Here is a 57,671-nt window from a genome sequence, read left to right as displayed (position 1 = left end):
GTGCTGTGGATACCCCATTTCTGGTGCGGGGTGATCCAGTTCAGGACGATCTCGATCTCGCCATTGCTGCGCTTGCCCTTCACCCCTTCGATGGTGCGGGTATTGACCGGTGGGCGATAACTCATCAGCTGTTCGCCGAACGCCTGCATCCACGGGTGATCCTGGTAGAACTGCTGGCGGCCGGTGATGGTGCGCCATGGGATCGCCTCGTGCACGTTGGTGTAGCCGGCGTTGTAGCTGACGTGATCGTCTTCAAGACCCGACCAGGTCGGGCTGGAAATGATCTTGCGCGGCTGGGCCTGGATGTCGCGGAAACGAATCGCCTCGTGGGCCTTGGACAGCGCCAGGTGGCTGTGGTCGATGCCGGTGAATTCCGACAGCGCGGCCCAGGCTTTCACGGCAACCTGGCCGTTGGTTTCCGGCGCCAGGGACAGGATCACCTCAGCGGCGTCGATAGCCGTGTCGATTTTCGGCCGACCGTGGCTGATGCCGGCATCGCCTTCGTGGTGGTTCAGCTCACCGAGGAATTTCACTTCGTCTTCGGTGTTCCAGTTGATGCCCTTGCCGCCGTTGCCGTGTTTTTCCAGCAATGGCCCCAGGGACGAGAACTGCTTGTAGATGTTCGGATAATCACGCTCGACCACATGCAGGTTCGGTGCGTTTTTCCCCGGCACTGGCGCCACTCCTTCGCTTTTCCAGTCGGTGCCGCCAAACGGCTGAGCCAGTTCGCCAACGCTGTCGTGCATCAGTGGAAGGGTCACCAGGTCCTGTTCGACGCCCAGGTGCCCTTCGGACATGCTGGAAAACGCCTTGGCAATGCCCTTGTAGATCTCCCAGTCGGAACGCGACTCCCACGCGGGGTCGATGGCGGCCGACAAGGGGTGAATGAACGGGTGCATGTCCGAGGTGTTCATGTCGTCTTTTTCGTACCAGGTCGCGGTCGGCAAGACGATGTCGGAATACACGCAGGTCGAGGACATGCGAAAGTCCAGCGTGGTCACCAGGTCGAGCTTGCCGATGGCGCCCTCGTCAACCCATTCGGCTTCTTCGGGTTTGCAGTCGCCGACCTGGCCGATGTCTTCGTTCATCACGCCGTTCTTGGTGCCGAGCAGGTACTTGAGCATGTACTCGTGGCCCTTGCCCGACGAGCCCAGCAGGTTGGAACGCCAGATGAACATGTTGCGCGGGAAGTTCACCGGGCTGTCCGGCTGCTCGCAGGAGAAGCGCAACGAACCGTCCTGCAACGACTTGACCACATAGTCTTTCGGGTCCATGCCGGCGGCGGCCGCATCGCGGCAGATGTGCAGCGGGTTGGTATTGAGTTGCGGTGCGCTGGGCAGCCAGCCGGCCCGTTCGGCGCGGATGTTGTAGTCCAGGGCGTGTTCGGGAAATTGGGATTTATCGGCCAACGGCGAGAGCACGTCGTGCATGCTCATTTTCTCGTGGCGCCATTGCGAGCTGTGGGCGTAGAAAAAGCTGGTGCCGTTCATCTGGCGCGGTGGACGGTTCCAGTCCAGGCCGAACGCCAGGGGCAGCCAGCCGCATTGTGGGCGCAGTTTTTCCTGGCCGACGTAGTGCGCCCAACCACCACCGGTCTGGCCGACACACCCGCAGAGCATGAGCATGTTGATCAGCCCGCGGTAGTTCATGTCCATGTGGTACCAGTGATTCATCGCCGCGCCGACGATGATCATCGAGCGGCCCTTGGTCTTGTCGGCGTTATCGGCAAACTCACGGGCGATCTGGATGGCTTTTTCGCGGCTCACGCCAGTGATTTTCTCCTGCCAGGCCGGGGTGCCGGGCACCGAGGCGTCGTCATAATCCTTGGCGACGTTTTCACCGCCCAGGCCACGATCGATCGCCAGGTTGGCCGCCGACAGGTCGAACACGGTGGCCACTTTAGCGACGCTACCATCGGCCAGCACCACGTTATGCACCGGCACCCGGCGGTATTGCACGGCATCGCCGGCGACGTGCTGGAAGTGTTCGTGGGACTCACCGGCAAAATACGGGAACGCCACTTCGGCGACGTCATCACCCATCAGGCTCAGTTTCAGATCGATCTCGCGACCTTCGCCACCTTCACGGGCAAGAATGTTCCACTTGCCCTTCTCTCCCCAGCGATAACCGATGGACCCCTGAGGGGACACCAGTTCGCCGTTGACGTCGAGGGCGATGGTTTTCCATTCCGGGTTGTTGTCCTGGCCGAGGTTGTCGGTCAGGTCACTGGCGCGCAGGAAACGGTCCGGCTGATAGCCGGCCCCCGGGGCCTTGTCGACCATTTGCTTGAGCAGCACCAGCACCGGCAAATCGGTGAAGCGTTTGGCGTATTCGGTGAAATAGGCGCTCGGTTTGTCCAGGTGGAATTCTTTGAAGATGACATGGTTGAACGCCTGCGCCAGTGCGGCATCGGTACCTTGCTTGGGGTTCAGCCACAGGTCGGTGAGTTTGGCGACTTCCGAATAGTCGGGGGTAATGGCGACCGTCTTGGTGCCCTTGTAACGCACTTCAGTGAAGAAGTGCGCGTCCGGGGTCCGGGTCTGAGGGACGTTGGAGCCCCAGGCGATGATGTAGTTGGAGTTGTACCAGTCGGCCGACTCCGGCACGTCGGTCTGCTCGCCCCAAACCATCGGCGAGGCCGGTGGCAAGTCGCAGTACCAGTCATAGAAACTCAGGCATGCGCCGCCGATCAGCGACAGGTAACGCGAGCCGGCGGCGTAGCTGACCATCGACATGGCCGGGATCGGCGAGAAGCCGACAATGCGATCGGGTCCATATTGCTTGATGGTGTAGACGTTGGCCGCCGCGATGATCTCGTTGACTTCTTCCCAGTTGGAACGAATGAAGCCACCCATGCCGCGCTTGCTTTTATAGGACTCGGCCTTGGCCTTGTCCTCGACGATGCTCGCCCAGGCTTCGACCGGCGCCAGGGTCTGGCGCGCATCGCGCCACAGCTTCAGCAACGGCTTGCGGATTTTCGGGTACTTGAGCCGGTTCGCGCTGTAGATATACCAGCTGTAACTGGCACCACGCGGGCAACCGCGGGGTTCATGGTTAGGCAGATCATTGCGGGTGCGCGGGTAGTCGGTCTGCTGGGTTTCCCAGGTGATCAAGCCGTTCTTGACGTAGATTTTCCACGAGCAGGACCCGGTGCAGTTCACCCCGTGGGTGGAGCGCACGATCTTGTCGTACTGCCAGCGGGAACGGTAGACGTTTTCCCAGTCGCGAGACTCTTTGCGGGTCTCTCCATGACCGTCGGAAAACTCGTTTTGCTTGCGATTGAAAAACCGCAATTGGTCCAGTAAATGACTCACGGTGTACACCTCTCAGGCTTGCTGCGGGGTTCTGTGCCCCGCCCACGCAATGGTTGGATTCGGGCTCGACTCAGCAGGGTGTCGCGGCGCCTTTGCGCGCGTACCACCACCAGGTCACCAGGATGCAGCTCAGGTAAAAGCCGACGAACATGTAGAAGGCCATCTCCGGGCCGCCGGTCTGGGCCATCGAAGTGCCGAAGGATTTGGGAATGAAGAACGCACCGAAGGCGCCCATGGCCGAACTGAAACCCAGGACGGCGGCCGATTCCTTGCCGGCATCCTTGAGCGCTTGTTCGCGCACGGCGGCGGGTTTTCCAGCAGCGGATTTTTCATGCAGGGTCCGGAAGATCACCGGGATCATCCGGAAGGTGGAGCCGTTGCCCACGCCGGTGGTGATGAACAGCAGCATGAACATGCCGAGAAAACCGTAGAAGTTGCCGCCCGATCCGTCCTGGGGCAGAAAGTGCAGCACACCGAAGACCATCACGATCATTAGCACGAAGTTCCACAGGGTCACTTTCGCGCCGCCGAGCTTGTCCGCCAGCCAGCCGCCCAGGGGACGAACCAATGCGCCGACCAGCGGGCCGAGGAACGCGAATTTCAAGGCAATGACGTCCGGAAAGGAGGTCTTGATCAGCAGCGGAAACGCCGCGGAGAAGCCGATGAACGAACCGAAGGTCGCCAGGTACAACCAGCACATCAACCAGTTGTGCTTGCGCTTGAAGATCACCGCCTGCTCGCTGAACGAGGCGCGGGCACTGGACAGGTCATTCATGCCAAACCAGGCCAACACCGTCACCAACACAATGAATGGCACCCAAATGAACCCGGCGTTCTGCAACCACAACTGAGCGCCGTCCTGCAGCACTTGCGGCTGGCCGCCCAGGAAACCGAACACGCCAAAAGTAATCACCAGCGGCACGCAGAACTGCATCACCGAAACGCCCAGGTTGCCGAGCCCGGCGTTGAGACCAAGGGCTGTGCCCTGCTGAGACTTGGGATAGAAGAAGCTGATGTTGGACATGCTCGATGCAAAGTTGCCGCCACCAAAACCGCAGAGCAAGGCGATCAACACGAACACGCTGTACGAGGTGCTCGGGTCTTGCACCGCCAAGCCCATCCAGATCGACGGCAACAGCAGTGACGCGGTGCTCACGGCGGTCCAGCGCCGGCCTCCGAAGATCGGCACCATGAACGAATAGAAGACGCGCAGGGTCGCCCCGGACAACCCAGGCAATGCCGCCAGCCAGAACAACTGGTCGGTGGTGAAGCTGAAGCCGATGGCGTTCAACCGTACGATCACCGTGCTCCAGACCATCCACACCGCAAAGGCCAACAGCAGTGCAGGAATGGAGATCCACAGGTTGCGGGTGGCGGTCTGTTTGCCGCTGCTTCCCCAGAACGCAGGGTCTTCGGGACGCCAGTCATGGATGACCGGGCCTTTGTCAGGCTTTTGCAGAACGGACATGTTCTTCTCCTTGGGCAATGCTGGAAAACGGGGACGACGTCGCTGGCGGCTGTTTGCCCAGCAGCGGGCGCTTGCGTATTTCGCTGAAGTACATCCAGGTGAGGGAGACCCAGACCACGCCGTACATCAACATGAAGCAGGAAGAGCGCACTCCGGTGAGGTCCACCAGGGCGCCGAACAGGATCGGCAACACAAAGCCGCCCAGGCCGCCCGCGAGGCCGACAATGCCCGACACCGCGCCCATGTTTTGCGGGTAGTCATTGGCGATGTATTTGAAGACCGAGGCCTTGCCGAATGCGAAGGCGATGCCCATGACAAACAGCAGCACGGTGAACAGCGTGGGAGTGAGGCCGATGTGGAAACTGACCGGGCCGTTGATCGACTGCACTTGCAACTGGGTCTGTGGGTACGAAAGCAGGAACAGGCAGATCCAGCTGACCCACAACACCCACCAGGTCACGCTTTGCGCGCCCCAGCGATCCGACATCCAGCCGCCGACGGCACGCAATACACCGCCGGGCAGGGAGAAACACGCGGCCAGCAACGCGGCGCTTTGCAGGCTGAAACCGTATTCGCGCACGTAGTATTGGGTCATCCATAATGCGAGGGCCACATAGCCGCCGAAGACGATCGAGTAGTACTGGCAGTAGCGCCACACCGCAGGGTCTTTCAGGGCGCTCAATTGCTCACGCAAACTGGCGCCGGTCGCACTGCGATGGTCTTTGTTTTCTGCACTGAGAAACCAGAACAGCAACGCCGTGACAAAGAGGATGGCGCTAAAGACTTTCGGTACCAGTTGCCAGCTACCCGCGGCGATCAGGGCCGGCGCGAGGAACTTGGTCACCGCAGCCCCCGCGTTGCCGGCGCCGAAGATGCCCATCGCAAAGCCCTGGTTCTCTTTGTCGAACCATTTGGCGACGTAGGCGATCCCCACCGAAAACGAGCCGCCGGCCAGGCCGACGAACAGGCCCAGCACCAGGAACTGCCAGTAAGCAGTGGCGTGGCTGATCAGGTACAAAGGTGCCACGCAGGTCAGCATCAGCACCAGGAACACGCTGCGCCCACCAAAGCGGTCGGTCAGCAGGCCCAGGGGCAGACGCGCCAGCGAGCCGGTCAGCACCGGGGTGGCGGCCAGCAGGCCAAATTGCGTTTCGTTGAGCTGGAGCAGTTCCTTGATCGGCACGCCGAGCACGGCGAACATCATCCAGACCATAAAACACACGGTGAAGGCCAGTGTGCTCATGCCAAGCACCAAGCCTTGTCGTACACGGGGTTGGGTCACAATGTTCTCCAGTCAGCTAGCCATGCCGGCAGACTAGAGACGCCAACCCTGCAAAAACTTGACCCATGTCAACGAAGCCCAAGGGGGCATAGGCCTATGCTTAGCCTGTCTACCTCTAAGGAGGTAGAGCATGGACACCTGGAAAGCCTTTATTTATCAGCTTCTTAAGGCTTTCCAGTCCCACCTTTACTGACAGGGAGCGGTCGGCAACTCTTTAGAGGTAGCGCACCCGGGACGGGATGCAAAACCGTGTTCCGGGACGCCGTATGCTCAGTTTTCGTGGCTTTGCCCAGGATCAGCGCTGATGATGCGCTGGTTGCGCAGCTCCCTGCCCGCTCGCGCCGGGCTGGCGGTGATCCTCATCGCCATCCTCGCCCTGGCCAGCTCGTTGAGCGCCGGGTTGATCGCCTGGTTCAGCCAAGGCGATGCCGCCGCCATCAATACCGCTGGCTCGGTGCGCATGGAGACTTACCACCTGAGCTGGAAACTGGCCGCTGACGCTCCCCGCGAAGAAATCGCTGCCATCACCGACAGCCTGCAAACCCGCCTCAATAGCCATTCCCTCAAAGCGGTCCTGGAAGATGGCCCGACCACCGATTTGCAAATCAGCTATGGGCAGATCCAGCAACGCTGGAAGGATGATTTGCACCCGGCACTTCAACGTGGCGATGCAAGCGCTTTTCAGCCCATGGCCCTGCCCTTCGTTGAACAACTGAACCAGTTCGTCAACCTGCTGCAGCGCCAGAGCGAGCAAAAGCAAGGCTGGCAACAGGTCATTCAAGGCCTGGCCTTGTTCACTACGCTGATCGTCTTGCTGCTGGGGCTCTACGAACTGCAGTATGGCGTCGTCTCGCCGCTGCAAGAGTTGGTGGCCGCCACCCAGCGCTTTCGTCGCGGCGAGTTCCAGGTGCGGGTCAACCATCAGTCCCATGACGAACTAGGCCAGTTGGCCACCAGTTTCAACGCCATGGCCGAGACGATCGAGGAGTCGCATCGCACGCTCGAAAGCCAGGTCCAGCAAAAAACCTTGAACCTGCAGCAAGCCAACGCGGCGCTGGAACTGCTCTATCAAAGCAGCCGAAGCCTGGCCACGCGCCTGGCCAATGCCGAGGGGCTGGACGAGTTGATCCGGCGCTTCCAGCAACGCCTGCCCGGCTTGCGCCTGTCGTTGTGCCTGCAAGGGCACTTGCAGGCACCGGCCCAGCAATTGCTCGCCCTGCACGGCGCCAACAGTCGGGATGTCTGCGCCAGCAGCGATTGCGCCACGTGCCAGAAACACCACAAAACCAGCCCGCAAACCTTCAGCATCAGCAACCAGGGCAGCGAACTGGGTGAGCTCAAGGCCCACTTTGTCGACGGCCACCCCGCGCAAGCCTGGGAAACCCAACTGATCCAGGCCCTCGCCAACCTGATTGGCACCTCGCTTTCGCTCAAACGCCAACGGGAACAGGACCATCGCCTGCTGCTACTTGAAGAGCGCACGATCATCGCCCGCGAATTGCACGATTCACTGGCGCAGGCCCTGTCCTACATGAAGCTGCAAGTCAGCCGCATGCAGACCCTGATGCGCCGCGGCGAACCGGTCGAAACCCTGGAAACCGTCACCGCTGAGTTACGCGAGGGCCTGAACAATGCCTACCGCCAGCTACGCGAACTGCTGACCACTTTTCGCCTGCAGATCAATGATGCAGGCCTGGTGCAGGAGCTCAAGGACACCGCCGAGGAGTTCTCCCGTCGAGGCGAGTTCAAGGTCCACCTGCACGTCGATGCGCTGGCCTTCCAGCTCTGCGCCAGCGAGCAAATCCACATCCTGCAGATCACCCGCGAGGCGCTGTCCAACTGTCTGCGCCATGCCCATGCGCAAAACGTCTGGCTGCAACTGCGCCAGGACGGCGAAACCGTCAGGCTCTCGGTCGAAGATGACGGGCGCGGCTTCAGCGGCACTGTCGACCAACGCGAACACCACGGCCTGAACATCATGGATGAACGTGCGCGCAGCCTGCGCGGCCAGTTGCAGATATTTTCCAGGACGCCGCAAGGGACCCGCGTCCAACTGGAGTTTCATCCCGAGTTTCTCGAACGGCAAACAGAAGGTAGCGTCGCATGACCCCGTCCCCCCACCATAGAATCCTGTTGGTAGACGATCATCCAATGATGCGTCGCGGCATTCGCCAGATGCTCGAACTCGAAGATGACTTCCTGATCGTCGGCGAGGCCAACCATGGCGAAGAAGCACTCACCCTGATCGAGCCACTGCAACCGGACCTGGTATTACTCGACAACAACATGCCGCAGATGAATGGCATTGAAACCCTGCGCCGATTACGGGCCATGCATTACACCGGCAAGGTACTGCTGTTTACCGTGTCGGATGCCGAAGACGACATTCGCGATGCGCTGCGCCTGGATGCCGACGGTTATCTGCTCAAGGACATGGAGCCCGAGCTGCTGATCCAGTACATCCGCGATGCCCTCGACGGCGCATTGGTCATCAGCCCTGGCCTGACGCAGGTCATGGCCCAGGCGTTGCGCTCACCGCCGCGTCAAGCGGTGGTAGAACTGACCGAGCGTGAACGCCAGGTGTTGAAAACCATCGCCAGCGGCTACAGCAACAAGGTTATCGGACACAAGCTGGGCATCACCGAAGGAACGGTCAAGGTCCACGTCAAGAACCTGCTGCACAAACTCGGCTTGCGTTCACGGGTCGAAGCGGCGGTGTGGGCGATGGAGCATCTGCGTATTGCGGGCTGAGGCATGCCTCCTTGGAGGTAGGCCGGCAGAGGCATAGGTCAACCCCCCTGCGCGCTCTACAATGAGCGTCAGCGGAGGTACGCCATGCTGACCCACCCTTCCATCGTCTTGACGCTGCGTCGTCATCATCTGTTCAGCCAATTGCCGGAGAACGTTTTCGAGCAAGTCTGCGGCCTGGCCATGCTCAAGCGCCTGCCGTGCAACGCCACGCTGATGCACCAGGGCGATCCGGCCAAGCGCTTTTTCCTGCTGGTCAGCGGCCAGATCAAACTCTACCGCCTCAACGGCGAAGGCCAGGAAAACCTGGTGGAAATCATTCAGCCCGGCCAGACCTTCGCCGAAGCCCTGCTCTTCAGCCAGGCCCGGCTTTACCCGGTCAGCGGCACCGCCCTCAAGGACAGCGTGTTGGTCAGTATCGAGGGCCATCATTACCGCAAGGCGCTGGAAGACCAGCCGAAAGTCTGCCTGGCTATCCTGGCGAGCATGAGCGTCCATCTGCACCTGCGCCTGCGGGACATCGACACCTTGACCATGGCGAGCGCGAGCCGTCGGGTGATCAGTTTTCTGCTCCAGGAACGCCACCCGGTTACCGGACAGATTGTCTTGCAGGTATCCAAACGCCTGGTGGCGTCGAAGCTGGGGATTCAACCGGAAACCTTTTCGCGGATTTTGCATCGCCTGGTCGAGTGCGGACTGATCCAGATGCAACGACGCAACATCAGCATCCTCGCCGAAAAGGAACTGGCTGCGTTCCAATAGGCACGATTGGCGACGATCAATGCGCAATACCCGCACACTGTGTGGCAGCAACGGTAACCACGATGCGCAGCGAGCCGCTCTTGATCTTGATCTTGATCTGCTTTTGATCTTAGGCGCCCCGTTAAACCACGCTGGCCGGAATTCGACAGGGATTTGGGGGGTAAACCGGCAGGGATGCCGGTTTAGCCGCCCCGCGCCATGGATGGCGCGTGGCGGCGGCCCCCCAAATCCCTGGCGGATTACGGGCACACCGAGCCTGGGCGAGGTGCCGAGTGGTGGGGCAAGAGCGTTTGGTTACTTTGCGCTTTTCAAAGTGACCCGCTGTAAAAGCGGAACCCTAAGTGGCCGTTACCGCAGCAATAGATATGTACTCGCTCTGATCCGACATGCTGGTCGGTTGTCAGGCCGCCATCGGGAGCAAGCCCCCTCCCACATTTGGACCGAGGCCGTCAGTCAGGTACTGGTCGGCTGTCAGGCCGCCATCGGGAGCAAGCCCCCTCCCACATTTGGACCGAGACCGTCAGTCAGGTACTGGTCGGCTGTGAGGCCGCCATCGGGGGCAAGCCCCCTCCCACATTTGGACCGAGACCGTCAGTCAGGTACTGGTCGGCTGTGAGGCCGCCATCGGGGGCAAGTCGAATCGTCGCACCGCCCCTCCCACATTTGGATCGCGGTGCATCAGTTAGATCGCTATAAGCTGCCAGGGAGCAGCGGCGTATACCTATGCTTCTAGTGCACCGCCAGGCCCTTGCCCGCCCGCTCAAGATTGCGCCACAACCAGATCGGCAAGACGTCGGGGTCCAGGCTGTCGATCAGGTTCTTCAGCGCCAACCCCAACTCGGTATCGCCCTGAATCACCAGACGCCGACGAAAAAACAGCGTGTCCGGATCCTCCTGGCGACTGGCCAGGAGCAGGAACTCTCGCCAATTGCCGCTGATGGTCACGTGAGCCTGGGCCTGACGGCCAATTTGCAAGCCCTCGCGGCCCAGGGTCAGGTACCAGGACAACCCCAGATCGGCAATTTGCAGGCACAGCCAACGCCCGCGCAGCACTTCGAATTCACCGTCGCGCAATGGCTCGGCGAGGCAGCGATTCAGCGCCTGCTGCAGCGCCAGGCGCTGCACCGCAAAGGGCACTCGGCGTACCAGCGGCAGTAAGCGATCAGCGCCTTTCAATAGCCACGCTTTGCGGTTCAACACAGGCCGACCTCCTCAACGCGCAGCATGCCGGCCTGGCCATGCCAGTAGCCATTGCAACCGTCGACGAACAGCGGCGGTGTCTGGCCCAGGCGCACACGTTGATACGCTTCGATCACCTCGTTCATGCCCTGGGCTCGTGGACTCAGGCGCAGCAGGTCGGCCCCGCAGGCCACCAACCCGGAATAATCGGCCAGCAGATTGGTCACCTGCGCCGACATCGTTTGAATGCCGTTAAGGGTGAACAACGGCTGGCCTTCCTGGCTGGCCAGCGCCAGGCCATCGGGGTAGTTGATGCAACAGAACTGGCAGTCGTCCTTCGGCCGGTTCTCCGCACGGGCGGTAAAGCAGCGGGCGGAATAGGCCAAGGGCAAATGCCCATAGGCGAAGATTTCCACTTCCGGCACGTCACGGCCGAGCTCGCGGACCTGCGCGATCACATCGCCGATCAACGCTGCCGAACATTCCACCGGCGGTACCCAACGGGTCATGCCGCAGTCGAGCAATTGCGCCAGCGCATGCCCGTTGTACAGGTTGAGCGCCGGGCCGCCCACGAACGGCAACTTGCGTTCAGCCAGAAACTGCACCGCGCCCATATCATTGGCTTCCACCAGCAGCTGACCGTTGTCGCAGAGCCGCCGCAGGCTGGAAAGTTCGGACGCGGCTTCGATCAGTGTCAGGCTGGAGATCACCAATTGCGCCTGGCTGCAGGCCTGCAATTCGCGCCCCAGCCCCAGCCATTGATCCAGTGAAAAAGCCCGACGTTTCGAACACACGGTTTCCCCCAGATAAATCACGTCCAGGGGCAAGGCCGACATCTCGGCGTAAAAGTTGCTGAGTTGCGCTTTGTCCCAATAAAACAGGACCGGTCCAAGGCTGAGCTTCATGTTCTGTCCCTCATTGCCACGATCGATGATAAGCACCCAGGGTGGTCTGGCTGCCTTCGGACAAACCAGCCAGCACCTGGCGCCATTGCGCCTTGACCTGGAAACTGCCCGGCGAGCCGCGATGGGCATCGAGTGCGGCCCGCCAGACGCGGGTGACTTGCTCGACATAGGCCGGGCTGCGTTGGCGACCTTCGATTTTTACCGCCTCGACGCCGATGACGCTCAGCTCAGGGAGCAAGTCGAGGGTGTCCAGGCTGGTGGGTTCTTCCAGCGCATGAAAGCGTTTGCCGTCGACCAGGAAGCGGCCCTTGCACAACGTTGGGTAACCCGCCGGTTCGTCAGGGGTATAACGATCAATCAGTACTTCGCTGAGCCGCGCACTCAAGCCTTGTGCGTCTTCGCTCCAGCGCACAGCCTTGGCCGGCGAACAGACACCGCACAGGTTCGGCGACTCGCCGGTGATGTACGAAGACAGGTGGCAACGCCCTTCGGCCATGATGCACAAGCTGCCAAAGCCAAACACTTCGAGCGGCACCGGGCTGGAGGCGGCGACCTGACGCACCTGCGCCAACGACAGCACCCGTGGCAGCACCGCACGCCGTATGCCGTAGCGCTGGGCGTAAAACTGCAGCGCCGCAGCGTGGGTGGCCGAGCCCTGGACCGACAGGTGCAACGCCAGTTGCGGGTGCCGCTGGCTGGCATAGTTGAGCACCCCGGGATCGGCGGCGATCAGCGCGTCCACGCCGAAATCGGCAGCCCGGTCGACTGCCCGCTGCCAGCGTTCCCAGCCCTTGGGTTGCGGGTAGGTATTGACCGCGACGTAGAGTTTGCGTTGATGCTGGCGGATGTGGGCGACCGCAGCGTCGAACTGCTTGTCATCCATATTCAGGCCGGCAAAATGCCGGGCGTTGGTGTCATCGCGAAAACCGACATAGACGGCATCCGCGCCTTCGCGCACCGCCGCTTTAAGCGCAGGCAGATTCCCTGCCGGACAAACCAGTTGCATGGGTAATCCTCATGAAAAACGCGTCTTGCCCCTCGCCCGGGATCGGTAGTGCAGCGATCAGAAAGGCGCTGCCAGTCTAGCCAGACCAGCCGCCATGGCCTTGACGACAATCAATTGCGATCAATGCATCAGGTCGGCGAAGGACAGGAACATCACGGTGTCGTGCTTGAGCACTTGCTGCTCGCACTCGATCACAGCCAACCCGTCGGCCCAGCACGCAGCCGTCAACATCGCCGAGCTTTGCTGAGGGTGCAGCACCACGCTCAATTGGCCGTCGGCACCAGGCGCCAGCCTGGCCCGCAGGTACTGACGGCGTTTGTTGCGTTGCAACCAGTCGAACCCGGCCGGCACGGCCAATGGCACAGGCGTCACGTCCGTAACGCCCTGCGCCCGGAGCAGGAACGGCCGCACGACCACCAACGCGGTAATCAGTGCCGCCGAGGGATTGCCCGGCATGCCGATCCAGGGTTTGCCGGCGACCTCACCAAAGGCCAGGGGTTTACCCGGCTGAATGGCCAGCCGCCAGAAATCCAGGCTACCCATCTCCTCGATCGCCTGTTTGAGATGGTCTTCCTCGCCGACCGAGACACCACCGGAACTGAGCAGCAAATCACACTCCGACGACGCCAGGCTCAAGGCATCGCGGCTGGCCGCCAATTCATCCGCCATGACGCCATAGTCGTGCACCTCGACGCCCCAGCCGCGCAGCAACGCAGACAGGCAATAGCGGTTGCTGTTGTAAATCTGCCCCCGCGCCAAGGCATCGCCCGGTTCGCGCAGCTCATTGCCGCTGCTGAGCAGACACACTTGCAACGGTCGATGAACCGCGACCCGCGCCACGCCTGCGCCAGCCAGCAAGCCCAATTCTTGTGCACGCAGGCGCTTGCCGGCCTTGAGCAACAGGTCGCCACGGCGAACCTCTTCACCCTCCTTGCGCACGTGATCGCCCGCACTGACGGATGGGAACCAGACGCGCTCGTCGTCGATCCGGCAGCGCTCTTGCGGCACCACTGTATCGGCGCCCGCAGGCAATGGCGCGCCGGTGAAAATCTGCACCGCCTGCTGCGCAAGCAACGGCGAGCCGGCTTGATCCCCGGCAGCAATTCGCCCACCAATGGGCAAGTAACCGCCCTGGGATGGCAGGTCGGCTGCCCGCAGCGCATAGCCGTCCATGGCGCTGTTGTCCCAGGCCGGCAGGTTCACCAGGGAATGAATGTCGGTTGCCAGCACTCGTCCCAAGGCTTGATCCAGGCCGATCATTTGCGCCAACGGAGGTGTCGGGGCCTGATCCAGCAAACGCTGGATGGCCTCGTCCACCGGCATCAGCTGGCCGAGGTCGCACACTCGACCGGTCATGTGCGCGTCTCGCAGGCTTCATTGCCTTGTTGCGGCTGCGGTTTCAAATGCGGGGCGAAATTGCAGGGGCCGGTGCGGCTGTCCAGCTGTCCCAGCAGGATCATGTTCCAGGCTGTGCGGCATGCACCTGGCGAACCCGGGACGCAACACACCAACACCCCATTGCTCATTCCAGCCAAGGCCCGCGACTGCAAGCTGGACATGCCGATTTCCGCCAGGGAGACCTGGCGGAACAGTTCGCCAAAGCCTTCGACCTGTTTGTCGAGCAATGGCAGCACCGCTTGCGGCGTGTTGTCGCGCACGGTGAAACCGGTGCCGCCGGTCATCAATACGACTTGCACCTGGGGGTCGGCGATCCACCGGGAAACAATGGCGCGAATCTGATAAATGTCGTCCTTGACCAGCGCCCGGTCGATCAGCACATGGCCGGCGGTCTGCAGCAAGCCAGCCAGGGTCTGCCCCGAAGTATCGGTGTCAAAGGTGCGTGTATCGCTGATGGTCAGCACGGCGATGTTCAGGGGAACAAAGGTGCGTTGCGCCAAATGGGCCATATAAAAGCCTTCCCGTAGATGAGGGTTTGGCCAAGCCTGAACCGGAATCGCCGCCCGGCCTATTCCTCCAACGAGGTACCTCCACAGGGCGAATACAGACTCAAGGCGCCAGGCGGCGGCGACACCATTCGCCGTTCTGCAAGCGGTAGTCGAGTCGGTCATGCAGGCGATCGGCACGCCCCTGCCAAAACTCCAGGCGTGCCGGGCGCAGGCAGTAACCACCCCAGTGCTGCGGACGCGGCACGGTGTGGCCAACGAAACGCTTGATGGTTTCGGCCAAACGCAAGTCCAGCGCTGCCCGGCTGGCCAGCGGCTGGCTTTGCGGTGAAGCCCAGGCGCCCAGGCGGCTGGCTACCGAGCGGGAGTCGAAGTAGGCATCCGAGAGTTGCGGATCGAGCCTGGATACCTGGCCTTCAATGCGCACCTGACGCTCCAGGCCCGGCCAGAAAAACGTCATGGCGGCATTCGGATTAGCGGCCAGTTGCAGGCCTTTGTCGCTTTGGTAATGGCCGAAAAACGTAAAGCCCTCGTCGCTCAAGCCCTTGAGCAGCAGGACCCGGCAGTGCGGTTGCCCGTCACCGTCGACCGTCGCCAACATCATGCTGTTGGCCTCGACCGGCGCGCACTCGGTGTCACGCGCTTGCTGCAGCCACTGGCGGAACATGGCCAGTGGATCGTCCGGCGCAGCCTCATCCAGCAGACCGTTGAGGATGTAGTTGCGGCGCATCTGGGCCAGGGAAAGTGGCATAACGGTGATCTCTGTGGGGTTTGGCCCAGTGTGCAAGCCACTGGCTGACCTCACCTTGATCGCCATCAACAGGCGGCGCCGCCACGCCTTACTTCAAGCCCAGACGCCGGGCCAGTTTGTGCAGGTTGCTGGGGTCGACGTCCAGCAGCCGTGCGGCGCCGGCCCAGTTCTGGGCAGAAAGACTCAGGGCGTGAAGAATTTTTTCGCGCTGGCAGTCATCCACCGCAGCGCCCAAGGCCTGGAACGGCGCATCAGGCATCAGCTCCTGCGAGCGCTCGACGAGCATTCCCGACGCCCCCATCGCACTGTCAAGATCGAGGATTTGCGCCTCCAGCGTCATGATCAGCGCGCGACTGGTACCGCGGCTGAGTTGCTTCAACGCAGCGCGACTGATCACATGTTCCAGTTCGCGCACATTGCCCGGCCAGGTATAGGCCAGCAAGGCCCGCTCGGCCGCGGGCGACAAGCGCAAACCGCGCAAGCCGAGCCGTGCCCGATTGAGTTCGAGGAAATGCCCGGCGAGCATCAGCACATCGTTACCGCGCTCGCGCAGAGGCGGAATCGGCACCGGGTACACCGAGAGCCGGTGATACAGGTCAGCCCTGAACAGGCCATCGCGGATGCTGTCGGGCAGGTGCCGGTTGGTCGCGGCGATGATCCGTACATCCACGTGCAACGGTTTATCCGCCCCCAGCCGCTGGATCTCGCCGTTCTGCAATGTGCGCAACAGCTTGGCCTGCACGCTGGGCGGCAACTCACCGACTTCATCAAGAAACAGTGTGCCGCCATTGGCCGCATCGAAACGTCCGGCGCGGTCACTGGTGGCGCCGGAAAAGGCGCCCTTGACGTGCCCGAACAACTCGCTTTCTGCCAAGGATTCCGGCAAGGCGGCGCAGTTGACCTGTATCAACGGCTTGTGGCTGCGCTGCGACAAACGGTGCAGACGCCGGGCGAACAACTCTTTGCCGACACCGGTCTCGCCCAACAGCAACACCGGCAGGTCGGAATCGGCCAGTACATCCAGCTCATTGAGCAACTGGTGCAACGCCTCGCTCTGGCCGAGGATTTCGCCTTCATCGGCGGGCAAGCGCACGTCTTGAAGGCCGCTGCGGGACAAGCGCAAGCTGCGGTTTTCCTGTTCAAGACGGGTGACGCGCACGGCGGCTTCGATCTGCAAGGTGCAACGCTTGAGCTCCTCCCGCGCCTGGCTGTCGAAGGTGCCGGCATGCAACGCATCGAGGGTAATGGCGCCCCAGATGCGTCCCTCCACGTAAAGGCTCACACCCATGCAGTCATGCACCGGCAACGGTTCTCCCACATGATTGTCGAGCAAGCCGTCGTAGGGGTCCGGCAGGCGGCTGTCAGGCTCGAACCACGTCGGCTCGCGCGACGCCATGATCGCAGCCAATCGAGGATGCTGAGCGATGACAAATCGGCGCCCCAACGCTTCGTGCACCAACCCCACTGTCGCGACAGGCCTGAGGCTGTCTTCATCCAGGCGCAGCAAGCCCACAGCACCGCTGTTGAAATATTCGCGCAGGGTCTGGACCAGGCGCTGGAACCGTACGGCATTGGGCAACTCGACGATCAAGTCGGCGGCCAGGCTTTCTCGCAGCATGGTAGTCATCACCCTCTATGGTGGCATTCACCCTAGAGCGTCAGGGTAACTATCACCACACCTAATAATTAATCGTTATTTATCAATGCATTAAACATGGCATGCCGGATGCAACAAGGCTGGGGAACCGTTGAAATCCAATCAAGGAACCCTGATGAGCCAGACCCTGCTGGAACAAAGCCTCGGCCAACTGGCCTGCGACATTCCCGGTGCCACCCGGATCTTTCACACCTTCAAGCTGGACTTCTGTTGTGGTGGGCATAAAAGCCTGCGTGAAGCGGCACTGGGCAAGGACCTCGACCCGACACTGATTGCGCAGGCCCTGCACAGTCTGCAAGACACCGGCGAAACCCAACTTGACTGGCGCAACCAGCCGTCGCCTGTGTTGATCACTCACCTCCTCACGCGTTACCACGCTCGCCACCGCGAGCAACTGCCTGAACTGATCCGCCTGGCCCGTCGGGTCGAGCAGGTTCACGGGGCGCGCAGCAGTTGTCCCAACGGCTTGGCCGACCTGCTGACCGACATTCAACAAGAACTCGAAGGCCACATGCTCAAGGAAGAACAAGTGCTCTTCCCGATGCTGCAACAGGGCATCGGCCTCCAAGCCGCCCCGCCGATCCAGGTGCTGCGTTTCGAACATGACCAGCATGGCCAGGCACTGGAGGAACTGCTGGCCCTGACCAACAACATCACCCCGCCAGCGGATGCCTGTAACACCTGGCGTGCCTTGTATCGCGGGCTGCTGGAGTTTCGCGACGACCTGATGCAACACATCCACCTGGAAAACAATGTGCTGTTCGTAAACGCCCTGAACCCCAGGCACTGATCAATTGCCGCTTGCAACCCACCCGCGCCAGCCCACCGGTTGCCGCGGGTTTTGTCTGCCAGGCACTTTTATCGATCAGCCATGCCAATAAAACATCGCCTTGGCGAGGATCACGATCAACACCATGTGCCCGAGGATGCTGCGGCGAATCCAGCCGGCGCGCTGAGCGCTCAGCCGAGCGTTTTTCAGCCAATAGGCCAACAGCAAATAATGCCCGATGATGCTCAGGGCCAACAGGATCTTCAGGCTCAGCAACACACCAAGACTGCTGGCCGGCGGCTGGCTCAAGGCGCCCCGGTACTGCCACGCAAGGCTGATGCCGGCGCCATACAACAGCACCACCACGCCATGCAGGACCTTGCGCGAGCGCAGGGCAATGGCCTGATCGGCCGTCGACCGTGGCGCATCCGGCAACTGCTGGCGGGCGTGATGCCAGATCACCACTTCGAAAAACAACGTACCAATGAAGGCGATTGCCGCGAGCAAGTGGATCACCAGCAAAAAGGGATATATCACTGTCCACCTCCATTCAGTCGCCGGCTCAACCCGGATGACCGTCAACTCGAGTGCGCAGCAGCATCGGCCCGTAACGCCAGGCGTACAACGCAAACGCCAGCGCCCAGCACAGGCCGGCCAGCCACAGCGCCGGCAAGGGCAGGAACACAATCAACACAACCCGGCTGAGACACGCCAGATTGAGCAAGATGAACGCCAGGGTCATGCCCGAGGGCGGCTCAAGGGGCCGACCGGTATGCCCCAGGCTGACCCGCGCAATCATCGCCAGCACCAACCCCCCCATGGCACCGATCGTCAGGCAATGCACCGCCAGGCTCGGGTTGACCGGCACGCCGAAATGCCACAGCGCCATGCCCAGGCACGCCACTGCCAACCAGCCATAGGCCAGGTGCAGCGACCACAACAACGGCACGCTCCAGAGTGCCCGATCGTGCCAGCGAACCAGGCGCACCAGATGCCCCGCCGCCAACACCGCGAACAGCAGGCCCACCCAGACATTGGGGGTGAGGGCCGGCCCCGCTGCATACAGCAACGCAACCAGCGGCGCACCGATCAACAACACCCCGTCCAGCCACGGCCATGGAGCAACTCCCTCGACCCGACCAAGACCACGCTGGGTGAAAAACGGAATGACCCGCCCGCCGACCAACCCCATCATCGCTGCCACCAGCCAGATGCCGGCCAGTACGCCTTGGCGCTGCCAGCCTTCATGGCATTCGCGTACGCCATAAAGCGACAACCCATCGGCCACGGCTAACAACAGCAACACCATCACAATCGGATAGTTACGTTTCTGTCGCACCTTCCACAGGCTCAACCCCATGAGCAACGCCACCGCCAGCGGGAATGCCAATTCCAGCACCATGAGCAGCGACCATGGCGCATTGAGCAACCACGCCGCCCGTGCGCACAGCCACAACAGCGCCAGGGCAGCCAGCGGTTTGCCGCTGAGCCCGGGGCGACTGGTCCAGGTCTGCACCGCCGTCAGCAAAAAACCTGCAATGATCGCCAGCCCGAAGCCGAACAGCAGTTCATGCCGATGCCAGCCCAGCCAACCGCCTGCGGGAGTCCAGTGGGAAATCGAACCGCCGAAGGCTGCCAGCCACAGCGCAATGGCCAACACCGCAAACAGGCAGCCGGCAAGGAAAAAAGGCCGGAAGGCCAGCCGTAACAGCGGCGGGATCGCCATCGCTTTACGCCGCTCAAGCACTTGCATAACGCCACTCCTCTAACCTGTTGCCGACCTGACACTTAATCGCGAGTGCCGAGGTACATCCGGATACATCATCGGGTATAGGCGATCAGTTGCCGTTGTCGCAGATCAAGAGTGCAAGGGCCGTGCCCTCAGGCGGCTTATTGCCGGTGCGGGCCTGCGCGGCTGCGACGGCGAACGGACCAGGGTGAAAATAACCCTGACACGGTCATTCAGACCCTATCGGCCAGGGTCATTTTTACCCCCGAGCGCTCGCATCCCCATGAATAAAGGCCTCCAGGCATGGCCCGCGTCTTGCTCAAGCATCGGGTACTCAATGAAAGCCTCTATCTACCGGAGTCGTCATGAAAAAAGTCATCCAACCCCTGAGTTGGTTTGTGCTGTTGGCCTCGTTCCTGGCCCTGGCCAGTGGCCTTTCCCTGGGCCTCGTCTGACTCGTTGGCCGCCCTCACTTTACCTTCAGGACGAATGCCCATGGTGCTTCATCGCGTTCACCACCAGATTTTGCGCAGTCATCATTTGTTCGAGCCGTTGAACGAAGATCAGCTGGATGAATTGATGACTACCAGCCACTTGCTGAGCATCGACAAAGGCGACCCCTTGTTCCGGCAAGACGAGCCCGCCGACTCGTTCTATTTCGTGATTGCCGGGGCAGTGAAAATCTACCGGCTGACGCCCGATGGGCAGGAAAAAGTCTTTGAAGTCATCGGCGATCGACAAACCTGCGCCGAGGCGATGATGTTGATGGATACCCCCAATTACGTGGCCTCGGCCGAGGCGGTCTGCCCCACTCAACTCTATCGGTTGTCCAACGCCACCTACATGCGCCTGCTTCAGAGCAACAGCCGGCTGACCTTTGCGTTACTCGGCAAGCTCTGCGTTCGCTTGCACCAGCGGGTCAATGAAATCGAAACCCTGTCGCTGAAAAACGCCACCCACCGGGTCGTGCGTTATTTGCTGACGCAACTGGTGCGCCTGCAGCCGGTCAACAGCCAATTCGAGCTGCCGATGGCCAAGCAATTGATCGCCGGGCATCTGTCGATCCAACCGGAAACCTTTTCACGGATCATTCGCCGCCTGATCGATGAAAAAATCATCACCCAGGACGGCCGCCAGATCGCCATTCTTGATCGTCCGCGCCTGGAACAGTTCGAGTGAGCACCCTGCCCGTCTGCCTGTATTGCCAAACTATCAACCCGTCCAGGCAATCCGATTGCCTGCAATGCGGCATGCCCTTGCCGGTGATGGCCGAACGCGCCCAGGCACGTCGTTTGCGCCGGTTTAAGTGGTTCTGCGTTGGCCTGACGATCTTTTGCATTGCGATGTTTTTCGTGTTGCCGCGCAGCATCAATTGAGGCCGCAGGATTCAGACCTGGACTCAAGGCTGGGTCAGTTGGCGATACAGTTGCGGCAAGCGCAGGGGTAATTGCTCAGGTTGACGGATCAAGGTGTAGCCATTGGCTCCGAACATGTAGGGCAGATACTCCCCGGCCTCGCGATCGATGGTGATACAGAACGGCGTCATCCCCTGACGGCGAGCCTGGAGCACTGCCTCGCGGGTGTCTTCGACACCGTAGCGTCCCTCATACACATCCAGGTCATTGGGTTTGCCATCGGTCAGCAGCAGCAAGAGCTTGCTGCGCCGCTTGCTGCTGCCCAACAGGCACGTGGCCTGGCGAATAGCCGCGCCCATGCGCGTGTAATACCCAGGCTTGAGCCCTTGAATACGGCCCCGGGTGTGGTCGTCATAACGCTGGGCGAAGGTCTTGAGTGCCTGCATACGCACGTGCTGGCGGCGCAGCGAGGAAAACCCGTACAAGGCGAAATCATCCCCCAGCCCCGCCAGGGTTTCGCCAAACAGCAACAGCGTGTCACGGATGACATCGATGACCCGATACTCATTGTTCAGGTGCGCGTCGGTGGACATCGAGACATCGGCCAGCAACAGGCACGCCAGGTCACGGCGCGTCTGGCGTTGCTCCATGAACAGACCGCGCTCGGCGCACTGGCCATGCTCGCGCTCAACGTGAAAATCCAGCCAGGCCTGCATGTCCAGCTCCGAGCCCTGGGTTTGCTGGCGCAGCCACTGACGATCATTGCGCAAATGCTCGAATTGACGCCGCAGACGCTGCGCCGACACCTTCAGCCGTGGCGGCAGCGGCTGCGCTTGGCTGTCACGGGGCACCATCATCTGCAAATTGACGAAAGCGTCCTGCATCCGCTGCTTGCGATAGTCCCATTCGGGCAACTTGATGCCCTCGCCCAACGGGATATCGTCGACATCCGCGGGCGGCAAATCCAGGTGCAGCTTCAAGCCACCGCCCTTGCGCAGTCGCGTGCGCGACAGGGTCAGCTCGTCCAGATCGTCGGCGACCCTGGGGGCATCCGGATCTTCGCTGTCGTCCGACCAGCGGTCCAGGTCCACGTGCTCGGTCCAACTGAACAGGTTCTCCAGGCGCACCACCAACAGTCCACCGTCTCGCGGACTGTCATCGATACGTTTGGCGCGTTTGCGCCCGCCTTTCTGCTCGCCGGGCGATGTCGTCAAGGTGTCTTCGGATTCATCGCCCAGATCGGCCGTCAGCGGACTGGCCAGCTGTTGCGGCGGGTACAGCCACAGCGGCAGCGGCCATACCGCACGCTCGCTGCGCGGAAAATCCTCGACACTGCCCGGCTGGCGCAATGCCTGACATAACGCGCGCTCGAGCGCCGCTTCAGCGCGGCTCAATGAAGCCGGATCCGGGCGCAATCGCAGGTGGGCTTCGACCAGTCGCTGGTAGCGCGGGCGCAACGCTGGATAACGCCGCAACAGCTGTTGCGTCCAGCGCTGGTTGTCCCGCCCCCAATGCCGCATCGGTCCGGCCTGCGCTGCCAGCAATGCGAGCCAACGATAGAGTTCCTCATTCAGCGCGACTTGAGGGAATACCGCGAGGCTCGACGGCAGCCGCAGGGTACTCTCGTCACACCAGGCCAATGGCACTTGCTTGCAGGTGCCGGCGATCTGCTGCAGCACATTGCGCCGCAGTAACAGGTCGCGGTCACTGGCGGCTTCCACTCCCATGCCACTGGCACCGCCCATGGCACGAAACAACAGCGCCAGCGGGCGTTGCTGGCTGATCAGTTCAACCCGGGCTTCGGGGAAATCCGGGCTGGCGCGCCGGGTGATAAAGCGATGCCAGACGCTGCCTACCCACTCTTCCAGTTCGACGGTAAAGGCCATGGTGCTTGCCCTTGTTGGAAAGCAAAAAACGGCCCGCTGGATCAGCCGGGCCGACCTTTTCTAGCCGTTATGCCGACTCATGAAGGCACCACCGCCGCCGGCGCACGCAAGGCTGCGCGCCCCCGCTGCTTGAAGCTGAACAAATAGCAGAGCAGCCCCGCGAAGAAACCGACCCCTGCGCCCAGGCGCGCCCAGAACATCACCTGCAAATGTTCGACCGTGGCCATGAACGGCAATGCGATCCCGTCGGGCTGCCAACGTTGCAGGTAGACCTGCACGACACCGGCAGCGGTCAGGAACAGCGTGATCATCACCATCGACAGGGTCATCATCCAGAAGCCCCAGATCTCCAGGGTCTGCGAGCGTTCGTCGGCGGCTTCACCGAGCCCGCGAAGACGCGGCATGGCGTAGCTGATCAAGGTCATCACGATCATCGCGTAGGCGCCGTAGAAAGCCAGGTGGCCGTGAGCCGCGGTCAGTTGCGAACCGTGGGTATAGAAGTTGACCGGGGCCAGGGTGTGTAGAAAACCCCAGACGCCCGCGCCGAAGAAGGCTGTCACCGTGGTGCCCTTTGCCCACAGCGTCGCGGCGCGGTTGGGGTGTTGTCGACGGCGGTTCTTCACCGTGCTGAAGGCGAATATCACCATCGCCAGGAAGGGCAGCGGCTCCATCGCAGAGAAGATTGAGCCGACCCACAACCAGACCTCGGGCGCGCCAATCCAGAAAAAGTGGTGCCCAGTACCGATGATTCCGGTAATCAGCGCCATGGCGATAATCACATACAGCCATTTTTCCACGACCTCGCGGTCTACCCCGGTGATCTTGATCAGCACGAAAGCCAGCATCGCACCCATGATCAATTCCCACACGCCTTCCACCCAAAGATGCACCACCCACCACCAATAGAACTTGTCGCGGGCCAGGTTGCCGGGGTTGTAGAAGGAGAACAGGAAGAACACCGCGAGCCCGATCAACCCGGTCATCATGACCATGCTGACCGTGGTCTTGCGCCCTTTGAGCAGGGTCATGCCAATGTTGTAGAGAAAGCCCAGGCACACCAGCACAATCCCCATCTTGGTGATGGTCGGTTGCTCCAGAAACTCCCGGCCCATGGTCGGCAGCAGCTCATTGTGGGTCAACCTGGCCAGGCCCGCATAGGGCACCAGCAGGTAGCCGAGGATCGTCAGCACACCGGCAGCGGCAAACACCCAAAACAGAATGATCGCCAGTCTGGGGCTGTGCAACTCACGATCGGCCTCCTCCGGAATCAGGTAGTAAGCGGCGCCCATGAAGCCGAACAGCAACCAGACGATCAGCAGGTTGGTGTGGACCATTCGCGCCACGTTGAAGGGAATGATCGGGAACAGAAAATCCCCGATCACGTATTGCAGGCCCATGATCAAACCGAACAGCACCTGACCGAGAAACAGGATCAGGGCGAACACGAAGTAAGGTTTGGCCACGGCTTGCGAGGCGAATTTCAGATGCGGATTAGCCATGCTCATCTCTCAGCCCTCCTTGTTGGGCGGCCAGCCGTTGGTATTGATTTTCGAGCTCCATTTGAGGAACTCGGCGATGTCATCCACTTCCTGGTCACTCAACTTGAACTGGGGCATCGCTCGTCGGCCCGGTACGCCCAGCGGCTGCATTTTCATCCAGGCCTGCAGGAAGGGTTTGAAGCCGTCCTCCCCGCCCCGGCGCTGGAACACGTTGCCCAGCTCAGGCGCAAAGTAGGCCCCCTCCCCCAGCAATGTGTGGCAGCCGATGCAGTTGTTCTGCTCCCAGACTGTTTTGCCGCGTATCACTGATTGGGTTAATTGCGCTTCATTGCTGCGCTTGGGAAAGGTTTGTTCCGTGTGGTAGGTCAAGGCCAGGAATATCAGGAAGAAGAAGATGCTTCCTCCGAAATAGATATTCCTGGCCATGCCTTTTGTGAAGGTCTCTGACATGGTCGCTTCCTCGTTGCTTGGCCCGTCCATGATAGGAAGCGAGGGCTTGAAACCTGCTTGATGGCGATCAAGAAAGCCAGATGGTTTTGGTCGGGTATTAACGACAGTCCATAGCAATGCATGGGTATCTACACAACTTCAGGTGCGCCGCAGGCCCCTGTGGGAGGGGGCTTGCTCCCGATGGCGGCCTTGGGGCCGACCAGGATGTTGGATCGGACTGAGTACATATCCATTATTTAGGTAACGGCCACTTAGGGTTCCGCTTTTACAGCGGGTCACTTTTGAAAGCGCAAAAGTAACCCAAACGCTCTTGCCCCACCACTCGGCACCTCGCTTAGGCTCGGTGTGCCCGTAATCCGCCAGTGATTTGGGGGGCCGCCGCCACGCGCCATCCATGGCGCGGGGCGGCTAAACCGGCATCCCTGCCGGTTTACCCCCCAAATCCCTGTCGAATTCCGGCCAGCGTGGTTTAACGGGGCGCCTAAGATCAAAAGCAGATCAAGATCAAGAGCGGCTCGCTGCGCATCGTGGTTACGGTCGGGTCGGCTGATATAAAGTTGTGTAGATACCTATGCTCATCGGGGCATAGGTATCTACACAACTGCTTGCTCTTGCGCTGTTGCTGTTGCTGTTGCTCTGGCTTTTGATCTTGATCTCAGGCGCCCCGTCAAACACGCTGGCCGAACGCAGGCTTGAAGCCGTGGGTAACCCGGCAGGACGCCGGGTTAGCCGCCCCGCGCCATGGATGGCGCGTGGCGGCGGCCCACGGATTCAAGCCTGCGTTCGGGCACACCGAGCCTAAGCGAGGTGCCGAGTGTTGGGGCGAAGGCCTTTTGGTTACTTTTGTGCCTTTACAAAAGTGACACGCCGTAAGGGCGTAACCCTAAGTGGCCGTTACCGCAGCAACGGATATGTACTCGGTCTGATCCAACATCCTGGTCGGCTGTCAGACCGCCATCGGGAGCAAGCCCCCTCCCACATTTGGTTATGCGTTCATTCAGGAAGCACGGGTTATTGTTGACGTATTTCGCGAGCAAGCTTGCTCCTACAAAGGGCGATATACGCTTAACTGACAGGCATTAGGGCAAGCCCCCTCCCACACTTTTACCGAGTGCGGATACCCACGCACATCAGTGGGCTCCTTCAGCGGAACAATACGAGCGTCAGCCCGACAACGGCCGCCAACACCAGCGCCCAGCTCAGCATCAACCGACGCCACAGGCGCGGGGCGTGGCGCAGTTCCATGAAGCCGTCCGTGATCAGCCAGGCCTTGCCGACCGCCACCAGCAAAATGGCCATCGACAACCATCTCGAGGCGCCGACCTGTGCCAGCGCCACCGTACACAGGCTTAACGTGACCAACGCAGCCCAGCAAAGAAGCAATAACCTGGACGCGGACATACATCCTCCCGTCAATTGAGCACGTAGACCAGCGGAAACAGCACCACCCAGACCAGATCGACCATGTGCCAATACAGCACGCCACATTCAAAGCCGTTGTGGTTTGCGGCGTCGTACAGGCCTCGACGACAGCGCTCGGCCAGCCATCCGAGGATGAACATGCCGAGCAATACATGGAGAAAGTGAAATCCGGTGAGGATCCAGTAGAGCGTGAAAAACGTGTTGTGCTCCATACCCAGCCCCGAGGCCAGCAAGTGCCGGTATTCGGTGACTTTCAACACTACGTAGACACTCGCGGCGAGCAACGCGAGCCACAGGAAAACCGCGCCGTGACGGGGCCGCGAACGCCGGACGCGCGCCTGCGCCAGTGCAGCGAACAGCCCGGCGGTGACCAGGCTCAATGTCATCGCCAAACCGGTAGACGTGGCAAGCAACAGTCGGCTGTCACTGAACATCTGAGGCTTGAGGGCCTGGGTCACCGTAAACGCCAGAATCAAAATCGCGAACACCGACAACTCGGCCAGAATGAAAAACCACATCGCCAGATCGCCCGGCAAGTGGCCACGGCACAGCTCGCTGGGCTCAGCCGAAGTGCACATCAACCACGTCCATCAGTGCAGCGACCGTTAGCGGATCATCGCTCAGCGGCTCGGCCAGGCACGCCATGCACGCCTCTCGCGGGCTCAGGCCGGAGCGGATCATGCGCGCAGTGAAAATCAGCAGTCGCGTCGAAGCGACTTCTTCCAGGTCATGCTGATCGAGCCGGCGCAAGGCCTGCCCCAGCTTGACCACTTGTGCCGCCAGCGCGCTGTCCACCTGAGCCTCCCGGGCGACAATGCGCTCTTCGTCGGCCACTGGCGGATAGCCGAAGCGCATCGCCATGAACCGTTGGCGAGTGCTGGGCTTCATGCCCTTGAGCAAGTTCTGATAACCGGGGTTGTAAGACACCACCAGCATGAAGGACGACGGCGCCTTCAACACTTCGCCGGTGCGTTCCAGGAACAGTTCCCGACGGTCATCGGCCAGTGGATGCAGCACCACCACGGTGTCCTGGCGTGCCTCGACCACTTCGTCGAGGTAGCAGATGCCTCCGTCCCGGACCGCCCGGGTCAGCGGTCCGTCTTGCCACCAGGTGCCCTTGGCGCCGATCAAATGGCGACCGATCAGGTCTGCGGCACTCAGGTCGTCGTGACACGCAACGGTGTAGAGCGGCAGTTTCAAGCGATGGGCCATGTGCTGGACGAAACGGGTCTTGCCGCATCCGGTCGGGCCTTTGATCAGCACCGGCATGCCGTGACGCCAGGCCTGCTCGAACAGTACCTGCTCATTGTTCAGCGGTTGGTAGAAAGGTTCGACCTGTTCGCACGACGGAATACGGTCCATGGGCTGCCTGTTCCAAAAGCGGATTCAAGGCACACGCTACGGGCGCCTGCGACAACTTGGCAAGTGACACGGCCGGCAAACTTGATCGCCGTCAAGCAAGCATGGGCCTGCTCGGGCATAGCCTTGCAACGCACTAAGAACCTGCGTTCTGCGCTGGCGCTCCAGCACATCGCAAAGGTCTTGCCTGAGGAGAAATGGAATGCTGATCAGCAATAGAAAAACGTTTGCCCTGGCCGTCGCCACACTTTATTTGGCGATAAGCCAGGTCGCCGGCGCTGACGAACCCGCCACGGTGGCGGCCACCCCGCCCATGGTCAAAACCGCCGGGGCGCCTGACCTGAGCCAAGACGAGTTCGACTCATCCAAGGAAATTTATTTCCAGCGCTGCGCTGGTTGCCACGGCGTCCTGCGCAAAGGGGCCACAGGTAAACCCTTGACCCCCGACATCACCCAGTCCCGCGGGCAACCCTACCTGGAAGCGTTGATCACCTACGGGTCACCGGCGGGCATGCCGAATTGGGGAACGTCCAACGCCCTGACCAAGGAGCAGATCACCGCGATGGCGAAGTTCATCCAACACACACCGCCGACACCGCCGGAATGGGGCATGGCCGAGACGCGCAAGACCTGGAAAGTGTTGGTCAAGCCTGAAGACCGTCCGAAGAAACAACTGAGCATGCTCAACCTGCCGAACCTGTTTTCGGTGACCTTGCGTGATGACGGCAAGATCGCTCTCGTCGATGGCGACAGCAAGAAAATCGTCAAGCTGATCGAGACCGGTTATGCGGTACACATCTCGCGAATTTCCGCCTCTGGTCGCTATCTGCTGGTGATTGGTCGAGACGCCCGGATCGACATGATCGACCTATGGCCGGCGGAGCCGACCAAGGTTGCCGAAGTCAAAGTGGGTATTGAAGCGCGCTCGGTCGAGACCTCCAAGTTCAAGGGCTATGAAGACACCTACACCATCGCGGGCTCTTACTGGCCGCCGCAGTTCACCATCATGGATGGCGAAACCCTGGAGCCCAAGCAAATCGTCTCGACCCGCGGCATGACCGTCGACACGCAGGAATACCACCCCGAACCCCGAGTCGCGGCGATCATCGCCTCCCACGAATGGCCCGAGTTCATCGTCAACGTCAAGGAAACCGGCAAGGTGATGCTGGTCAATTACCAGGACATCAAGAACCTCACCATCACCTATATCGATGCCGCGCCGTTCCTGCATGACGGTGGTTGGGACAGCACCCATCGCTACTTCATGACCGCCGCCAACAACTCCAACAAGGTCGCCGTCATCGATTCCAAGGAGCGCAAACTGACGGCGTTGGTGGACGTCGGCAAAATCCCTCACCCGGGTCGCGGCGCCAACTTCGAGCACCCGGTCTACGGTCCGGTCTGGGCCACCAGCCACCTGGGCGATGACGGTATCTCGCTGATCGGCACAGACCCGGTCAAACACCCGCAATACGCCTGGAAACAGGTCGCCTCGCTCAAAGGCCAGGGCAGCGGTTCGTTGTTCATCAAAACCCACCCCAGCTCACGCCACCTGTACGTCGACACCACATTCAACCCAGATGCCAAGCTCAGTCAATCGGTGGCGGTATTCAACCTCGACAAGCTCGACGCCGGTTACACCGTACTGCCCATCGCCGAGTACGCCGGCATCAAGCAAGGCGCTATGCGGGTCGTGCAGCCGGAATACAACAAGGCCGGGGACGAGGTCTGGTTTTCCGTCTGGAGCGGGCAGGCAGACGAGTCGGCACTGGTGGTGATCGACGACAAAACCCTGAAGCTCAAAGCGGTGATCAAAGACAAGCGGCTGATTACGCCCACCGGAAAATTCAACGTCTACAACACCCAACACGACATCTATTGAGCTCCATCAATGCAAGGAATCGCCATGAAAAATACGCTGCTTTCATTGTTTGCCCTGGCTGCCTGGCTGAGTGTGCAGCCGGCCATGGCGCAAGACGCACTGGCGCTGTTCAAGAGTAAGCCTTGCGCCGCCTGCCACGCCATCGACACCAAGATGGTCGGCCCGGCGCTCAAGGACGTCGCGGCCAGGAGCGCCGATGTGGCCGGCGCCGTGGACACCCTGGCGAGCCATATCAAAAATGGCACGCAAGGCAATTGGGGGCCGATACCGATGCCGGCCAACCCGGTCACCGAAGAAGAAGCGAAGACCCTTGCGACCTGGGTACTGACGCTCAAATAACCACCGGGAGGGCGTCATGAACACCTATCGACACGCTGCGATTATGGCGGCCTTCCTGCTCATTTGTGCAAGCTCGATTGCGGCGCCGGACGCCAAGCGCCAGGCGCAACTCGAACATTTGCTGGCCCAGGACTGCGGTGCCTGCCACGGGCTGTACATGACCGGTGGGTTGGGCCCCGAGCTGACCCGCGCGGCATTGGCCGGCAAGTCGCGGGCCAGCCTGATCGCCACCGTCACCCAAGGGCGCCCCGGCACCGCCATGCCGGGCTGGGGCGCGCTGCTCAGTGCCGACGACATTCGTTGGCTGGTCGATCTTCTTCTCCAGGGATACCCCGCACCATGATCCGTTCAATCCTGCTGTCCGCGGCGGCCGGCCTCGTGTTATCCGCCTGCGCTTCACCCGCTTTGCGGGGCACGGGCGACCTGGGGGTCGTGGTGGAACGCGGCACCGGTAGCATCCAGGTCATCGAAAGCCAGAAACACACTGCGCTGGCTCGACTCACAGGTCTTGGCGATCTGTCCCATGCCTCGGTGGTGTTCTCCCCTGACCAGCGTTATGCCTATGTGTTCGGTCGCGACGGGGGCTTGAGCAAAATCGACCTGCTGACCCAGCGCATCGACCACAGGGTCATCCAGGGCGGCAACAGCATCGGCGGCGCCATCAGTCAGGACGGCAGGTTGATCGCGGTGTCCAACTACGTCCCCGGTGGAGTCAAGGTGTTCGATGCCGGCACCCTGCGACAGGTAGCGGACATCCCCGCCACGGCGCTGGCAGACGGCAAGCGCTCGCGTGTGGTGGGCCTGGTGGACGCCCCCGGACAACGCTTTGTATTCAGCCTGTTCGATACCGGCGAAATCTGGAGCGCCGATTTCAGCCAGGGCAACTCGCCAGTGATCCACCGCTTCAAAGACATCGGACAGCAACCCTACGATGCACTGATAACGGCGGATGGGCGTTATTACATGGCCGGGCTGTTCGGCGAAGACGGTATGGCCCAACTCGATCTCTGGCATCCGGAACGAGGCGTGGAGCGAATACTCAGCGACTACGGTCGCGGCCAGGAAAAACTCCCGGTCTACAAAATGCCGCACCTGGAAGGCTGGGCCGTCGCCGACAACCAGGCCTTTGTGCCCGCCGTCGGCCGCCATCAGGTGCTGGTGATGGATTCGCGCAGTTGGCAGCAGACCGCAACCATTGCGGTGGCCGGGCAGCCGGTGTTCGTCACCTCGCGGCCAGATGGCCGGCAGCTGTGGGTCAATTTTGCCTACCCGGACAATGATCGGGTTCAGGTGATCGACACCGAAACCCATCGCGTGATCGCCGACCTGCGACCGGGCCCGGCCGTGCTGCACATGGAGTTCACCGCCCGTGGCGACCAGTTGTGGCTGTCGGCCCGCGACGGCGATCAGGTCCAAGTCTGGGACCCGTACACCCTCAAACGGCTGGCCACGCTGTCGGCCAGCGCGCCAAGCGGCATCTTTTTCAGCAGCCGCGCACAAAAAATGGGCTATTGAAATGGACCTGGACCTGCTGAGTCGCCAGTTGATGGATCGCTTCCAGCACGCAATGCCGCTGTGCCCGGAACCGTATAAAGCAATGGCCACCGCCCTCGGTTACGACGAGGCGCAGGTGCTGGCCTGCCTGCACGCCATGGATCAGGCCGGCACCCTCTCACGGGTCGGCGCGGTGTTCGACCACCGCCGTGCCGGAGCCAGCACCCTCGCCGCGTTCGCCGTGCCCGCCACACGCCTGCATCAGGTCGCCGAGCGCGTCAGCCAGTATCCCGAGGTCAATCACAACTATGCACGGGAGCATTTCTACAATTTGTGGTTTGTGGTGACCGGCCCTGATCGCCCCCACATCCAACGCGTACTCAACGAACTTGAAAAAGACACCGGCCTCACGCCACTGGACCTGCCGATGTTGACCGCCTACCGCATCGACCTCGGTTTTTCCCTGGGAGAAACGCCATGAAGACCGACTTGACCCCCAGACAAGCGCTGGCGCTGCGTCGGCACCTTGAAGCTGGCCTGCCGTTGGTATCGCGCCCCTACCAATGCCTCGCCGAGCGAATAAACGCCAACGAAGACCAGGTGCTGGGGCAGATGCATCAGTGGCATGAGCAGGGCTTGTTCCGCCGGGTCGGCCTGGTGCTCAACCACCGCGCCCTGGGCTTTACCGCCAACGCAATGTTGGTACTGGATGTTCCGGACGCGCTGATCGACGAGGTTGGCCAGCGCCTGGGGCGAGCGCAGGGCATCACCCTCTGCTATCAACGGCCGCGGCGTTTGCCGCAATGGCGATACAACCTGTTCTGCATGGTTCATGGACGTCAACGTGCACAGGTCGAAACCCAGATTCAGCAATTGCTCGACGAACATCTGCTGAGCGACCTGCCCCATCAACTGCTGTTCAGCACCCACGCCTTCAAACAGTGCGGCGCACGCTTTGCAGCCTCGCCAATGGGAGCCCCATGCCATGGATGACCTCGACCGCCGATTGCTCAACCGCTTGCAACGGGGTCTACCGCTGGTACGCCACCCTTGGCAGGCGCTGGCCGCCGAACTGGACAGCAGCGGCACGCAACTGCTCGAGCGTCTGCGCCAAATGCTCGCTGACGGAATACTCACGCGCTTCGGCCCACTGTTCGACATCGAGCGGCTGGGCGGTGCGTTCACCCTCGCGGCGCTGGCGGTGCCGGAAGAACGCTTCGAACAAGTCGCTGAACAACTCCACGCCTTGCCCGAAGTGGCGCACAACTATCGACGCGAACACGCCTGGAACATGTGGTTCGTGCTCGCCTGCTCGACAGAACAGGCGATCGCCGAAACCCTGCACCACATCGAAACCCTGACTGGCCTGCCACTGCTTAACCTGCCCAAAGAGGAGACCTACCATGTCGGTGTGTATTTCCCGGTCTGAGGCCGGCCTGGCCCAGCATCTGATCGAGCTGACCCAGGCCGGCCTGCCCTTGGTGGACGACCCATGGGCCTGGCTCGCCGAACAGTTGCATCTGAGCGTCGAGGCCACCCTGGATGTGCTCAAACGCTTGCAAGCCGAGGGCGCGATCCGCCGGATCGCGGCTGTCCCCAATCACTATCGCCTGGGTTACCGCCACAACGGCATGACCGTCTGGGACGTGCGCGACACCGACATGCCGCGCCTCGGTGCATTGATCGGCGCGCAGCCGTTCGTCAGCCACTGCTACCGACGCCCGCGCCAAATCGCCTGGCGCTACAACCTGTTCGCCATGGTCCATGGCCGCAGCAGCGACGAGATCAACCACTATCGCGAGCACCTGCGCCAATTGCTCGGTGACGCCTGTGTCGCCGACGAGATGCTGGTGAGCAGCCGCATCCTGAAGAAAACCGGTGTGCGGCTACCGCAAGCGCCACGCTGAACGCAGCTGAATCAAGGAGATTTACATGTTGAGGATCAGCCAATACCTGCGCGCCCTCGGCGGCCTGGCGCCCGCCCCCAGAACCAGCCCACCGGGCAGCAACCGGCCACCGGTGGTGATCTGGAACCTGCTGCGGCGTTGCAACCTGACCTGTAAACACTGTTACGCCACCTCGGCCGACAGTGTCTTTCGCGACGAACTGGATACGCCCGCTGCCCTGACTGTGATCGATGACCTGCACGATGCCGGCGTGAAAGTACTGATATTTTCCGGCGGTGAGCCGCTGATGCGCGAGGATCTGTTTGTGCTCAGCGCCTATGCCCGCACCAAGGGTTTCTTTGTGGCGCTGTCCACCAACGGCACGCTGATCGATGAGCAGAACATCGCGCAGATCAGCGCCGCGCAGTTCGACTATGTGGGCATCAGCATCGATGGCCTGGAAGCCACCCATGATGCCTTCCGGCAATTGAAAGGCAGCTTCGCTCGTTCCATGCACGCGATCCGGCTCTGTCGAGAACGAGGCATTCGCGTGGGCCTGCGTACGACGCTGACCCATGAGAACCACACGCAGTTGCCCCAACTGCTGGCACTGATGCGCGAGTACGACGTCCAGAAGTTTTACCTGTCGCACCTCAACTACAGCGGCCGCGGCAAACGCAGTCGCCCGCTCGATGCGCAGCGGCAGATGAGCCGCGACGCCATGACCTCGATCTTCGAACGCGCTTGGGAAGACATTCAACAAGGCCACGGCACCGATTTTGTCAGTGGCAACAACGATGCCGATGCCATTCTCTTGCTGCAATGGGCCGCGAACCGCTTGCCTGCGCACTACCCGCGCCTGGAAAACATGCTTCGCGCCTGGGGCGGCAATGCCTCGGGCAGCGGCATCGCCAATATCGACAATACCGGCGAAGTGCACCCGGACACCTACTGGTGGCAGCACTCGGTAGGCAATGTCCGGCACACGCCCTTTCGCACGCTCTGGCTGGATCAGCCGGATGCGCTGCTGTCGAGATTGCGTGAGCACCCCCGTGCTGTGGGCGGCCGATGCGCGCAATGCCGCTGGTTGCCCATCTGCAACGGCAATACCCGCACCCGCGCCTGGGCCGAGGGCGACCTCTGGGGCCAGGACCCCGGTTGTCATCTAAGCGATGAAGAGATCGGCGTGCAGCCGTCAGCGCTTATCCCTTGCACCACAGACTGAATCGTCCGTGCGCTAAACCCTCTTATATGAAGCACCAAGGAAGCCCTATGCCTGCATCCATCGTTATACCGGCCGCACTTGAGTGCGCGTTCAGACCGGGGGAAGTCGCCCTGGTCGGTGCGGGCCCCGGCGACCCCCGGCTGCTGACCCTGCGCGCCTGGAGCCTGCTGATGCAGGCCGACGCTGTGGTCTATGACCGCCTTATCAGCGACGAACTGCTGGCATTGATCCCACCGACCTGCGCGCGGCATTACGTCGGCAAGGCCAGCGGCTGCCACAGCTTGCCCCAGGAACAGATCAACCAACGGCTCGCCGACCTTGCCGACCAGGGCCAACGGGTGGTTCGGCTCAAGGGTGGCGACCCGTTCATATTCGGGCGCGGAGCCGAGGAACTCCAGTACTTGCTGCAACGCGGCATCGACTGCCAGGTGGTGCCAGGCATTACCGCCGCTTCCGGCTGCAGCGCCTATGCGGGGATTCCACTGACCCATCGGGACCTGGTCAACTCCTGCCGTTTCATCACCGGGCACCTGCAACACAATGGCGCGTTGTCGTTGCCCTGGCGCAGCCTGGCCGACGGCAGTCAAACCCTGGTCTTCTACATGGGGTTAGCGAATCTTGAGGTTATCGCCCAGCGCTTGATCGAGGCCGGCATGCCCGCCGACACACCGGCGGCACTGATAAGCAACGGCACACGGCCCGACCAGCATGTCGTGCGTGGCCCGCTGCACCAGCTCCCGACCCTGGGGCTTAAGTGCCCGCCCGGCATTGCGACGCTGACGGTGATCGGCACAGTGGTCAATCTGTTCGCCGAACAACCACTGCAATACCCGGCGCGCTTTTCCCCATCCAGGTGACAAGTGCAAGCCCACTGACTTGAAGGCGATCGGTTTTCTTGGCAGGTGTTTTCAACGCCTTAAACAGTGCGGGAAAACCGGCCCTTCTGTGCGTCACCCAGGTAGGCGTCAAACGCCATTGCGACGCTGCGCATCATCAAATGCCCTTGGGGCAACAGGCGCAATTGACCGTGATGAATCGTCAGGAGCCCGTCCCGCACATGCTCGTCCAGTTGCCCCAGCGCGTCGGCAAAATACTCGGTGAAGCAGATGCCGTGGCCCACCTCGAATTTACCGAAGTCGACCCGGCCATGGCACATCAGTTCACTGATCACGTCACGGCGCAGCAGGTCATCGGCGTTCAAACGGTAACCCCGATGCACCGGCAGCAAGCCTTGATCAATACGGTCGTAGTACTGCGAGAGCTCCTTGACACTCTGGCTGTAGCTGTCGCCGACCTTTCCGATCGCTGACACCCCCAGGCCGATCAAGTCGCAGTCGGCATGGGTGGAGTAGCCCTGGAAATTGCGCTGCAACGTGCCATTGGCCCGGGCCAGCGCCAGCTCATCGTCGGGCAAGGCGAAATGATCCATGCCGATATAGACATAACCGGCCTCGGTCAGGCGCCGGATGGTCAGTTCAAGCAACTCCAGCTTGCGTTCCGGTGGCGGCATGTCGGCTGGGCGAATCAGTCGTTGCGCGCGCACCAGCTCCGGCAAATGGGCGTAGCTGTAGGCGGCAATCCGATCCGGACGCAACGCGATGATTTTGCCGAGGGTGACATCGAAACTCTTCACCGTTTGCAGCGGCAGGCCGTAAATCAGATCGACGCTGACCGACTTGAATTGCGCCTCACGCGCCGCTGCGACCAGGGCATATATCTGCGCTTCACTTTGCTGGCGATTGACTGCCGCCTGTACGTCGGGGTCAAAGTCCTGCACACCAAAACTCAGGCGATTGAAGCCCAGCTGGCGCAGCGACTGGATCTGTTCGGTGCTGATGGTGCGCGGATCGACCTCGATGGAAAACTCATGGTCATCGCTGTCGTCCATGTCGAATGCCTGGTGTAGACAGCCCATCAGGTGGGCCAGTTGCTCGCGGGTCAAATAGGTCGGCGTGCCACCGCCCAAATGCAGTTGCGTCAGCTTGCGCGTGCGGTCGAACAAGGCAGCTTGCATCTCGATTTCGCGCTTGAGGTAGGTCAGGTATTCGACTGCACGGTGGGTTTTCTGCGTAATGATCTTGTTGCAGGCACAGTAGTAACAAAGGCTCTTGCAGAACGGAATGTGAATGTACACCGACAGGGGCTTGGGCACCGGCGCCAGGTTGCTATCGGTGACGGCACGATGATAGTCATCGACGGCGAACGCCTGATGAAATTGCGGTGCGGTTGGGTAGGAGGTATAGCGCGGCCCCGGTCGGTCATATTTTTCGACCAGGGCGCGATTGAAATCAAATGAAGGTGTCATGATCAATCCACTCGCTATAGGGTTCACGCCCCGCTCCGCCCGAGTCCTTTTCAAACAGGTTGCAGATGGCATCTACGTGCGGCCGACCGGCCGGAAGGATACTGATGAAACGCTCAGACAGCTCAATCAACCCGTCACCGGCCAATTGCTCCAGCACAGGCCAGGCGGCGTAAAAGTACTGGCGAAAGATCAGTCCGCAACGCGTCTCGATGGCCTGGATATCCAGCTCCAAATCACACGCCAGGCGTTCCATGACCATAAGCCTGATCTGGCTGTGTGGCTCACAACGCCAGCCACGACTCGTCGGCAATTGGTCGATGTCCAGGCATTGCTGATACCGCTCCAGTTGCTCGGTGTTTTGCGCGTACAGCTCGTCAATCTGACTGATGGCGCCCAAACCGAAACCGATCTGATCGCAATACCCGTGGCGGGTAAAACCCTCACTGGTGCGGCGTAGCCGGCCGCGCTCCTGCGCTATCGCCAAATCATCGTCGGGCCGGACGAATTGCCCCAGGCCGATGTAGTGATACCCCCCGCCGAGCAACTGGTCAAAACAGCTCTGGCGCATTGCGCTTTTATCATCCAGGCTGCACAGCGCCCTGATGTTGTCTGCGGCCATCGTCCGATAGCGTCGGGGTGGCCGTGAGTAGTCAAATACCAGCAGCCGGTCCGGCTCCAGTTCGATAAGGGTGGCCAACTTCAGAGCGAAGCTTTCCGGCGTCTGCCAGGCACGGCCATACCCCAGATCCACATTGATGGATCGATAACCAAAGGTACGCGCGGCATCGATAAGCGAATGGATGGGGGCCGGGTTCTGGTAGCAGTCCACCGACATATCACTGTCGGCACCGATATCCGGAACGCCGATGCTGACATGGTTGAATCCAAGGTCGCGCAGCACGCCCATGGTCGACCAGTCGGTGTGGTGCAGGTCAACGTCAATGCTGTACTCACCGCACTCATGCCCCAGAAGGTTGAATCGGCCACGAAGATGGCTCATCAGCCTTTTGAGCTGGGCGATTGGGGGTACACCGCCGCCCAGATGAAACTGCTCGACCCGCTGCCCCGTGCCCAGGTGACAACTGACGAGGTCAATCTCGTGCTGCAGACGCAGAAAATAGTTTTCGCCGCCCCTGTGCTCGCATGAAACATCGCCCGGGGAACACAAGGCAGACCTCAGGTTGGAAGGCAGCTGCACGTTCAGCGACAGCGGACGGCATTTCTGGCGGCTGTCACGTAAAGCGCGAAGCAAATCCAGGGAGCCGATCCCCTCATGGAATTTTTCGGTGGCAACAGGCCATTCGGGATCGAGCACGCCTTGATCGTACCGAACGTTCAGCTCGCCGCGGTTGTGAGATGGATTGAGCATGACGGGTCTCCGAGACTGGCTGCGCACTACCAGTGTCAGGGCCTGGCGATCAATGCGTCTTGATTTGTATCAAGCGCAAGCAAATGCCGGTGGTGCAACAGACCGCCGGGCAAGCCTGGTCACCACGCAAGGTAAAACATCCCTTTGGCCAGCAGCACGATGACGATCATGTGGCAGAACAGACTGGCATGGATAAAATGCAGGTATCGCGCAGTCATCCGGTCACTTCTGAACAGATACATGGCGGCCAGGAAGTGCAGCAGCACGCTGACGGCGACTGTGATCTTCAACATCAACAATGTGCCGAACGATGAGGCCAATGGTGTGGCAAGGGTCGGCAAATAGCGCAACCAGACCATCCCCGCCCCGGCCCCAAACAACACCAGCAAAACCCATGGAACCAGGGTGCGCGCGCGTCGACCGATACCCTGTTCGACCAACAGCATGACCTTGACCGGCAGCTGTTTACGAATACTTTCCAGAAACAGCACCTCGAAGAACACCGTGCCGATGAAAATCAGCGCGGCAAACAGATGCAACGTCAGAAACAGCGGATAGAGCATGGGGTACTCGCTCTCATTTGAGCTGGACACGGCTGACTTACGGCGAGGCAACCGTCAGGCCCATCGTGCTTCGTCGGCGATCTTGGCCAACACCTTTGCGGTCATGCCGGGGGCTGCACAAGCAACACCGCCGCGCCAACATGCAGGTTCAAGCCTGCAGAGTGGGTTTGAGCAGGATACAGAGCAGGCCGACGCCTGCGGTTGACGTCAATCAAGTAATCCAGACAAGGCCATTGCGGTGCCAAAGCCGTGGCGTTGCAGGCTGATCTGAGCACAGTGGGTGCCGTCGAGGAGCTGTTTGCCGAGGCCATCAGCGCTGGAGGCAAGCCGGACATCGCCAGATGTTCGTCGACGATGGCGGCAGGTGGCCCATGTCGAAACCCGCTGTCCGGGAGCTGGAATCCCCCCCCAGTGTCTATGGTAGCTATTTGCAACCGCAGCCATCTCTACGAGCGGGGCCGACCATTTATCGCCGAGTAAAAATTTGATAGCTTCAGTTCTCGCTTCATCTGCCGCTATTGCTATATCGATTTGTCGCCGTCCGTAACGTGCCTTATCTGGCAAACTGTCGACAAGGCAGTCCGGCATGCTGCGAGTCTCCGGGGGGCTCGCTGGCAATGTCGCGGCAATGACCTGGCGAAACACCATAAGAGAACGTGGCCAATGGACAATGGACAATACGCAAGGCGGGCAGCGACGGCGGCGTCCGACTCATTGCCGCATATTCTGCTGATCGACGATGTTCCTGAAGACATCCGTGCCACACTCGTTCTGCTAAAGACCCAGCCTTGGCGCCTTTCGCTGGCCAGCGACGCCCATCAGGGCTATCAACGGGCACTCAGCCTGCGCCCGGATCTGATCGTGCTGGACGTTCACATGCCACAGATGGATGGCTTCAGCCTGTGCCGGCTTTTACGCGAGGCACCGGCCACCCGGCTTACCCCGATCCTGTTTCTGTCGTCGGCCAATACGCCACTGGAGCGCCTCGAGGGGCTGGCGGTCGGCGCGGTCGACTACATCCCCAAGTCCTACGCCCCCGAAGAAGTACTGGCACGCATCAAGATTCACCTGCAATTGACTTGGCGAGCGCCGCCGGCCATTCAGGACGGCCCGGTCGATCCGCAACCACAAGGTGATGAAATCGTGCTGAGGGCGGCGATGCGATTGATTGAAAACCAGCTGGACGATATACCCTCCCTGCCCTGGCTGGCCCAAAAAGTCGGCACTCATGAAAAACGTCTCACCGCGATCTTCCGTGAGCACCTGGGGCTGACCGTGTTCGCCTATATACGCGATGCCCGGCTGCGTCGCGGCCAGGAACTGCTCGGCGAAAGCGCCATGAGCGTGCAGGACGTCGCCGAGCTGGTGGGCTTTCGCAACGCCTGCAACTTCGCCACCGCCTTGCGCCAGAGAATCGGCATGACACCCAGTCAGTTTCGCCGGCAAACCCTGGGCATTGAGGATGCAGAGCTGGCCGGACGCATCTGATGCGGCTTCTACAGCTCCTGCTGCTGACGCTGGCGTTGTTATTCGCAGGCCTGCTGCGCGCCGCCCCTGTGCAAAGTTGCCGGGCCGAGCAGCTGGACCTGATGCCCACGCTGCAAATTTTCGAGGATACCCAGGCCAGCCTGAGCCTGGACGAAGTGGCTGGATTGCCCGCAGCGCGTTTCAACACCCCGACCCCGGACTGGCCGCCCCAAGGCTATAGCCGCTCCGCGTTCTGGTTAAAAATGCAGCTCACCAATTCAAGCGATGCGGCCTGCTCGCGCCTGCTGGTGGTTGGGGCGCCGCGCCTGGAGGACATCCGCGTTTATCAGTCCACCGGCGGACGTTGGAGTGATGCGCATGCGGGAAGCGCTCATCCCCTGGCCGAATGGCCCCAGCCACCTGCGCGCCAGCCGGCGTTCCCGATCTCACTGGCGGCGCGGGAAAGCGTCACGGTGTTCGTCCGCGTGACGAGCAATTTCCAAATGCTGCTGGAACCGCAACTGTGGTCCGAACCGGCGCTGCTGCGCAGTCAGCAACAGACCTACCTGAGCGATGGACTCACCCTCGGCATTGTCCTGCTGGTGGTGCCGTTCGGCCTGATCGTCGGCTGGATCCTGCGCTCCCCGTTGCTGACCGTGAACGCAGGCGCGGTGCTTAGCTACATCCTGCTCACCTGCATCCTTAACGGCTACCTGGTCTATTGGCCCACCGCACTGGGCTGGACACGCGAGTTGCTGACCTGCGCCAGCGCGGTCTCGTTCGTTCTGTTTCTGGCCTACATGCGCGTGTTGTTGCAGGTGTCCCGCCTGCCCCGCATCATTGGCTGGAGCTATTGGGTGCCGCTGTCGGGCTGTATCCTCGGCCGACTCTGGTGGCTGAAAGTCGATGCAGTCCAGGGCGCGCAGCTGGTCCAGGTATCGCTGATGAGCTTCTACGCGGTGCTGCTCGCAACGTTATTCATGGCCTGGTGCCGGCGCCTGAGCTACAGCTGGATGGCCTGGCTGGTGCCAGGACTCTTGCTGGGCCAATTGCTGATGCGGATTTTCTTCCCTCAGGAACAGCTGCCCTGGCAGTCTGCGCAAAGCAAATACAGCTTATCGTCTACGTTGGCAGGCGTGGCGCTGCTGGTGTGCACCCTGATCATGGAAGTGGTCCGCAGCCGCGACCGCGAAAAGCACGCGCTGACCAGCCTCGAACAACAGCGCCAGGCCGAGCACGAGCGCCTGGAAAGCACCGTGGCACTGCGCACCGCGCAGTTGCGCGACTCCCTGGCGGCCCGCAGTACGCTAATGGCACGAATCAGCCACGATCTGCGCTCGCCGCTGGTACGCATTATCGACTACGCGCGCCTGTTGCACGCCGGGCCAAACCGCGATTACCCAGCCACGATCGAACGCAATGCCCGCCAGCAGCTGGAGCTGATCGATGAAATGCTCGAATTCTCCCGTGGCGAGCTGGAGCAAATGCAACTGGCCCTCGCGCCGGGGTATTTGTACGGTTTCCTCAAGGAGATCGTCGACGAGGCCGGCTTTCTCGCCGCGCGTCAGGGCAACAGCTTCGAAGCGGTGCTGGCCGATGACCTGCCGCCTCTGGTCGAGGCCGACTTCAAACGTCTTCGACAAATTCTCATGAACCTGCTGGCTAACGCGGCAAAATTCACCCACAACGGCCAGATCCGTTTCGAAGTGAGCGGTTACCCGGGGGCAAACGCCGATGACGTGGAATTGCGCTTCAGCGTGATCGACACCGGCATCGGCGTTGATCCGCAAGAGTTCGAACAACTGCTGCAACCCTTCCGCCGCGGCCGCAATGCGCAGCGCTACGACGGCAGCGGGCTGGGCTTGTCGATCGTCACCCAACTGCTGGAGCGCATGGACAGCCGGCTCGAACCCCAGGCCACCGAGCAAGGCGGCAGCCACTTCGGTTTTCGCCTGCGACTCAGATGCGCAGAGGAACATGACCTGGAACTCGGCCTCATCGACAACAACGCCACGCCGCTCAATGGCCAGGGCAAGCACGTTCTGCTGGTCGATGACGTCGAGCAGAACAGCGAATGGCTGTATGACCTGCTGGCCGGCTACGGTTTTGACGTGAGCATGGCGGCGAACGGCGAAGACGCCTTGGCCTGCCTGGCCGGACAATCGGTCGACCTGCTGATCAGCGACCAGATGATGCCCGGCATGGATGGCTGGGAACTGTTGCGGCAGGTGCGCGAGCGCTGGGGCCACTTGCCGGTGATGCTGTATTCCGCGGTCCCGCCACGCAGGCCGCAGGATTATCCAGACAATCTGGTATTCGATGCGGTGCTGCTCAAGCCCGTCGACAGCCGAGAATTGCTGGCTTGGGTCAAGATGCTGGCCTGCACGGATACAGTGCGCCGCGCAATGGCTCGGGAGTTCTAGCATGCCGGGCTCAGGTTATCGGCTGCTCTTGTTCAGCCTTGCGACATGGGCCTGGGCGTCGGTGAATGGCGCACAACAGGCGCCAAGCACCCTCACGCTCGACGACACGACCGTCACCGCCCGACGCCGTGAGGAAGCCCCACAAGACGTACCGATTCCGATGAGCGTGCTTTACGGCGAGCAACTGGACGAGGCCGGCCTGCATCGGCTTCAGGACATCCAACAACGGGTGCCCGGCCTGGTGGTGTCCGGTCACGATGCGCGTTTCGCCGGGTTCGGCCTGCGCGGCTTCGGCGCCACTACCTACAACGATGGCCTGGAAGGCAGCGTTGGCACCTACGTCGACGGCGTTTACCAGGCGCGCCAGGGCATGGCCTTCACTGAGTTGATGGACATCGAACGCCTCGAAATTCTGCGCGGGCCACAGGGCACCCTGTTCGGCAAGAACACCACTGCCGGGGCGTTGAACATCATCACCCGCCAGCCGACCTTTCAACCTGAGGCCAACTTTGAAGCACGCTACGGCGAGCACGGTTTGCGGGAATATCGCGGGGCAATTTCCGGCCCCCTGCAGGACGACGTACTGGCCGGGCGCCTGAACGTCTTCAACAGTTCGGTCGATGGTTCAGTGGACAATCTGCAAGATGGCACCCGCCTCGGCGACGCCGACAGCCAGGGCCTGCGTGGGCAATTATTGTGGACGCCGAACCCGGACTTCAGCGCGCGCCTGATCGCCGACCATGCCGAGCAAAACGAGGCCGGCAACGTGCTGCTGGTCAATCACTACAGCGCCCAGACTCGTCAGCGCGCCAAGTTCCTCGGCTATCCGCTGGCAGAACCCGCCCCTTACAAACGCGAGACCCGCATCGACGCGCCGGGGCGTCCGCGTACCTTGCAGAACGGTGTCTCACTGGAGCTGAACTGGGAACTCGATACGGCGCTGCGCTTGACCAGCATCACCGCCTACCGCGACTGGGACTACCGTGCCGCTCGCGACGGCGACAGCACTGCGCTGTCGGTGGCCGAGTCCGAAACCGAGCTGGGTCACCGCCAGTTCAGCCAGGAATGGCGCCTGTCCGGCACCGCCGGCGCGTCCATCGATTATGTCGCCGGGCTCTATTACCTGCATCAGCAGCTCGACCGTAAGATCGACGTCGAATTCGGCAAGGACGCCGCGCCCTGGTTCGTCGGGGATCAACTGGAGCCGCTGAAAAAACTCTACGGCATCAACTTCACCGACCCCAAGCAGGTGCCGGCCATGCTGCTCGAAGGCGCCCAACAACGTTACGACGGCGAGCAAAGGGGCGACAGCCGAGCCATTTTCGGACAGCTTTCCTGGCGCCCGATTGACGCGCTGGAACTCACCGGCGGCCTGCGCTACAGCCAGGATCGCAAAGACGGCTGGGTCTCCCGCGGCGTCAGCAACCTCGCCCCGCTAAATGGCTTGCCCGCGGTTTTCCAGGCGGGCGGCCAATTGCTGCGCGGCATCGCCCTGGGCGGTGGTTATTACCGTGAAGATGGGATCGAAGAGCACAACGTCTCAAGTTTGCTCAGTGCCAGCTACCGCTTCAACGATGCCGTGATGGGCTATATCAGCGGGTCGCGGGGATACAAGGCCGGCGGCATCAATTTCGATGTGGTCGGCCCGTTCACCGCCCCCACTTTCGAGCCGGAGCGTGCCACCTCCCTGGAACTGGGCATTAAAACGCGCTTCTGGGACGAGCGCGCGATGCTCGACCTCGCCGTCTACCAGACCGACGTGGACAACTACCAAGCGCTGACCTATAGCCCGCCGACATCGCTATTCGCGCCCCCGCTGCGCGACAACCTGATCAACGTCGGCAAAGTCCGCCTGCGCGGCATCGAGCTGGATTCCGCCTGGCAACTGCAGCCCCAACTCACCTGGCGCCTGGGCCTGGCCTGGAGCGACGCGCGCTACCGCAGCTTCTCCAACGCGCCCTGCCCACCCGCCTCGGGCCAATGGACCTGCGACCTCAGTGGCGATCGCCTCTACAACGCGCCGCAATGGAACCTCAGCAGCGGCCTCGACCACAGCTACCCGCTGGCGTATGGGCTGGAAGCCTACAGCGGCATCGATTACAGCTTCAGGTCCGGCTACTACGGCACCCTCGAAGGCGGCGCAGGCAGCTATCAACCCAGCTATGGCCTCACCCATCTGCGCCTGGGGCTGCGCAGCCAGGACCGTGCCTGGGAGGTGGAAGGCTGGGTGCGTAACCTCTTCGATCGCCACTACATCACCGCCGTGTATTCACTGCTCGGCGCCGGTGACTACGGCGTCATGACCGGCAGCGAACGCACCCTCGGCACCACCGTCAGGCTTCGCTATTGAGCGAAATAAACCGCGTCGGACAAAACGCCAAACGGTTACCGCCGGCCTTTTTCGACAGGTACATGGCCTGATCCGCCTTGCTGATCAGCCCCTCGATCTCCACCCCATGCTCAGGATAAAACGCCACCCCGATACTCGCCGCAATCTCAACCGTCTGCGCGCCAATCACAATCGGGGCATTGGCCGCCTGCAGCATCCGCTTGAGCAAAGGCTCGCTGTCTTCCACGGCCTGTAAACCCACCAGCCCCGCCACAAACTCATCGCCCCCCAGCCGCGCCAGGGTATCGCCTTCACGCAACGTCGCATTGATCCGTGCCGCGACAATCTCCAGGACCCGATCGCCCCAATCATGCCCATAACTGTCGTTAAGCGCCTTGAACCCATCGAGGTCAATAAACGCGATGGCCACTTTCTGCTGATGCAGACGCGCCTTGCCCAGCGCCTGGCGCATCCGCTCGGCCAACAGCAGGCGATTGGGCAATTGCGTGAGCGCGTCATACCGGGCATCACGCTCCAGCAACTGGAGGCGCTGCTTCATCTGCGTCACATCGCTGAACAGCGCTACATAGTGCTGCACATTCCCGTGCCGGTCATGCACCGCACTGATGTTGATGCGGGAAGTCATCTCCCGGCCGTTCTTATGGCTGCTTTGAATCTCACCGGCCCAATGCCCGTGGAAATCCAGCGCGTTCTTCATTGGCGTATAAAACGTCGCGAGCCGACGCACCAGGCGATGGGCATTCAACTCCCGCCCCAGCACTTCGTGCTGCCCGTAGCCGGTGAGCCGGGTGAACGCCTCGTTCACCGCGATAACCCGGCCAAACGGGTCGACGAGGATAATGCCGTCGCGAGCGTGGCTGAACACAGTGGCGGCCAACTCCGGGCACAGGCCGTTCAGGCGACGCTCGTAAGCGCCTTCGTCACGGCTGGTCGGCCAGGTGTTGGAATCGAAGCCTTGCCGGGCCAGATAGGAGACCAGGGAAGAAAGCGATTTATGCAGGCGGGTCAGTGCATGCGTGGCGAGCCTGGAGTTGAGGCAGTAGCGACGGATGAAGGTGCGCAGGTTCATGGTACGCGGTGCTCGGTTGCAGCGGCAGGGTTGAGTGAAAGGAGATTATCGAGGTGCAGGCCTGCCGAGGTCTTTGCGCGAGCGGATGAGAGCTTTGCGGGAGGGGATGAGTGGGAAGGATTTTCTGCGGTGTCAGCCGGGGGTGTCTGTCACTGGGGGAGCCTATTATGTTTTCGACAACTGCCGTTGTAACTCCGGCTTTCAGCGCAGTACATCCCTGCCCCGGCCAGCTCAATCGTGAGGAGGAGCAGTTGGTGCATTACTACCGTTGCTTGTGGGGAGAGGGTCGTGAAGTGCTGTGCTGCCATTCACTAGGCCGCAACGTTCTATGACGCTGTGCATAACGACACACAATCGACTAAAAAACTGTCAGTTATGACAGTAGACGCCTGCGACTCCTCGCCCAAAAATGAACGCTACGCGATGAAAATATAGCCTCTGATACTGGGCTGGCTCGTTTGCCGCCAGCAATCGATGAGGGCCGCAGTCATGGAGATCACTGAATGCCGCGCCGCCGACAACGTCATCTTGACGATAAGGTACCCGATGAATGCGCAAAGCTCGTGTCTGCTTTGCGGTCACCTGCGCCAGATCAATCCGCCTGCCGAATATTTGATCCTGATCGAAGAGCGGACGTCGCAAACCCACTACGTGCGCTTCGAACAGATTGCAGCGTGCGAGCGCATGACAAAAATTCTGCGGCCACGCCCTGCCTGAGCACAGGCTCGTGAACGTGCGTTCACGCGGCATCCGCGTAACCCTGGCTATCAGCTTGTTCTCCACCCTTGGGCTGGCGCAGGCAGAACGCGCCCTCATCCAGCCGTCGCAGATACAGGAAGCGATAACGCTTGAAACAACGATTGAGGCTCAAAGTGCCACTGCCGCCCCCACCGACACCGCTTGGTATGTGGTGCTCAAGGGCACGACACCTGTCCTCATCACCGCGCCTCACGCCACGCAGCCCTATCGAGAAGGCGACTATCGCTATTCGGACGGGGCGGCTACCGCCGCACTGGCCAAACTGCTCCATAGCCTGACCTGCGCGACCGTTATATATACCCAATACCGCAGCCCCTCAGACCCCAACTACTACGACGACAATGCCTTCAAGGCACAAGTCGCCGAGCTGATCAAACAGCAAAAGCCGCAGTTATTGATTGACCTCCACGGCAGCAGCACCTCGCGTCCCTATGATGTCGACTTCGGCACCATGGAGGGTGCGTCGTTACTGGGACGCACCGATATTGTCTCAGGTCTGCGTAAAGCATTGCGCAAGGAAGGACTTCGGAACTTCTCAGACAACTACTTCCCTGCCACCAAGAATCAGACGCTGACACGGTTTGCTTCTTCCCTCGGCGTTCCCAGCGTTCAGCTGGAAATCAACAGCACTTGGTTGCTTCCATCGGTGGGGGATATCTATGCCCAACGTTTTGCCCAGTTGTTGCAAGGCATCACTCGGTACATTCGAAATAGAACCGGTAATTTCGACGGCGCGTGTAGGGAGGATGCTTTGTGATTGGTTTATGCGCATCAGCCGCCACGTTTCTGCCACGCCAGCCAGAGGCACTGGCGGGCTCGTTTGCGTTGGGCGCCTCCCTATGTAGGCTGGGGCTTGCTGCCACTTCTATTCTCGGGAGTACCCTGCCCGCTTTACGACCGAAGCGCTTCACCAATTTCTTCAATAGCAAAACCGACGTCATGACCGGCACGAATCATCTCTGCGAATCGCAGCATTACTGAAGCGCCGATGTCGTGGGACAACGCCAGGGTCATCAATTCCCGTATCGGCTCGTCTAGCGCTGCTTCGATAGCAGGTGAACAGGCCTGCCCTGTGAGCCAGGCAATAAGGGAAGAGACTCTATGACCAGAGGTATTTTCATCAACCCCCAAAATCTCACCCAGCACCATCCCCAATGTGCCCGCGGGGTGTTGCTCCGGGCGGCTCCACGCCTTGAGTTCAATCGACTCCCGCTGCACCTTCTCCAAGTTGCGCCGAATCTTTCCTGGAATGGTTGCTGCCGCTTTGGAACGGTTGTAGTACTCGCGATTCGCTAAACTGGCAGCGTCCCTGACAACCTTCCACGCCACCGACCACAGTTGTGAAACGCTGTAGGTGTGCAATGCCGCGCGCATCGTACTTTTTATTTCTGCCAGCTCTTGTTCCGACAGATCATGGTTATAGAGTTCGCACTCAGCGCCCAAATAGCGCATGACATCAGCGACTGCATAATCAAGCCATAGGTTGAACAGTCCGTCAGCATCGGTATAAATCCTATCCGACAGACTACGAATGACTTCGTCCGCACTCCTTGATGCAGCATCTGGCGCCAAACGATAGACAACCTGATCCCCCTGCACCCAAATCTCATCGCCCTCCCAATAGTAGGTACCCGGACTTGCTTTACTCGGGTCATCAAGGACAAGCCCTGTCTCACGCAATTGCAGCATGAAGTCCCCGACATACCAAGGCGCCAGCCCTCGACAATCACCTAATCTGAAGCCGCCATTGGTTAATCTCGGGGTAACGGCCCTGTCCAACGCCAGCAGAAGCAACACCTGAGCGTCCGGTAGTGCTGAGTAATCCACCGTGCGGGTTGACTGCATGCCTACGTATTCGGCCAACTGCCGTTCAAGTTCTGCGGCTTTCGTCTTTTTAGCCGCAAGCGCAATCGCGTCTTGATCGTTCTGACACAGCGTACAAAGCTTGGAGGAACGTTGAGGGACTTTTTTAGCCTCGGAGCGATTTTTGATTTCGATCAGTTCTGCGCACTTGGGACAGACCTGATTGTCATCGAATGCATTGCAACGTTGCCGTATGAAGCTGGCGAGTGTGACGCCTGGTGCCATTTCAATAACGTCCGTCAGCGCACTCACCTTTTCAAGGTACTGCCCTGATTCATCAACAGCCCAGTAACGCTCGATCAGCTCAATTTCTTTAGGATCTTCGGTCAACATTTGCAGCTTGATTGCCATGTAAACAGTCCTGTTTCGTGTGTATTTATTTCGTATTCAGTCATCGCTGACTTATGAGCGTCCATCGCTGAGTGCTGTTGCGGCAACACCCCCAACCTTGTTTACGTCTCTCTTCGTTTGACGCTCTTCCAGCAGTGTTCTAGGCAACACAAACCCTTCAAAACTGCGCTGGGTGATCGGGTTGTTGGCCTTCTCCGCGCCGATTCGATAACGCATCAACCCATCGGCGACAGAAAAAGTCAGGTCCACACTGGTGTCGGTTCTTCCATTGAGGTGCCCGCGACTAAGCAGGCGGAACAACGACCACGGCCCGCGATAGCTCATGCTGGCGGTATTGCCGGTGCTGTGTACCAGGGTCAATTGGCTGCCATTGGTATTGCCCAAACTGTTGGGCCACACCAGTCCGGTGCGTTGCGGCGCGCCGTGCTGGTAGGGGATCAGTTGGCCGTCGACGCTGAGCATGCTGCTCAGGCGGGTGGCGCTCAGAGCCAGGGGTTCGATGGTGAGTTGCACGGCCAGGTGGCCGCGATGGTTGAAGAAGGTGTCGCGGATGCGCTCGACCTTTTTCAGTTGTTCCAGCACGTCGCTGCGCACCAGGTAGCCGCCGAGGCTGTCGGAGTACAGGGCGTCGAGGTTGTCCTTGAGGAATACGTTCAGGTACTGATCGTGGAACTGCTGCAGGCGCCCTTGTGGGCCGAAGAAGGCTTCGAAGTCTTCCAGCGAGGCGTCCTCGCCGCTGGCCTTGAACGGGTAGCGGCCTGCCAGGCGGTCGCGGTAGAAACTGTAGATTTCGCTGTCCCAGCGTTTTTCCAGTTCGCGCAAGGCGGCGATTACCAGAACCTGTGAGGTCTGGTCGGCGAGTTTTTTGACGTGCTGGTTCAACGGCTCGGGCAGGCCCACGGCGACGCGTTGCAGGTTGGCGATCGGGTCAGCGCCGTCCAGGGAGAAGCGGTTGAGTACGGTTTTCAGCGCCGCCTTGCCGGGATCGGGGTTGTCGTGCACGGTTTTGGCGTAGTCGTAGACGGCACTGACCGAGCGCAGGGTTTCTTCGTAGTAAGACGGCTGCTCGCCTCGTGCGCTGATCAGCTCTGAAAGACTGGAGAATGCACGCCGAATCCCTGCTGCTTGCTGTTGCCCCTCTGGCACCTTGTCCAGCTTGAGCGGCGCTTGCCCTTCAGCCAAGGGCACGGCCGGATAGATCACGCTATTGTCGCGCAGGGTTTCCAGCAACCGTCGTAGCGGTGCGGCCGGGCCGGTGACTTGTTCCAGTACCGCCACGCCGTGGCTGAGGTCGTCGAAGTCGGTGACCGCGAACTGATTCAGCGCCCGCCGCCAGCTGTCCACGTAGTCGGCGCTGTACAGGGCGCGAATGCGTTGGGTCAGCACTTTGCGGTCTTCGTCGGAGTAGTCCAGGCGTTGGCGTTCGCCGAGCACCCACTGGTCGATCATCGCCAGTTCGATGATGCCCTCGGTGCCGGGCTCGAAGTAGTCCTTGAAACCCTTGGCGGTGAGCAGCGGCGGCAACTGCAGTCCACTGCCCTCTTGATCTGTGTTGAGCGGGCGATAGACGATATCGAACGCGGGGCCAACCTCATTGCGCAGGTCCAGCGGACGGTGCAAACGCTCCAGGGCATCCTGTTTCAGGCTCATGTAGACCCGTTCGGCCATGGGCAACTGACGCAGTTGCTGTTGCACCTGGGCAATGCGTTCACGGTAGTGCGGCAGGTCGGCGTCGGAATATTTCAGTGCGTAGCCCAGGTGGCCCATCAAGTCGGCCTGCAGCTGGCCCTGGCCCGGATAGGCGCGTTGCCATTGCTTGGCGACCCATTCTTCGACGATGGCCGGGCGGCGGTTTTGCCGTTCTTCAAGCATGCGGTACACGCGCAAGGCCGCCAGTTGCTGATTGCTGCCAGCAGGCGCGGTATTGATGGCATCCAACACACCGCTGGCAATCGCCGGGAGGAAGCGTTTGGACAGCAGATTCAGGTACGCCTCATCCACCGTAGGGCCAATCGCCCTCCCCTGGTACAACCCCATATCCGACAGCAACGGCCAAGCCTCACGGTAGTCGCCATAAACCAGCACCGCATCACGGATCTGGTCCAGGGGCAGCAACAGGTTGCGCCCGGTAGGGTCGACCTTGGCGTCGATGTCCCGCTCGCTGAACTCCTGGCTCTTGGCCAATACGTTGGCCGCCTTGTCGCGGTTGATATTGAAGTAAAACTGCCAGGTACCGATGACCACCAGACAACCCAAGGAGGCGACGCTGAACCCGGCGATCAGCAACCGCCGCTTGCTGCGGGCCACCTTGATGTTGTCGCCCGCCAAGCCTGCTTCGGGGTAGATCACGCGCTGGAACAGTTGCTGGGCAAAGTAGATCGCCGTGCCGCCAGCGGGTTTGACTTCGGGTGGCGGTGGCGGCAGTTGATAGGCTTGTCCCGCTTCTTTGACGAAGGCGTTGCTCAGGGTGCCCTGCTGCAACACCGAAGAGAAATACAGCCCGCGCACTAACGCCGGGGTGGTGAAACGGTCGCTACCGAGCATTTCGCCGAGGAAGCCGAACAGGGCCGGGCGCAAGCCCGCCATCTGATGCATCAGCGCCTGCAAGCGATCACACTCATCCAATGTGCGCGACTCCCTGGTGCTATTGAAAACCTGCTCGGTCAGGCAGTCGACAAAGGTTTGGTATTGGCGCGTCAGTTCCGCCAGCCAGGCATCGAAATCATCCACCGCATCCAGGCTGAAAGTGAAGCCCAGCAGGTCTTCGCGCCCGCTGCGCGACAACCGGGCGAAGAATTCTTCGAAGCCTTCCAGCAGGTCGAACTTGCTCAGCGTGATGTACACCGGCAAGCGCGTGCCCAACTGTCGTGTCAGCTCAAATAGCCGGGTGCGCAGCAGGTTGGCGTGGGCCTTGCGTTGTTCGGGACGTTGCGCCAGCAAGGCCTGTACATCGATCACCAGCACCACGCCGTTCAATGCTCGACGGCTGCGGTTGCGCGTTAGCCAGTCAAGCAGATGCGACCAAAGGCGCGCGTGGGTGCCCGTAGGTAGCACCGGTTTGACCTTGCCCTGCTGCTCGATGTCTTCAGCCGGTGAATCCGAGTGCCTGAGGAACTCACCCGGTGGATCAATCAACACCGCCTCATCACCGATCCACCAGTCCACCGGATAGGCCAGTTGCTCTTGCTGATGGGCCCGGACCCCGGCCTTGGTCACATGGGACAAGGCGAAGCTCTGGTTGGAACGCGTGATCAGACTGGTCTTACCGGCATTTTCCTCGCCGAGCACCAGGTACCACGGCAGCTGATAGAGCGAACGGCGGCGCTCCATGTTGTTCAGCAGGTTGCCCAGGCTCCGATCCAGGGCCCGCTCCTGCGCCTCGATATAAGGCAGGCAAGGATCGGCCTGCACCGCCGCCTCATGCTGGCGCTCAACCTGCAGACGCTGATAACGATTGCGCACCCGCCACGCCCAGATCAGCAGCGGCACCACCAGCACCACGACACTGGCCGACACGCGCATCGCCAGGTCACTCAGCGGCTGGTGCTCGCGCCAGGTCCACTGCGGGCCCAGCCACCAGATGGCGATCAACAAAAACACCACGCCCAGCAGCACCAGTACCGGCACCGCCTGGTTGAACTGACGCAGCACCGGCAGGCCCCAGCGTTTGAGGTAACCCCAGACCATCCCCATAAATCGCTCCTACTCCTTAACCGCTTTGATCAAATGACTGTCGTCGATGGGTTGCGCCACTTTCCGGTACAACTCCGGCTCCCACCCCTGCGCCGTGGTCTCGCGCATCAACCGCGCAACGTTGGCGTACAGGTCGTCCGCTAGCCACGACAGGCCACGCGAGGCCAGCAGGTCGGCGGCAATCACCGTGGCGTAGCTGCGCTGGCGCGGGGCTTCTTGGGTGGCGTGCAGGTCCTGCAGGCGCAGCAGCACCACTTCCACGCCTTCGCTATTGAGCTGACTGGCCAGTTCGTCGCGCAGGCCGGCGTACTCCTGCACCGGGCTGCCGGTGGTTTGCGCCTGGTCGGCGCCGGTGATCCAGGCCTGGGTTTGCGCATCCACGAACGGCGTACCGTCGCTGAAACACAACTCCAGCACGGCCGGCAAACGGCAGACAAACCGCTCGCAGGTCTGGCGAATGGCGGCCGCCACTTCTTCCATCGCCAGGCGCGAGGCGACCTCGGCGGCCAGGTAACTGCCGCGCAGCCAGTACGGCGAGGCGCAGACGCTTTTTTCGATGCGCAGCAGCAGGTTCGGCTCGATGGCGTTGTGGTTCAGCGCGTCCTGATAGCCGTCGACGATATCCTTGGGCACGGCGGTCAATTCGGTGCGACGGTCGCGGGTGATGAGCGGCGCAGTACGCAAATGCGACCACAGGCCGAAGCGTCGTAGTTGGTAGCCGGTGGGGTCGTAGGGATCTTGTTGGTTGATCTGCTCGGCCATGTTCAACACGGTGCGGCGTTGTTCACGTTCGTTACTTGGCGCTTGCGGTTTAGGCGGGCTGAAAAAGGCCGCGTCCAGAGCGCCGCTGGCAGTGGGCGTACGGGCAGGCGTGTTCACCACGGCCGGCTCGCTGTATTTGTCCAACTGCCGTTTCAACGTGTCCAGCGCTGCGGCGTCGAGCTTGGCGCTGTCGACGCACTGTTGCAGGTTAACCAGCGCCCGTTGCGCCGCTGCTTGGTAAGCCGGTTCAAAACTGCTGCGCTCCAGGGCCGGTAGCACCTGACCCAGATCCTCCAGCAAGCGTTGAACCTGCTTGCGCTTGTTCAGGTAACCGGTGGGGCCGGGTTTGGGGTAGGCGTTGTCCCAATACTGTTCGACCATACCCGCAATCAGCCCGAGAGCATCGGCCCAGCGTACCCACTGGCGGGTACGCAACCAAACCACTTGCAAATGGCCGACGATGCGCCAGTGCTTGCACTGAGTCGCCAGGTATTCGCGGGAGGCTTCGTCGATGTAGGGCCAGTCGATATCGCTCTCGCGCAAGCCGCCCAGCTTGACCATCTCCTGGTCGATGGCTTGGTAGGTTTCGTCCTCCACATCAAAATGCCCGGCAGGCTGCTCGGCGTCGATGGGGGCCAACAGCCGCTCGACGATATCGACCGGAACGTCGATTACCAGCGACATGCCTGACGCTCCTGTTCGATCAGTTCGCCCAGCCCCTCGGCATCGAATACCAGGCCGTGCAGCCGCGGATAGTCACTCTCCAATCGCAGGCGCTGGCCACCGCCCATGTTGCGCAACAAGGAAATCGCCTGCAGGCCGCGCCCGGCATCGACCACTAGGCCCGCGTCATCCAGCACCTGCCATTGATAGGCCGAGGAGACCGGGCGCTCATCCTTGAATAGCTGAATGCGAATTTTGTTGGGCTTGGCCGGTTCATCCAGCACCAATTGCAGTCGCGAGATTTTCGACTCGCAGCTGATGGCCAAATAAGGACGGGGCGGTAATGCGCCCAAGGCGGGCGCCGAGATGACCAGCCGGGGTGGCTGAGCGTTGTCCGGCGCTGGGAATGACGATAACAAGAAGCGCTGGTCCTCGGGCTGACGCTTGGCCTCATTGCGTTGCACCAGATCGACAATCGGCAGCACGCGACTCAGGGCGCGCGGCGGTGCAGGCGGATGATGGATGGGCGTGCCGGCAGCCAGGTCAAAGCATTCCAGGCGTTTGAGTGGAGACACGATCGCTGGGCAATCTTGTGCCATCGGCAGTGCATGTATATGCGGAGCAGCCAGCATTGCACATAGGCCCCCGATCCAACGCCAATGTTGCCGTCCTTTGCGCATCAATGCCTCCCCACATTAATAAATTCAACTTTTACTGTTGAACCAAGGTGAGCGCTCGCCCTCGAACACAACAACTTGGCATGAACTTATATAAATAACCAACAGGCAAGTGACAGGCATCAATTTTCTGCAAAAAACTCAAATACCAGATCCATCTCTCAGGCAATCAAACCCAATAGCGTATGAATTTTCATCACGCAAAAATAAACATTAAACAAAGACTTTTCTTACATCCCGATACCACGAAACGAATCGACTTCGTCCGACATGACTTTTTACGAAACATGGGTTTTTAATAGCACCACCTTCAAAAAAAGGACTTTTCCCATGTCGAAATCTCAAAGTTCCGTCGCGCCTAAAGAACGCATCAATATCACGTACGTCCCAGCCACAGGTGATCAACAAGCCGAAGTCGAGTTACCACTGAAGCTGTTGATCACGGGTGACTTCAAAGGCCATGGCGAACTAACCGCCCTTGAAGACCGGCAATCCGTTCGAATAGATAAAGACACCTTCAGTGAAGTCCTCACCAAAGCCGAAGTTGCTCTGGACATGGCGGTGCCGTCTGTTCTGAACAACGACCAAGACACCGACTTGAACGTGCAACTTCAATTCAAAAACATCAATGACTTCGGCCCCGATGCGGTCGCCCGCCAAGTACCGGAGTTGAACAAGTTGCTGGAACTGCGCGAAGCCTTAGTTGCGCTCAAGGGCCCGATGGGCAATGTCCCGGCCTTTCGTAAACACCTGCAAAGCCTGCTGACTGATGAAACCGCCCGTCAACGCCTGGCCAGTGAACTGAACCTGGTGCTCGACGCGCCCAACAACTGACTTGAACGCCCTTCTCAACGGAGTATTCCCCATGCCTATGGAAAGCGCCGCCGCCCAAGTAGTGGTGGCTGACGAACCGCTGTCGTTACTCGACCAACTGCTGGCCAACACCACCATTCGTCCGTCCCAGGAAGGTTATGCCGTCGCCCGCCAAGGTGTGGCCGCGTTCATCAGCGAAATCCTGCAAAGCGGCGATCACCAGCAGCCGGTCAACAAGCACCGCGTCGACCAGATGATTGCTGAAATCGACCGAGCCTTGGGTAAGCAGATGGACGTGATCCTGCATCAGCCGCAGTTCCAGCAACTGGAATCGGCCTGGCGCGGGCTGAAGCTGCTGGTGGATCGCACGGACTTTCGCGAAAACATCAAGCTGGAAATGCTGCACGTCACCAAAGAGGAGCTGCTGGACGACTTCGACAACGCCGGCGACATCACCCGCAGCGGCTTGTACAAGCACGTCTACACCGCCGGCTATGGCCAGTTCGGTGGTGAGCCGGTTGGCGCCATTGTCGGCAACTACACCTTTGGCCCCAGCTCGCCGGACATCAAATTGCTCAGCTATGTGGCCTCCATCGGCGCCATGTCCCATGCACCATTTGTCTCGGCTGCGGGCCCCGAGCTATTCAACCTGGAAGGCTTCCAGGGTCTGCCCGACCTCAAGGAGGTCAGCGACATTTTCGAAGGCCCACGCCACACCAAATGGCGCAGCCTGCGCGAATCCGAAGACGCCCGCCACCTGGCCCTGACCCTTCCGCGTTTCTTGCTGCGCCCGCCCTATAGCACCGACGACAATTCAACGCGTAGCTTCGGCTACGACGAAACCGTCGACGGCAACCACGACAGTTACCTGTGGGGCAACACCGCGTTCCTGATGGCTTCGCGCATCACCGACAGCTTCGCCCGCTACCGCTGGTGCCCGAACATCATCGGCCCGCAATCCGGAGGTGCGGTGGATGATTTACCGGTGCACCTGTATGAATCCCTCGGCCAGTTGCAGGCCAAGATTCCTACCGAAGTGCTGATCTCCGACCGCAAGGAATTCGAGCTGGCCGAAGCCGGGTTTATTCCGCTGACCATGCGCAAGGACAGCGACAACGCCGCGTTCTTCTCGGCCAACTCGGTACAGAAACCGAAGAACTTCCCCAAGACCCGCGAAGGCCAGGAAGCCCAGACCAATTACAAGCTCGGCACCCAGTTGCCGTACCTGTTTATCGTCAATCGCCTGGCCCACTACATCAAGGTGTTGCAACGCGAACAGATCGGCAGTTGGAAGGAACGCCAGGACCTGGAGCGCGAGCTGAACGACTGGCTCAAACAATACATCGCCGACCAGGAAAACCCTTCGTCCGATGTGCGCAGCCGTCGCCCCTTGCGCGCCGCCAAAGTCGTGGTGCAGGACGTGGACGGCAATCCAGGCTGGTACCAGGTGTCGCTGGCGGTGCGCCCGCACTTCAAGTACATGGGCGCCAACTTCGAGATCTCCCTGGTCGGTCGGCTGGACACCCAGTAAATGGGGGCCAGCCTGTTTGAACGCCTGGAGCCCGACGCACCGCGCTACCGCCCTGGCAGCGCGGATGAACAGGCACGCCAGCGTGTCGAGGCGATCAAACGCCACTTGGAACAGGTGCTCAACTCACGTCAGGGCTGCTCGCAAAGCAGCCCTGAGCTGGGCCTGCGCGATTTCAACGGCGTCACCCAGGCCAGCAGTGACCTAGTGGTGGCCATCAGCACCGATATCCGGCGTTCGGTGGAAGCCTTTGAACCGCGCATCAAGGTCACGGGCGTGCGCTTTCAGCCCGACCCGGACCTGCCGCTGGAGCTGAACTTTCACTTGGATTGCCAGGTGCAGGTCAACCACAAGGAAGAACAGGTGCAGATCGAGGTGGCCATGCACGGCCGCGACGGCTACACCCGCGTGAGATGAGGATGCAATGGACTTGAAACAACGCTTTGCCGAGGAGTTGCGCTACCTGCGCGAACTCGGCCGCGAGTTTGCCGAGGACAACCCGCAACTGGCGCAATTTCTCGGCGACCAGGCCGGCGACCCGGACGTGGAACGGCTGCTGGAGGGCTTTGCCTTCCTCACCGCCAAGCTCGGCATGAAGATCGACGACGATTTGCCGGAGCTGACCCATCCGCTGCTGCAGATGCTATGGCCCAATTACCTGCGGCCCCTGCCCAGCGCGACCATCATCCGTTTTACACCGTTGCCGGATGCGATCAGCCAGCGCCAGGTGATCCCAAAAGGCACG

Annotated in this window: 51 protein-coding genes and 1 pseudogene (2 of these 52 running past the window's edge); 26 read left to right on the top strand and 26 right to left on the bottom strand. The window is 60.9% G+C overall.

Features of this window, described 5'->3' with window-relative positions:
* From QYQ93_RS11400 to QYQ93_RS11390, 3 genes are all read right to left on the bottom strand, one after another.
* Window positions 1-3,314, bottom strand: the 5' portion of a protein-coding gene (locus QYQ93_RS11400) for a nitrate reductase subunit alpha (RefSeq protein WP_338476950.1). It extends 460 nt beyond the left edge of the window; only the first 3,314 of its 3,774 coding nucleotides appear in the window; the start codon lies at window positions 3,312-3,314; its stop codon lies beyond the left edge, outside the window.
* A 70-nt stretch (window positions 3,315-3,384) separates the two neighbouring features.
* Window positions 3,385-4,782: a NarK family nitrate/nitrite MFS transporter gene (locus tag QYQ93_RS11395; RefSeq protein WP_043051185.1), complete on the bottom strand. Its 1,398-nt coding sequence runs from the start codon at window positions 4,780-4,782 to the stop codon at window positions 3,385-3,387.
* On the bottom strand, window positions 4,760-6,064 hold the full coding sequence (locus tag QYQ93_RS11390; RefSeq protein WP_043051184.1) for an MFS transporter: 1,305 nt from the start codon (window positions 6,062-6,064) through the stop codon (window positions 4,760-4,762). Before QYQ93_RS11390 ends, QYQ93_RS11395 begins: the two co-directional genes overlap by 23 nt.
* Window positions 6,065-6,368: 304 nt before the next feature.
* Here QYQ93_RS11390 and QYQ93_RS11385 point away from each other — a divergent pair, with 304 nt between their 5' ends.
* The 3 genes from QYQ93_RS11385 (at window position 6,369) to QYQ93_RS11375 (ending at window position 9,574) form a co-directional block, all read left to right on the top strand.
* Window positions 6,369-8,171, top strand: a complete 1,803-nt coding sequence (locus tag QYQ93_RS11385; protein ID WP_338476949.1) for a histidine kinase — start codon at window positions 6,369-6,371, stop codon at window positions 8,169-8,171.
* Window positions 8,168-8,815, top strand: a complete 648-nt coding sequence (gene narL, locus QYQ93_RS11380; RefSeq protein WP_338476948.1) for a two-component system response regulator NarL — start codon at window positions 8,168-8,170, stop codon at window positions 8,813-8,815. The genes QYQ93_RS11385 and narL overlap by 4 nt, the downstream gene beginning before the upstream one ends.
* 84 nt (window positions 8,816-8,899) lie before the next feature.
* Complete coding sequence (locus tag QYQ93_RS11375; RefSeq protein WP_338476947.1) at window positions 8,900-9,574, top strand: Crp/Fnr family transcriptional regulator; 675 nt, start codon at window positions 8,900-8,902, stop codon at window positions 9,572-9,574.
* Window positions 9,575-10,303: 729 nt separating this feature from the next.
* On the opposite strand, the gene ubiT is transcribed toward QYQ93_RS11375, so the two are convergent.
* From ubiT to norR, 7 genes are all read right to left on the bottom strand, one after another.
* Window positions 10,304-10,774 (bottom strand): ubiquinone anaerobic biosynthesis accessory factor UbiT, encoded by a 471-nt coding sequence (ubiT, locus tag QYQ93_RS11370; RefSeq protein ID WP_338476946.1) that lies wholly within the window; start codon window positions 10,772-10,774, stop codon window positions 10,304-10,306.
* Window positions 10,768-11,658, bottom strand: coding sequence for a U32 family peptidase (locus QYQ93_RS11365; protein WP_338476945.1), 891 nt, complete (start codon window positions 11,656-11,658; stop codon window positions 10,768-10,770). Before QYQ93_RS11365 ends, ubiT begins: the two co-directional genes overlap by 7 nt.
* Window positions 11,659-11,668: 10 nt before the next feature.
* Window positions 11,669-12,664 carry a ubiquinone anaerobic biosynthesis protein UbiU gene (gene ubiU / locus QYQ93_RS11360; protein ID WP_338476944.1) on the bottom strand — a complete coding sequence of 332 codons (996 nt, stop codon included), beginning with the start codon at window positions 12,662-12,664 and terminating at the stop codon, window positions 11,669-11,671.
* A gap of 120 nt (window positions 12,665-12,784) precedes the next feature.
* A complete protein-coding gene (gene glp / locus QYQ93_RS11355) occupies window positions 12,785-14,020 on the bottom strand; it encodes a gephyrin-like molybdotransferase Glp (RefSeq protein WP_338476943.1) in 1,236 nt (411 codons plus the stop codon).
* Window positions 14,017-14,571 carry a molybdenum cofactor biosynthesis protein B gene (gene moaB / locus QYQ93_RS11350; RefSeq protein ID WP_043051399.1) on the bottom strand — a complete coding sequence of 185 codons (555 nt, stop codon included), beginning with the start codon at window positions 14,569-14,571 and terminating at the stop codon, window positions 14,017-14,019. Before moaB ends, glp begins: the two co-directional genes overlap by 4 nt.
* 100 nt (window positions 14,572-14,671) lie before the next feature.
* Window positions 14,672-15,319 carry a pyridoxamine 5'-phosphate oxidase gene (gene pdxH, locus QYQ93_RS11345; RefSeq protein WP_338476942.1) on the bottom strand — a complete coding sequence of 216 codons (648 nt, stop codon included), beginning with the start codon at window positions 15,317-15,319 and terminating at the stop codon, window positions 14,672-14,674.
* 88 nt (window positions 15,320-15,407) lie between these two features.
* On the bottom strand, window positions 15,408-16,937 hold the full coding sequence (gene norR / locus QYQ93_RS11340) for a nitric oxide reductase transcriptional regulator NorR (protein ID WP_338477251.1): 1,530 nt from the start codon (window positions 16,935-16,937) through the stop codon (window positions 15,408-15,410).
* A 154-nt stretch (window positions 16,938-17,091) separates the two neighbouring features.
* On the opposite strand from norR, the gene ytfE reads away from it, so the two are divergent.
* Window positions 17,092-17,766, top strand: a complete 675-nt coding sequence (ytfE, locus tag QYQ93_RS11335) for an iron-sulfur cluster repair protein YtfE (protein ID WP_338476941.1) — start codon at window positions 17,092-17,094, stop codon at window positions 17,764-17,766.
* Window positions 17,767-17,841: 75 nt separating this feature from the next.
* On the opposite strand, the gene QYQ93_RS11330 is transcribed toward ytfE, so the two are convergent.
* Together QYQ93_RS11330 and QYQ93_RS11325 are read right to left on the bottom strand one after the other, a co-directional pair.
* Window positions 17,842-18,282 (bottom strand): hypothetical protein, encoded by a 441-nt coding sequence (locus QYQ93_RS11330; RefSeq protein ID WP_338476940.1) that lies wholly within the window; start codon window positions 18,280-18,282, stop codon window positions 17,842-17,844.
* A gap of 25 nt (window positions 18,283-18,307) precedes the next feature.
* Window positions 18,308-19,498 carry an NnrS family protein gene (locus tag QYQ93_RS11325; protein ID WP_338476939.1) on the bottom strand — a complete coding sequence of 397 codons (1,191 nt, stop codon included), beginning with the start codon at window positions 19,496-19,498 and terminating at the stop codon, window positions 18,308-18,310.
* A gap of 471 nt (window positions 19,499-19,969) precedes the next feature.
* On the opposite strand from QYQ93_RS11325, the gene QYQ93_RS11320 reads away from it, so the two are divergent.
* Both QYQ93_RS11320 and QYQ93_RS11315 read left to right on the top strand, forming a co-directional pair.
* On the top strand, window positions 19,970-20,653 hold the full coding sequence (locus tag QYQ93_RS11320) for a Crp/Fnr family transcriptional regulator (protein ID WP_338476938.1): 684 nt from the start codon (window positions 19,970-19,972) through the stop codon (window positions 20,651-20,653).
* Complete coding sequence (locus QYQ93_RS11315) at window positions 20,650-20,850, top strand: protein DnrP (protein WP_338476937.1); 201 nt, start codon at window positions 20,650-20,652, stop codon at window positions 20,848-20,850. The genes QYQ93_RS11320 and QYQ93_RS11315 overlap by 4 nt, the downstream gene beginning before the upstream one ends.
* Before the next feature lie 23 nt (window positions 20,851-20,873).
* Here the strand turns inward: QYQ93_RS11315 and QYQ93_RS11310 are convergent, their stop codons facing one another.
* From QYQ93_RS11310 to QYQ93_RS11285, 6 genes are all read right to left on the bottom strand, one after another.
* Window positions 20,874-22,715: a nitric oxide reductase activation protein NorD gene (locus QYQ93_RS11310; protein ID WP_338476936.1), complete on the bottom strand. Its 1,842-nt coding sequence runs from the start codon at window positions 22,713-22,715 to the stop codon at window positions 20,874-20,876.
* Window positions 22,716-22,792: 77 nt separating this feature from the next.
* A complete protein-coding gene (locus QYQ93_RS11305; RefSeq protein ID WP_043051391.1) occupies window positions 22,793-24,220 on the bottom strand; it encodes a cbb3-type cytochrome c oxidase subunit I in 1,428 nt (475 codons plus the stop codon).
* Window positions 24,221-24,223: 3 nt separating this feature from the next.
* Window positions 24,224-24,664 (bottom strand): c-type cytochrome, encoded by a 441-nt coding sequence (locus QYQ93_RS11300; RefSeq protein WP_043051390.1) that lies wholly within the window; start codon window positions 24,662-24,664, stop codon window positions 24,224-24,226.
* A gap of 1,143 nt (window positions 24,665-25,807) precedes the next feature.
* Complete coding sequence (locus QYQ93_RS11295; protein WP_338476935.1) at window positions 25,808-26,065, bottom strand: cytochrome C oxidase subunit IV family protein; 258 nt, start codon at window positions 26,063-26,065, stop codon at window positions 25,808-25,810.
* A gap of 11 nt (window positions 26,066-26,076) precedes the next feature.
* Window positions 26,077-26,664 carry a cytochrome c oxidase subunit 3 family protein gene (locus tag QYQ93_RS11290; RefSeq protein WP_338476934.1) on the bottom strand — a complete coding sequence of 196 codons (588 nt, stop codon included), beginning with the start codon at window positions 26,662-26,664 and terminating at the stop codon, window positions 26,077-26,079.
* A complete protein-coding gene (locus QYQ93_RS11285; protein WP_338476932.1) occupies window positions 26,648-27,448 on the bottom strand; it encodes a CbbQ/NirQ/NorQ/GpvN family protein in 801 nt (266 codons plus the stop codon). The genes QYQ93_RS11290 and QYQ93_RS11285 overlap by 17 nt, the downstream gene beginning before the upstream one ends.
* A 310-nt stretch (window positions 27,449-27,758) precedes the next feature.
* On the opposite strand from QYQ93_RS11285, the gene nirS reads away from it, so the two are divergent.
* From nirS to cobA, 10 genes are read left to right on the top strand one after another with little or no spacing between them, the layout of a single operon-like run.
* Complete coding sequence (gene nirS, locus QYQ93_RS11280; protein WP_338477250.1) at window positions 27,759-29,327, top strand: nitrite reductase; 1,569 nt, start codon at window positions 27,759-27,761, stop codon at window positions 29,325-29,327.
* A 24-nt stretch (window positions 29,328-29,351) separates the two neighbouring features.
* Window positions 29,352-29,666, top strand: coding sequence for a c-type cytochrome (locus QYQ93_RS11275; protein WP_043050646.1), 315 nt, complete (start codon window positions 29,352-29,354; stop codon window positions 29,664-29,666).
* Between the two features lie 16 nt (window positions 29,667-29,682).
* On the top strand, window positions 29,683-30,009 hold the full coding sequence (locus QYQ93_RS11270) for a c-type cytochrome (RefSeq protein ID WP_043050645.1): 327 nt from the start codon (window positions 29,683-29,685) through the stop codon (window positions 30,007-30,009).
* On the top strand, window positions 30,006-31,181 hold the full coding sequence (locus QYQ93_RS11265; RefSeq protein ID WP_338476931.1) for a cytochrome D1 domain-containing protein: 1,176 nt from the start codon (window positions 30,006-30,008) through the stop codon (window positions 31,179-31,181). The genes QYQ93_RS11270 and QYQ93_RS11265 overlap by 4 nt, the downstream gene beginning before the upstream one ends.
* Before the next feature lies 1 nt (window position 31,182).
* The gene (locus tag QYQ93_RS11260) at window positions 31,183-31,641 is read left to right on the top strand and encodes an Lrp/AsnC family transcriptional regulator (protein ID WP_338476930.1); all 459 of its coding nucleotides are present in this window, start codon (window positions 31,183-31,185) and stop codon (window positions 31,639-31,641) included.
* Window positions 31,638-32,153: an Lrp/AsnC family transcriptional regulator gene (locus QYQ93_RS11255; protein ID WP_043050642.1), complete on the top strand. Its 516-nt coding sequence runs from the start codon at window positions 31,638-31,640 to the stop codon at window positions 32,151-32,153. The genes QYQ93_RS11260 and QYQ93_RS11255 overlap by 4 nt, the downstream gene beginning before the upstream one ends.
* A complete protein-coding gene (locus tag QYQ93_RS11250; protein WP_043050641.1) occupies window positions 32,146-32,589 on the top strand; it encodes an Lrp/AsnC family transcriptional regulator in 444 nt (147 codons plus the stop codon). The genes QYQ93_RS11255 and QYQ93_RS11250 overlap by 8 nt, the downstream gene beginning before the upstream one ends.
* Window positions 32,564-33,067: an Lrp/AsnC family transcriptional regulator gene (locus QYQ93_RS11245; RefSeq protein WP_043050640.1), complete on the top strand. Its 504-nt coding sequence runs from the start codon at window positions 32,564-32,566 to the stop codon at window positions 33,065-33,067. The genes QYQ93_RS11250 and QYQ93_RS11245 overlap by 26 nt, the downstream gene beginning before the upstream one ends.
* A 25-nt stretch (window positions 33,068-33,092) precedes the next feature.
* Complete coding sequence (gene nirJ / locus QYQ93_RS11240) at window positions 33,093-34,271, top strand: heme d1 biosynthesis radical SAM protein NirJ (RefSeq protein ID WP_338476929.1); 1,179 nt, start codon at window positions 33,093-33,095, stop codon at window positions 34,269-34,271.
* A gap of 47 nt (window positions 34,272-34,318) precedes the next feature.
* Window positions 34,319-35,128, top strand: a complete 810-nt coding sequence (cobA, locus tag QYQ93_RS11235) for a uroporphyrinogen-III C-methyltransferase (protein WP_338476928.1) — start codon at window positions 34,319-34,321, stop codon at window positions 35,126-35,128.
* Between the two features lie 59 nt (window positions 35,129-35,187).
* Here the strand turns inward: cobA and hemN are convergent, their stop codons facing one another.
* From hemN to QYQ93_RS11220, 3 genes are all read right to left on the bottom strand, one after another.
* Entirely contained in the window at window positions 35,188-36,576 is a 1,389-nt protein-coding gene (gene hemN, locus QYQ93_RS11230; protein WP_338476927.1) for an oxygen-independent coproporphyrinogen III oxidase, read from the bottom strand.
* Window positions 36,560-37,945, bottom strand: a complete 1,386-nt coding sequence (locus tag QYQ93_RS11225) for a coproporphyrinogen III oxidase (RefSeq protein ID WP_338476926.1) — start codon at window positions 37,943-37,945, stop codon at window positions 36,560-36,562. Before QYQ93_RS11225 ends, hemN begins: the two co-directional genes overlap by 17 nt.
* A 119-nt stretch (window positions 37,946-38,064) precedes the next feature.
* Window positions 38,065-38,508, bottom strand: a complete 444-nt coding sequence (locus tag QYQ93_RS11220) for a hypothetical protein (RefSeq protein ID WP_338476924.1) — start codon at window positions 38,506-38,508, stop codon at window positions 38,065-38,067.
* Window positions 38,509-38,745: 237 nt separating this feature from the next.
* Between QYQ93_RS11220 and QYQ93_RS11215 the strand changes: the two are divergent.
* The 4 genes and pseudogenes from QYQ93_RS11215 to QYQ93_RS11200 form a co-directional block, all read left to right on the top strand.
* Window positions 38,746-38,847: pseudogene (locus QYQ93_RS11215) on the top strand (short-chain dehydrogenase); the annotation flags it as partial.
* Window positions 38,848-39,171: 324 nt separating this feature from the next.
* Window positions 39,172-39,996 carry a DNA-binding response regulator gene (locus QYQ93_RS11210; protein WP_338476923.1) on the top strand — a complete coding sequence of 275 codons (825 nt, stop codon included), beginning with the start codon at window positions 39,172-39,174 and terminating at the stop codon, window positions 39,994-39,996.
* Window positions 39,996-42,398, top strand: coding sequence for a hybrid sensor histidine kinase/response regulator (locus QYQ93_RS11205; RefSeq protein WP_338476922.1), 2,403 nt, complete (start codon window positions 39,996-39,998; stop codon window positions 42,396-42,398). The genes QYQ93_RS11210 and QYQ93_RS11205 overlap by 1 nt, the downstream gene beginning before the upstream one ends.
* A 1-nt stretch (window position 42,399) precedes the next feature.
* Window positions 42,400-44,748, top strand: a complete 2,349-nt coding sequence (locus QYQ93_RS11200) for a TonB-dependent receptor (RefSeq protein ID WP_338476921.1) — start codon at window positions 42,400-42,402, stop codon at window positions 44,746-44,748.
* Here the strand turns inward: QYQ93_RS11200 and QYQ93_RS11195 are convergent.
* Window positions 44,732-45,817 (bottom strand): sensor domain-containing diguanylate cyclase, encoded by a 1,086-nt coding sequence (locus tag QYQ93_RS11195; protein WP_043050632.1) that lies wholly within the window; start codon window positions 45,815-45,817, stop codon window positions 44,732-44,734. The two genes, QYQ93_RS11200 and QYQ93_RS11195, sit on opposite strands and share 17 nt — an antisense overlap.
* A 489-nt stretch (window positions 45,818-46,306) precedes the next feature.
* Here QYQ93_RS11195 and QYQ93_RS11190 point away from each other — a divergent pair, with 489 nt between their 5' ends.
* Together QYQ93_RS11190 and QYQ93_RS11185 are read left to right on the top strand one after the other, a co-directional pair.
* The gene (locus QYQ93_RS11190) at window positions 46,307-46,534 is read left to right on the top strand and encodes a hypothetical protein (protein WP_043050631.1); all 228 of its coding nucleotides are present in this window, start codon (window positions 46,307-46,309) and stop codon (window positions 46,532-46,534) included.
* A gap of 10 nt (window positions 46,535-46,544) precedes the next feature.
* A complete protein-coding gene (locus tag QYQ93_RS11185) occupies window positions 46,545-47,333 on the top strand; it encodes a ketol-acid reductoisomerase (protein WP_052501167.1) in 789 nt (262 codons plus the stop codon).
* 134 nt (window positions 47,334-47,467) lie between these two features.
* Here QYQ93_RS11185 and QYQ93_RS11180 read toward each other — a convergent pair whose 3' ends face one another.
* The 4 genes from QYQ93_RS11180 to vasI are packed head-to-tail and all read right to left on the bottom strand — an operon-like array spanning window position 47,468 to window position 54,483.
* Window positions 47,468-48,790: a hypothetical protein gene (locus QYQ93_RS11180; protein WP_338476920.1), complete on the bottom strand. Its 1,323-nt coding sequence runs from the start codon at window positions 48,788-48,790 to the stop codon at window positions 47,468-47,470.
* A 51-nt stretch (window positions 48,791-48,841) separates the two neighbouring features.
* A complete protein-coding gene (tssM, locus tag QYQ93_RS11175) occupies window positions 48,842-52,483 on the bottom strand; it encodes a type VI secretion system membrane subunit TssM (RefSeq protein ID WP_338476919.1) in 3,642 nt (1,213 codons plus the stop codon).
* A 9-nt stretch (window positions 52,484-52,492) separates the two neighbouring features.
* Window positions 52,493-53,929, bottom strand: a complete 1,437-nt coding sequence (gene tssA, locus QYQ93_RS11170; protein WP_338476918.1) for a type VI secretion system protein TssA — start codon at window positions 53,927-53,929, stop codon at window positions 52,493-52,495.
* Entirely contained in the window at window positions 53,917-54,483 is a 567-nt protein-coding gene (vasI, locus tag QYQ93_RS11165; RefSeq protein ID WP_338476917.1) for a type VI secretion system-associated protein VasI, read from the bottom strand. Before vasI ends, tssA begins: the two co-directional genes overlap by 13 nt.
* Before the next feature lie 432 nt (window positions 54,484-54,915).
* Between vasI and tssB the strand changes: the two genes are divergently transcribed.
* The 4 genes in view from tssB to tssF are tightly spaced (at most 37 nt apart) and all read left to right on the top strand, a layout consistent with a single transcriptional unit that may run on beyond the window.
* Entirely contained in the window at window positions 54,916-55,419 is a 504-nt protein-coding gene (gene tssB, locus QYQ93_RS11160; protein WP_338476916.1) for a type VI secretion system contractile sheath small subunit, read from the top strand.
* Window positions 55,420-55,456: 37 nt separating this feature from the next.
* Complete coding sequence (gene tssC / locus QYQ93_RS11155) at window positions 55,457-56,929, top strand: type VI secretion system contractile sheath large subunit (RefSeq protein WP_338477249.1); 1,473 nt, start codon at window positions 55,457-55,459, stop codon at window positions 56,927-56,929.
* Window positions 56,930-57,343 carry a type VI secretion system baseplate subunit TssE gene (gene tssE, locus QYQ93_RS11150; protein WP_124377397.1) on the top strand — a complete coding sequence of 138 codons (414 nt, stop codon included), beginning with the start codon at window positions 56,930-56,932 and terminating at the stop codon, window positions 57,341-57,343.
* Between the two features lie 7 nt (window positions 57,344-57,350).
* Window positions 57,351-57,671: the 5' end (the start) of a type VI secretion system baseplate subunit TssF gene (gene tssF / locus QYQ93_RS11145; RefSeq protein ID WP_338476915.1), read on the top strand. 1,446 nt of this gene lie beyond the right edge of the window; 321 of the gene's 1,767 nt are visible here — the first part of the coding sequence; its start codon is at window positions 57,351-57,353; its stop codon lies beyond the right edge, outside the window.

The organism is Pseudomonas khavaziana, from assembly GCF_036704165.1.
Taxonomy (GTDB): domain Bacteria; phylum Pseudomonadota; class Gammaproteobacteria; order Pseudomonadales; family Pseudomonadaceae; genus Aquipseudomonas; species Aquipseudomonas khavaziana.
The sequence above is the reverse complement of the archived record's forward strand: the minus strand, read 5'-3'. Positions and strand labels throughout refer to the sequence as shown.

Coding starts and splice junctions, on each gene's coding strand:
- QYQ93_RS11395 (WP_043051185.1), bottom strand. CDS start 4,782: ATGTCCGTTCTGCAAAAGCCTGACAAAGGCCCGGTCATCCATGACTGG.
- QYQ93_RS11385 (WP_338476949.1), top strand. CDS start 6,369: ATGATGCGCTGGTTGCGCAGCTCCCTGCCCGCTCGCGCCGGGCTGGCG.
- narL (WP_338476948.1), top strand. CDS start 8,168: ATGACCCCGTCCCCCCACCATAGAATCCTGTTGGTAGACGATCATCCA.
- QYQ93_RS11375 (WP_338476947.1), top strand. CDS start 8,900: ATGCTGACCCACCCTTCCATCGTCTTGACGCTGCGTCGTCATCATCTG.
- QYQ93_RS11365 (WP_338476945.1), bottom strand. CDS start 11,658: ATGAAGCTCAGCCTTGGACCGGTCCTGTTTTATTGGGACAAAGCGCAA.
- ubiU (WP_338476944.1), bottom strand. CDS start 12,664: ATGCAACTGGTTTGTCCGGCAGGGAATCTGCCTGCGCTTAAAGCGGCG.
- glp (WP_338476943.1), bottom strand. CDS start 14,020: ATGACCGGTCGAGTGTGCGACCTCGGCCAGCTGATGCCGGTGGACGAG.
- moaB (WP_043051399.1), bottom strand. CDS start 14,571: ATGGCCCATTTGGCGCAACGCACCTTTGTTCCCCTGAACATCGCCGTG.
- pdxH (WP_338476942.1), bottom strand. CDS start 15,319: ATGCCACTTTCCCTGGCCCAGATGCGCCGCAACTACATCCTCAACGGT.
- norR (WP_338477251.1), bottom strand. CDS start 16,937: ATGCTGCGAGAAAGCCTGGCCGCCGACTTGATCGTCGAGTTGCCCAAT.
- ytfE (WP_338476941.1), top strand. CDS start 17,092: ATGAGCCAGACCCTGCTGGAACAAAGCCTCGGCCAACTGGCCTGCGAC.
- QYQ93_RS11325 (WP_338476939.1), bottom strand. CDS start 19,498: ATGCAAGTGCTTGAGCGGCGTAAAGCGATGGCGATCCCGCCGCTGTTA.
- QYQ93_RS11320 (WP_338476938.1), top strand. CDS start 19,970: ATGGTGCTTCATCGCGTTCACCACCAGATTTTGCGCAGTCATCATTTG.
- QYQ93_RS11310 (WP_338476936.1), bottom strand. CDS start 22,715: ATGGCCTTTACCGTCGAACTGGAAGAGTGGGTAGGCAGCGTCTGGCAT.
- QYQ93_RS11305 (WP_043051391.1), bottom strand. CDS start 24,220: ATGAGCATGGCTAATCCGCATCTGAAATTCGCCTCGCAAGCCGTGGCC.
- QYQ93_RS11300 (WP_043051390.1), bottom strand. CDS start 24,664: ATGTCAGAGACCTTCACAAAAGGCATGGCCAGGAATATCTATTTCGGA.
- QYQ93_RS11295 (WP_338476935.1), bottom strand. CDS start 26,065: ATGTCCGCGTCCAGGTTATTGCTTCTTTGCTGGGCTGCGTTGGTCACG.
- QYQ93_RS11290 (WP_338476934.1), bottom strand. CDS start 26,664: ATGTGCACTTCGGCTGAGCCCAGCGAGCTGTGCCGTGGCCACTTGCCG.
- QYQ93_RS11285 (WP_338476932.1), bottom strand. CDS start 27,448: ATGGACCGTATTCCGTCGTGCGAACAGGTCGAACCTTTCTACCAACCG.
- nirS (WP_338477250.1), top strand. CDS start 27,759: ATGGTCAAAACCGCCGGGGCGCCTGACCTGAGCCAAGACGAGTTCGAC.
- QYQ93_RS11275 (WP_043050646.1), top strand. CDS start 29,352: ATGAAAAATACGCTGCTTTCATTGTTTGCCCTGGCTGCCTGGCTGAGT.
- QYQ93_RS11270 (WP_043050645.1), top strand. CDS start 29,683: ATGAACACCTATCGACACGCTGCGATTATGGCGGCCTTCCTGCTCATT.
- QYQ93_RS11265 (WP_338476931.1), top strand. CDS start 30,006: ATGATCCGTTCAATCCTGCTGTCCGCGGCGGCCGGCCTCGTGTTATCC.
- QYQ93_RS11260 (WP_338476930.1), top strand. CDS start 31,183: ATGGACCTGGACCTGCTGAGTCGCCAGTTGATGGATCGCTTCCAGCAC.
- QYQ93_RS11255 (WP_043050642.1), top strand. CDS start 31,638: ATGAAGACCGACTTGACCCCCAGACAAGCGCTGGCGCTGCGTCGGCAC.
- QYQ93_RS11250 (WP_043050641.1), top strand. CDS start 32,146: ATGGATGACCTCGACCGCCGATTGCTCAACCGCTTGCAACGGGGTCTA.
- QYQ93_RS11245 (WP_043050640.1), top strand. CDS start 32,564: ATGTCGGTGTGTATTTCCCGGTCTGAGGCCGGCCTGGCCCAGCATCTG.
- nirJ (WP_338476929.1), top strand. CDS start 33,093: ATGTTGAGGATCAGCCAATACCTGCGCGCCCTCGGCGGCCTGGCGCCC.
- cobA (WP_338476928.1), top strand. CDS start 34,319: ATGCCTGCATCCATCGTTATACCGGCCGCACTTGAGTGCGCGTTCAGA.
- hemN (WP_338476927.1), bottom strand. CDS start 36,576: ATGACACCTTCATTTGATTTCAATCGCGCCCTGGTCGAAAAATATGAC.
- QYQ93_RS11225 (WP_338476926.1), bottom strand. CDS start 37,945: ATGCTCAATCCATCTCACAACCGCGGCGAGCTGAACGTTCGGTACGAT.
- QYQ93_RS11220 (WP_338476924.1), bottom strand. CDS start 38,508: ATGCTCTATCCGCTGTTTCTGACGTTGCATCTGTTTGCCGCGCTGATT.
- QYQ93_RS11210 (WP_338476923.1), top strand. CDS start 39,172: ATGGACAATGGACAATACGCAAGGCGGGCAGCGACGGCGGCGTCCGAC.
- QYQ93_RS11205 (WP_338476922.1), top strand. CDS start 39,996: ATGCGGCTTCTACAGCTCCTGCTGCTGACGCTGGCGTTGTTATTCGCA.
- QYQ93_RS11200 (WP_338476921.1), top strand. CDS start 42,400: ATGCCGGGCTCAGGTTATCGGCTGCTCTTGTTCAGCCTTGCGACATGG.
- QYQ93_RS11195 (WP_043050632.1), bottom strand. CDS start 45,817: ATGAACCTGCGCACCTTCATCCGTCGCTACTGCCTCAACTCCAGGCTC.
- QYQ93_RS11190 (WP_043050631.1), top strand. CDS start 46,307: ATGGAGATCACTGAATGCCGCGCCGCCGACAACGTCATCTTGACGATA.
- QYQ93_RS11180 (WP_338476920.1), bottom strand. CDS start 48,790: ATGGCAATCAAGCTGCAAATGTTGACCGAAGATCCTAAAGAAATTGAG.
- tssM (WP_338476919.1), bottom strand. CDS start 52,483: ATGGGGATGGTCTGGGGTTACCTCAAACGCTGGGGCCTGCCGGTGCTG.
- tssA (WP_338476918.1), bottom strand. CDS start 53,929: ATGTCGCTGGTAATCGACGTTCCGGTCGATATCGTCGAGCGGCTGTTG.
- tssB (WP_338476916.1), top strand. CDS start 54,916: ATGTCGAAATCTCAAAGTTCCGTCGCGCCTAAAGAACGCATCAATATC.
- tssC (WP_338477249.1), top strand. CDS start 55,457: ATGGAAAGCGCCGCCGCCCAAGTAGTGGTGGCTGACGAACCGCTGTCG.
- tssE (WP_124377397.1), top strand. CDS start 56,930: ATGGGGGCCAGCCTGTTTGAACGCCTGGAGCCCGACGCACCGCGCTAC.